Here is a 57,671-nt window from a genome sequence, read left to right on the forward strand (position 1 = left end):
CGTTGATAGGCTATAGATGTAAAGGCAGCGATGTCATAGTCGAGTAGTACTAATTACCCATAGACTTTTTCTTAAAAAGTACAACGAATCAAAGATAGTTGGTAGCGATACCAACAACAATAAAAAGATTAAATACTAAGATTGATTTAATCGTCATAGAGAAGGTTAGTTAATCTTATTTGGATTAAACATGTAATACCAGATTGTAAAAGTTTGTAAAATGTATTATGTAAAAAGTATTAAGTAATCACTTAATACAATAAAACATAAGACTTAATACAACATCTAATAGTGTCAAGAAATATTAGGAACTAATACCTATTTAAAAATATTAGGGTGACTATAGCTGCAGGGCTCACCTCTTCCCATTCCGAACAGAGAAGTTAAGCCTGCCTGCGCCGATGGTACTGCTATTGCGGGAGAGTAGGTCGTCGCCAGTTTTTATCAAAAGCCTCAAGATTATTTCTTGAGGCTTTTTTGTGTTTAGACTTTTTTGAGATGTTAGTAATTAGATATTAGAGCTTCACGAAGCTGAAATGCGTTCTTTAGGTCTAAGTTCTCGATACAAAAATCATAGATTTTTACTCGAAATGACGAATAGTTGAGATTCCTCGATAAACTCACAGAATGAAAGTTTTATTAATGTCTTATGGTTATAACTTAAAACCCGCGTTAGGGATAGTAGTGGAAATCCTTTTGTTTGACGAAGGATTTTGTTTTTAGGTGCTATGTTACTCCAAACAAAAGATTGCAGCGGATAGCCCGACCGAGCGTAGGAATTTTTTACTATTTAATTATAATTTTGTTGGCGAGGGAACGCCATAAAAAAAGCCCAACCGAAGTTGAGCTATGAGTTATCCAAAATAAAATGAATCTCGATCGTTCAAGAAATTGAAATGTTGACGAGTTTTATCTTGTTGTTCTTTATCAATCTCGAATTGTAAAATTTCTGCATGCTTGTTTATCGTTTCTAAATCTTGGCCTAAGGTATCAAAAAGATGAGAATCTCCTTGATAAACGAGATTATAGCCATCTATACCAGTTCTATTTACGCCTGCGACAAAAGCCATGTTTTCTATTGCTCTTGCTTTTAATAACGAAATCCATGCTTCACGGCGTGCTTTTGGCCAACTGGCATTACAAAGAATCAAATCATATGGATCTTCTTTTGTGTTGCGAATCCAAACCGGAAAACGTAAATCATAACAAACAATTGGTCGAATTTGCCATCCTTTATAATCTATGGTGACAATTTTGTCACCTGCAGCGTAAACACCCGCTTCTTTTCCATAACTAAACAAATGTTTCTTGTCGTATATGTAAATAGAGCCGCTTGGACAGACGAAGTAAAAACGATTATAGTAGTTGTTATTCTCGTGTGTAGAAATGCTACCAGCTATCGCAGAATTCAGTTCTTTAGCTTTATGTTGCATCCATTCGAATGTTTCTCCAAAAGGTTTCTGAGCAATTTTTTCTACATTCATCGAAAATCCTGAAGCAAACATTTCGGGTAACAATATAATATCGGTTTGATGATTGCTTAACAATTTGTCTAAATAGGTTTGATTTGCTTTCGCATCTTCCCATATAACATCGTATTGAATCAATGATATTTTTAGTTTAGTTTGCTTTTCCATTGTTGATAAATTTATGATCTAGTTTTGGATTATTCGAATGATTGATGATGTAATACGTAAAGATAAACATAAAAAATCCGATAAGTGCTCCACCAACGGTATCAATCGCAAAATGGCGCGATAAATAAATTCGACTAATTGCAATACTTGGAAAATGTAAGGCGAAAAAAAGTTGTAACCATCGGTTTTTTGTGAGTAAACACAACATCATCGAGATTATAACGGCTGTTAATGAATGTCCTGATGGAAAAGTTGATGCCATTTGTATCGCGTAATCTTTGACCAAAACGATGTCTATTTTCTTTTGAGTGAAATAGTATCCTGGACGTAAAACTTGTTCAAAATATACATTCTTAAAAAAGACACTTATTGTTGAGGCAACAGCACCTGAAACGAATAGGTAATAAAAATATCGTTGTGTTTTTTTCCATAAAAGATAGCCGAGCAAGATGAAAAATAAATAGTAGGTTCCGAAATCTGTATAGAATACAAAGAATTTATCGAAGTAATGATTGCTATATTTATTGAAATGCAAATGCAATTCATCGCGACCAAAATATTGTGTCATGGCAATAGCAACAAAATTGTAGATAAAAAATACAATAAAAAAGGGCCAAATTCTTAGAAATAAGTCTTTTTGTTGATTCATCGAAAATTATTATTTGTTCAAATTTAGGCAAAAAAAAACTTGACTAAATAGCCAAGTTTTAAAACGTTTTAATATTGTTTAAAAAAAATTATTTTACTTTTTCTACGATAGCTTTGAAAGCTTCTGGGTGGTTCATCGCTAAATCCGCTAAAACTTTACGGTTTAATTCGATACCAGCTTTGTTTGCAGCACCCATAAATTTAGAGTAAGATAATCCATGTAATCTTGCTCCAGCGTTAATTCTTTGAATCCATAACGCACGGAAATTTCTTTTCTTTTGACGTCTATCACGGTAAGCGTAAACTAATCCTTTTTCTACTGCATTTTTAGCAACAGTCCAAACATTTTTTCTTCTTCCGAAATATCCTTTTGCAAGTTTTAAAACTCTTTTTCTTCTAGCTCTTGACGCAACTGCGTTTACTGATCTTGGCATAATTTTAATTTTTTTGTAGTGGGCGAGATTTCTCTGCTTTAAGGCCCAACGACAGGGTTAATAATGAATTAATAAACCAAATAAGAACAGGTTCTTATTTTAATCTTAATTGTTGTTTTACTGAATGAACATCAGCTTGATCCACTAAACCAGTTTGAGTTAAATTTCTCTTTTGTTTAGTTTCCTTTTTTGTTAGGATGTGGCTTTTAAAAGCGTGTTTTCTTTTAATTTTACCTGTTCCTGTTAATTTGAAACGTTTTTTCGCTCCAGATTTTGTTTTTAATTTTGGCATGATTACAAATTATTTAAAATTAAAACGTTTTTATTTTTTGTAAGATAATGAAACCTAATTATTTCTTAGGTCCCATCATCATAATCATTCTTTTACCTTCAAGTTTTGGCATTTGTTCTACTTTTCCAACATCCTCCAATTCTTGTGCTAAACGTAACAATAAGATTTCTCCTTGATCTTTAAAGATAATAGAACGTCCCTTAAAGAAAACGTATGCTTTTAATTTAGAACCTTCTTCTAAGAAAGATCTTGCATGACGTCTTTTGAATTCGTAATCGTGATCATCTGTTTGAGGACCGAAGCGAATTTCTTTAACGACAATTTTCTGTTGTTTAGCTTTAAGCTCTTTTTCTTTTTTCTTTTGTTCGTATAAGAACTTTTTGTACTCTACGACACGACAAACAGGTGGAATGGCTTTTTCACTGATCATAACCAAATCTAAACCTTGTTCTTCTGCAAGTTCTAAAGCTTTAGAAATTGGATATACACCAGGTTCTATACCTTCTCCAACAACGCGTACTTCTTTCGCGTCAATCTTATCATTGATCTTATGTTGATCTTCCTTAATTACTCTGGCTGGACCTCTGCCGCCTTTTCTTCTAATTGCGATAGTTATTCTGTTTTAAATTATTTTAATTTGATTTGTTCTTTCATGAAGTTGATAAACTCTTGAATAGTCATCTCTCCTAAATCACCTTCTCCGTGTCTTCTTACAGAAACTGTACCGTTTTCTGCTTCTTTTTCACCGATGATTAACATGAAAGGAATTTTGCTGATTTCGGCATCACGAATTTTTTTACCAGTTTTCTCATTTCTACTGTCAATCAATCCGTTAATTTCCTCTTCGGCCAGCAAATTTAATACTTTTTCTCCATATTCCACATATTTTTCACTAATTGGTAAAATTGTGAATAAATCTGGTGTTAACCAAAGTGGTAAATTACCTGCTGTATTTTCTAACAAGATAGCAATGAAACGCTCCATAGAGCCAAATGGCGCACGGTGAATCATTACAGGTCTGTGTTTTTCGTTGTCTGCTCCAGTGTAAGTTAAATCAAAACGTTCTGGTAGGTTATAATCCACTTGGATTGTTCCTAATTGCCATTGACGTCCTAATGCATCTTTCACCATAAAGTCTAACTTAGGTCCGTAGAAGGCTGCTTCACCATATTCTACAACTGTTGGTAAACCTTTTTCTTCTGCTGCTGTGATGATAGCTTGCTCAGCTTTTGCCCAGTTTTCGTCAGAACCGATGTATTTTTCTTTGTTTTCGAGATCTCTTAATGAGATTTGAGCCGAATAATTATCAAATCCAAGATTTGTAAATACATAAAGTACTAAATCAATTACTTTTTTGAATTCTTCTAATAATTGATCTGGTGTACAGAACAAGTGAGCATCATCTTGAGTAAATCCACGTACACGTGTTAAACCGTGTAACTCTCCTGATTGTTCGTAACGATAAACTGTACCAAATTCAGCATAACGTTTTGGTAAATCGCGGTACGACCATTGTGACGTTTTATAAATTTCACAGTGGTGAGGACAGTTCATTGGTTTTAACAAGAATTCTTCTCCTTCGTTTGGTGTTTTTATAGGTTGAAAACTATCTGCACCATATTTTGCATAGTGACCAGAAGTTACATACAACTCTTTTTGACCAATGTGTGGAGAGATAACCATTTCGTATCCCATTTTTTGTTGCTCTTTTAATAAGAAGTTTTCTAATTTTCTTCTTAAAGCAGCTCCTTTTGGTAACCAAAGTGGTAAACCTGCACCAACTTTTTCAGAGAAAGCAAATAAACCTAATTCTTTCCCTAATTTACGGTGATCACGTTTTTTAGCTTCTTCTAATAACTCAAGATATTCTGTTAAATCTTTTTGTTTTGGAAATGTGATACCATAAACACGCGTTAACATTTTATTTTTCTCGTCGCCACGCCAATATGCACCCGCAACATTCAATATTTTAGCAGCTTTTACAATTCCCGTATTTGGAATGTGTCCACCACGACATAAATCTGTAAAGTTATCATGTGTACAGAATGTGATTTCTCCGTCTGTTAAGTTAGAGATTAATTCTGTTTTGTACTCGTTGTCTTTATATGTTTCTAACGCTTCAGCTTTTGAAACTGAATATAATTTGAATTCAGCTTTTTTCTTTGCATTCTCTAACATTGCTTTTTCAACTTTCGCAAAATCAGCTTCTGTAAATTTATCTTCCCCAAAATCAACATCATAATAGAAACCTTTATCAATTGCAGGTCCGATTGTTAATTTAGCGTTTGGATAAAACTCAACAATAGCTTGTGCTAATAAGTGAGCAGACGAATGCCAAAAAGCTTTTTTACCCATTTCATCGTTCCAGGTTAACAATTTGATCGTTGCATCTGTGGTGATTGGGGTTGTTGTTTCAACTTGTTTATCGTTTACTATAGCCGAAATGACATTACGTGCTAAACCTTCACTAATGCTAAGCGCTACATCCATAGGTGTTACGCCACTCTCATACTGTCTTACACTTCCATCTGGAAGAGAAATGTTTATCATCTTACTTTTAGAATTTGTACTAAGATGCAAAAATACGAATTTTCTGTAAGTTGACGAAATTTTTAAAGGGTTGATTTTGATTAAAATATTATCGTTTGGGATTAATGAATTTATAACTGATAAACCAGATAGCTACACAAAATAAAAAATCAAAAAGGTAAATGAAAATATTTTCTCGAATACTATTTCTAAACAAGTTTTGATGAATAGAGTATGGAATTAAATTAAAAAATCCAGGACGTGTAATTAGAGCATAAAGAATTAAACTAATTAAGGTTGGAATAATAAATTTTTCATCAATAAGTAAATTAGAAATATTATTTCTTTATAAATTTTAAAACTTCGTTTGACTCTTTTGTTTTGATGTAATAAACTCCTGAAGCTAAGGCTTGACAATCAATTGTGATGCTCGATTGATTATTTAGTGGTACAGGTTGTACCAATTGACCAACTGAATTGTAAATAAAAAGCGTGTTGTTATGAGCGTTCAATCGAGATTTATCAATACCAATTGTAATTTTTTCATTTGTTATCGTAGATGATTGTAACCAAATAAAAGGTTTTGAGTCAATTGTTTTTGTGCTTAAACTTTCGTGTATTTTAAATTGCGCTACAACAGGCAAATGATCACTCATATTGTATAAATTATTTCGCAATGTTTGTGAGTAAATCCCCGTACAATCGGGATCTTTTACGTCTTTGTCCAAACAATTTCCATTATTTCCGTAGGCTTTATAACTGTCGTTTACATAAGATAAACGTGTGCTGTTCTTGAAATTATCGCTCATCATAATAAAATCAAAACGATCATCTAATCCACCGCCTGCTCCTGCGTTAGTGCCGCTACCAAAACCGACGTTTGAAACACGAGTGCTCTGAGTATGTAAATAACTAAAATCCGGATTGTTTTGCCATTTCCCTGGTGCATTTAAGGGATCTACCATCAAAATAGCATTTTCAGGGTTTAAAATTTCTTGATAAGCTGGTTCTGATGAATTATAAAAATTAAAATCACCCGCAAAAAGTACATAGGTATTGGGTTGTGTTAAATTTTTTAATGATTTTGTTACTTCTTGTACCATTTCCAAACGCATTTGACGATTAGCAGGTCCTGTACTCGATTTTAAATGAGCTACAAAAACTTCTAAATGAATAGGATCATTGGACGTTGTATTCAATTGAAAAGAATATTGATTGATATCGCGGTAGACTGTTGGGATTCGTTGCTGGTTGACCAATGTTAATTTACGTGTATTATAAAAAACCATTGTTTGCAAGGGATCATCTAATTTGGTTGTATCCGCAACAAAAAGCGCGCGCGCAAATTTGTCAGGTTGATTTTGTAACGAGGTATTTAGAATTAAATCAGCACCATTTTCTGTTACCAATTCACAAATCATAAATAAATCAGGTTTGTAGTCGTCTAAAATATCTCTTAAAATCAATTGACGATTTTGAGGGAGTGAAACCGGAAATTTAAACACATTATAAAACATGGTATTTAATGTTTCCTGAGAAAAAGTAGTAACCGAAAGTATTAAAAATAGAAAGCGTAATATTTTTTTCATATCAAAATTATTATCGTTTAACAAATCAACTATTATAACATCTGAAAACGGATATTGACTGATGTTAAGAATGTAGTAAATATATTGATTTTCAATTTAATAAGCAAGTCGATTGTAACAGAAAGTAATTTATGTGTATTACAAAAAAAATCCAGTTTCGTTTAGAAACTGGATTTTTGAAATATTTTTAAGTTCGTGCTCGTCTAAAATAGAGAAATAAGGTCAGTAATCCGAAAACGATATTCGGAATCCATGAGGCGACAAATGGGGAAACATATCCTTTTTCGGAAAATGTAGAAGTTGTTTGCGAAAAGAAAATGTACACAAACGCTAACGAAATACCAACGGCTAAGTTGATTCCGATTCCTCCACGTCGTTTTTTAGATGAAAGTGATAAAGCTAAAATCGTTAAAATAATTGTAGAAAAAGGAACACTCAGACGATTGTTTAATTCGTTTTGATAGGTGTTAACATTGGCAGAACCTTTTGCTTTTTGTTTCTGAATAAATTCATTTAGCTCAAAAGTATTCATTGTTTCTGCAACATATTCTTCTGGTAAAATTTCGTCAGGCGAAGCGGGCAATTTTATATTTGTATTGGGTTCGTACGTTAATTTTTCAGTATGATCTTTGTTTATTTCTCTTGTATAAACACTTATCAATGCATATGTAGAATCTTTGTCGTTCCAATTAAAACTTGAGGCAATGATTTGTTTTTTTAATTCAGTTGAATCAAATTTTTGGTAGACAAAAGAACTTCCTAATTTTTCTGTTCTATCATAACTATCCACAAAAACATATTCTTTTGGCGAAATTTGTGAACCTATGCGTTGCCTTTTGTAATATTCTTCCTTTTTTGAGTTGCTGAGCATATGAACATACTCATATTTATTTTTCTTGATATTAGCCCATGGCAAAACAATGTTTCCAACAACCAAGGCTGAGATTGCCAAAAATATAGCTACCCAAACATACGGAAGGGTAAATCGATAAAAACTAATTCCACCCGAAAGCACACCTACAATTTCAGTTTGCATTGTTAACCGTGAAGTAAAATAGATCACGGAGATGAAAACAGCAATGGGTAAAAAGGTGTTAATAATCCAAATTGACCAATAGGGGTAAAATTGGGTTAATGCCGAATAAGCAGTGGATCCACTATCATTAATACGTCCTAATTTTTGACTAAGATCGACAATTACAGCGATGGTAGACAAAATCAAGACCATGAAGATAAAGGTTCCGATAAAGTTTCGGATGATGTATTTATCAATTATTTTCAAACTACAGACGTTGTTTTAGTTGTGGCACAATTTGTTCTTTCCATTGAGCGAAATCTCCTGCTAATATATGCTCTCTTGCAACTCTTACCAAATCTAAATAAAAGGCAAGGTTATGAACTGATGCAATTTGTTTTCCTAAAGATTCTTGTGCATTAAATAAATGACGAACATAGGCTTTTGTGTAATAACTATCCACATAGCTCGTTCCACTTTCGTCTAATGGTTCAAAACAATCTTTCCATTTTGCGTTTTTCATATTCATAACACCATTCCATGTAAATAACATACCGTTACGTGCATTACGCGTAGGCATTACACAGTCGAACATATCAACTCCAAGTGCAATACATTCGATAATATTCCAAGGCGTCCCAACTCCCATTAAATAACGAGGTTTGTCTTGAGGAAGAATTTCTGTTACGATATCTGTCATTTCGTACATAACAGGTTCTGGTTCACCAACAGATAAACCACCAATTGCATTTCCTTCTGCACCGAAATCGGCAATGTATTTTGCAGACTCTTGTCGCAACTCTTTGAAATCGTTTCCTTGTACTATTGGGAAAAGCGTTTGTTTGTGATCGTAATATTCAGGATTATTATTCAACCAAGTTCTACAACGCTCCAACCAACGATGTGTCACATGCATGGCACGTTTTGCATCGTGATATTTGGCAGGAATTCCTGTTAATTCATCAAAAGCCATAAAGATATCTGCACCGATGTAACGCTGGATTTCCATAGATTTTTCAGGTGTAAACATATGATAAGAACCATCAATATGCGATTTGAAACGTACACCTTCTTCGGATTTCTTACGACTTGTCGACAAAGAGTAGACTTGGAATCCTCCTGAATCTGTCAAAATTGGTTTTTGCCAATTCATAAATTGATGCAATCCGCCTGCTTTGTGTAAAATATCAGTTCCTGGTCGTAAATACAAATGATACGTATTTCCAAGAATGATTTGGGCTTTAATATCTTCTTCTAACTCACGTTGGTGAACAGATTTTACTGTACCAACTGTACCAACAGGCATGAAAATAGGTGTTTGAATTTTACCGTGATCGGTTTCTACAACTCCAGCTCTTGCCTTTGAAAATTCGTCTTTTTTATCGATTGAAAATTTCATAGTGTGCAAAGATATTAATTGTTTAGCTTGTTGCGAGTTGGTTTCGAAAAAAATAACAAAAAAATAAGGATAAAGTTTGCTTTACCCTTATGTAGAAATTTTATGAAATGATTATTTTGTAAAACGTAACGACATTTTGCGGTCAGAAGCTCTTTCTTCATCAGAAGCTGTTTCTGCCACTGTTGCAAACTCTTCTCCGTAACCTTCAGCAGAAACAACTTGCGCACCAACACCACGTTTAGCTAATTCAGCTTTTAAGTAATCAGCTCTTTTTTGAGAGATCTCTTTGTTTTTGGTATCATCACCAACTTTATCCGTGTAAGCACCAAGTTTTATTTTTGCGTTAGGATATTTTTTCAAAATAGCTGTAACATTATCTAATTGTACTTCCGAACCCGCTTCTAATTGATCAGTTTTGCCAAAAACAAAATTCACATTATCAAAGTTAAACCATTTATCTTTTAATTGATCTTCTGTTAAATTAGCAAATTCTGGCATTTTGATAAATTTGATAATTTGATCTTCTAAACCATTTGCATATCCTGATAAGGCAATTCCGTCTAAGTCGATTGTTGATAATTCTTTTGTAGTTTCAATACTGTCTGTACTAAAAATCGCACTATCCGTGATTACTTCTGTATCTGTTGTTACATTTTTATCTTCGTCTTTGCAATACTTCAACAAGAAAAATGCAGCTAAACCTAAAATAATTAGAGGGATTATCCATTTCCAAAATCCGCCACCGCTATTATTTTCGTTATGATTATGAGAAGAATGTATAGGTTCAACAAAAGGTTTTTCTTCTGGTTTAACCGTATCTTTAACTTCAGCAAAAGCATCTTTGATTTTTTCTTTGGCAGACTCTACTGTTTCTGTAGCGGTTTCAGAAATATTGGGTTTATCGGTAAAGAAAGATCCTAAACCTAATGCACCAAGTCCTAATCCTGCAGGGATTAAACCTACTATTTTATCTTTCATTCCAGCTAATTGTGAGAAGAAATCACGTTCTGTCAAATTATTAAACTCAGCTTCTTTTCCTATTGAGCCGAATGTTGTTAAAGCGGTTAAGTCCAATAATTTTGATGAAGAAGCTGTTGAAATACCTGCAAACTCTGCCACTTTCGCAATAATAGGTTGTGTATTATTTCCTAAAAGAGTAGCGATTATACTAATTAAGTTATCTGGTGTTTCTTGTGTTGTTGAGATATTGGATAATCCTCGCGAAGCACCAAAAGATTTGATTGCATGAAATAATCCGTTGGTAGAACTACCTTTATCCACTAAGCTTCCTAACAAAATAGGCAAATAAGCACTCATTGCTTTTGAAATTCCAGTATCGCTTTCGCCTAATTCTGATGAAACTTTCGAGATTAAATTTGGGTTAATGTACCCTTTTACTAAATCAATAATGTTCATAGTTTTCGATTTTTTTAATTATAGTTTTTTTGTTGTTGTAATTAGTTATTTACCAATATTGTACCAATGTTCATGATGGTTAAAAATAGTTAAAAAAAGTGATAATTTTTATATTTTTTTGAAAAGATGTAAGATTGGAATTAATTTTATCAACTAATTTGACAATAAATAAGACAATGCAAGAAGAAGACAAAGTGGATAGTTTAAAAGATGTGATTGAAACGCCATTTAAAGATTTAGAATATATCACCAATATCTTAATCACAAAAGGTTCTGAAATAGGTTGGAGCTTGGTTTCTGCTATTTTAACTTTAACCATCGGTTTTTGGATATCAACAAAACTGAAAAACCTTATTGAAAAAAGAATGATAGCGCGTAATGTTGATTTATCTATTCGTTCGTTCTTAGTACCAATCATTAATATCTTTTTTAAAGTTATCATCTTAATGTTCGTTGTAGATCGATTGGGACTAAATGCTTCGGGATTGATTGCTGCACTTGGTGGAGTTGGTTTGGCATTTGGTTTAGCTTTACAAGGTTCTTTATCCAATTTTGCGGCAGGAATACTCATCATTATTTTCAAACCATTCAAAGTTGGAGATTATGTTGTTTCGCAAGGACATGAGGGAACAGTAGAATCGATTAATATATTGAATACCGTTTTAGCGACTGCAAAAGGTCAAATTATTACATTGCCAAATGGTAATTTATTTAATAATCCAATCATCAATTATTCGGTCAAAGAATACCGTCGGTTAGATGTAAATGTAGGTATTTCGTATGATGACGATTTTGACAAAGCTCGTCAAGTATTATTAGATGTTTTAGATAAAAATGAGTTGGTTGATGATGCACAATCAAAAACCGTAGAAATTTTAGAATTTGCTGATAGTAGCGTTAATTTAGCCATACGTTGTTATGTTAAAAATAGCGATTATTGGACCGCTTATTGGCAGTTGTATCGAGCAGTGAAATATGCTTTAGATGATCATCATATTTCAATTCCTTATCCTCATACGGAAATGGTTTTTAAAAATGAAGCCAATTCACCTACAAATCCATTAGAAAACAAAGAATAATGAAGTATTTTTTGATTATATTTTTAATTCTTTCTTCTGTGCAAATAAGTGCACAGAAGAAAGAATTAATTGATCAGCATCTTAACTCAGGTTTCTACTCGACTCAATTTACAGGATTCTATTTGTATGATCCAATAACAAAAGAAGAATTGTATAATTACAATGGGAACAAGTTTTTTATTCCTGCTTCTAACACCAAAATCTTCACCCTTTATACAGCGATGAAGATGTTGAATGATTCGATTCCTGCGTTCAAATATCAATTAATTAACGATGAATTACATGTACAAGGGACTGGAGATCCAACATTTTTGCACCCAAAATATAAAAATACACGAGCAGTAGACTTTTTGAAAAATAATGGATCTAAACTTATCTTTCATTGGAATAATTTTGATGAAGAATCTTTTTTACCAGGATGGACTTGGGATGATTTTAGAAAAAATTATTCACCAGAAAGAAGTCAGTTCCCGATTCATGAAAACTTAGTGTCTATTTCTAAAAACGGGAATTCCATCAAAACATTTCCTACTTATTTCGAAGAATTAACAGAAATTAGAGAGATGCCAGAACCAAGGAGTTTTTATGATAATAAATTTTATATCAGCAACAAAAAACGTTCAGCAAAAGTACCCTTTATTGTAAATGAAACGGTAATCGAAAAATCATTGTCGCAAATTTTGGGTAAACCAGTTGATATGGTCAAATCGCCAATGGCAAGAGAAGCAAAAGTTTTTTACAGTCAGAAGTCAGATGATGTTTACCGCGAAATGATGGAGAATAGTGATAATTTTTTGGCAGAACATTTATTGATTTTAGCTTCGAGTACATTACCAGGGAAATTAAGTGCTGCAGAAATTATAGCGTATGCAAAGCATAACTTATTAAAAGAGTTGAAACAGCAACCCGAATGGTTTGATGGTTCTGGTTTGTCGCGTTACAATTTGTTTACACCGCAAAGTTTTTCACAAGTTTTAGAAAAAATGTATAACGAATTTCCAGAAGAACGTTTGTTTTCTATTTTCCCAATTGGAGGTAAAACTGGAACTATAAAAAATAGATACAGAGATACGATGCAACCCTATATTTACGCTAAAACAGGAACATTAAGTAATAATGTAACGTTGAGTGGTTATTTGAAAACTAAATCTGGTCGAACACTTATTTTTAGTTTAATGAATAATAATTCAGTTAAAAATTTATCGTGGATCAGAAATGAGAATGAAAAACTCTTAAGAATTGTGAGAGATCATTATTAAAAGTTTTCACAATAAAAAAGCCTTTCGTACTCGGAAGGCTTTTGATTTATTAGAAAGACATTTTTACGGTGTCGTTATTTCTTGTTAACATTTTTGTGTCTTTTTTGTTTTTAATATCAAACGTCACAATATTTTGTTGGTCACTAAAAACATCAGTTAACAAAGCTACTTTTAACTCTATTGTGTTAATGTCAGATATTTTTTCAAACTTAAAGAAAACTCGTGTCGATTTATCATTTACTTGATAACCGTAATACGAAGTCCCCAACGCTTTTCCATTTACTTTGACATCAACTTTACTGTTTACATAAGCTTTTAACTTATTTTCAAAGTTCGATTTATTCGAAACATCTGCACCAACAGCTTTTTCCAATTGATTGGTAAAAGTACGTGCGGTTATATTGAGCGTTCCTGTTTCTTGTTCGTAATCAACCTTGATATTCGCTGTGTGGAAATCCTGTGCGCTTAGGTTAAATGTGACAAAAACCAAAAGCAAAGAGAATAGATATTTTATATAGTTCATTTTATTACTTAGTTTGTACAAATCTCTTTCAAATCGAATGCCAAATATTCTTAAAATTGAAAAGTATATTTGCTCGACTTGTTTTATAACGGATTTAGAATAAAATCATAAAAAGAGTACTAATTACTTAATACTCTTTTTATGATTTTATTCTAAACGATTAAGCAAACCAAACGTGGTAAGGAATTCTGCTTAAAATACAAACCAATCCGATGATAGCAAAAATTGCTACACTCATAGGTACGGTTGTCGAACGTTTTAATTTTGCATTTGCAATTGTTATAAAAACAACCCCAGCAATCATCATCATTGGGTGCTCTACGAATGTTAATCTTAAAGCAGAATCAGACATAATATTTGATGGTTCTAAGGCAGAAAACATCATAATATAATAGACTAGTCCAATTAACAATTGTACGTGAAATATAATCGTCGTAAATAATCCGATTTTCTTGATTGTAGCGTTGGTGTCTTTTTTCGAAATTGCGTAAATTAATGTTGAAATCACAAAGATAACGCCCATCAAAATCACAAGATAAGCCCATCCACTGTGAAATTGTTTAATAAAATTGATAGAATCCATTTTTCTAATTTTAGTTTTTCATTACAAAAATAACAAACCTTTTAACATAAATACTATTTGTTGAGATTTATGTGTTGTTAGAACAGTTTTTTAGATTAAGCAAAATCTCGTAATTTCGCGCAAAATATATCCGAAATGGGAAAAGATAAAATCAGAAGATTTAACGAAAATAAAACTTTTCAGAATGTTGTTCAACCAACACGAGAGGAAGCGATCAATAATTTTGCATTAAAAGGAAATTGGAACAAGGATTTTTTTAAAAATGATCATCCAATTGTTTTAGAACTTGGTTGTGGAAAAGGAGAATATACTGTTGCAATGGCGCGTCGTGACAAAGATCGTAATTTTATCGGAGTAGATATTAAAGGTTCAAGATTTTGGCGTGGAGCAAAAACATGTTTAGATGAAGGAATTGAAAACGCTGGATTTCTTAGAACACAAATCGAAATTATCGACCATCTTTTTGCTGAAAATGAAGTGAGCGAAATTTGGATTACTTTCCCAGATCCACAAATTAAATTCAGAAGAACAAAACATCGTTTAACTGATCCCGAGTTTTTGAGACGTTACAACAAGATTTTGAAACCAGATGGAACAGTTAATTTGAAAACAGATTCTGAGTTTTTACATGGTTACACACATGGTGTTATTCATATCGAAGGACACGAAGTGATTCGTTCTACACACGATGTATATCACCCAGACCATTCGGATATACCAGAAATAGTGACAGCTGTACAGACCTATTATGAATCGAAATTTTTGGAAGAAGGTAAAAAGATTACCTATATAAAGTTCCAATTAAAATATTAATAAAGAATCCATCGAAAGATGGATTTTTTTTATTTATAAAAAAGGATAAATAATTATTCAACTATATTTGTCTACACACTAATATGATATTATGAAAAATAAACTTTTATTCCTTTCTCCTCTTTTGTTAAATGGATTTTTTTCCTTCGCACAAATCAAACCAGATTTTATTTATGCGACAATGGAAACAGAAAATGCGTCAATCTTACAAAGAAATCAACCAGATTCTATTCAGATTTTATCTTCAAAAGATAATCTTTCAGCAATTTATTTTCATCCAGCGATTACAGAAGATTTGAAAGAGAAATTTGCACATGGAAATGGTTATATTTTTCAATCTTCAAAAAAAGAAGCGTTGCAAGCAATTCAACCAATCGTTTTTCAAAAAAATGAACCATTTACTTATACCATAACTGAACAAGATTTTATAACTAAAGCATTAAATGATGTTGATGTAAAAGAAATTGAAAAGACGATTTTATTATTAGAAGGTTTCAAAACACGTTATCACACGCGTCAAGAAGCTAACGATGCCATTCTGAAAATAAAAGAAGTTTGGGAGCAAATGATTGTAGAAGCAGGTAGAACTGATGTTGTGGTGAAAATTGTGGATCATGTCAATACACCAATGAAATCATTGATATTAACCATTAATGGGAACGAAAAAAAAGACGAATATGTGATAATTGGTGGACATGCTGATTCGACTATAGGATGGAGTGGCGATCAATCTTTTGCGCCAGGAGCCGATGATAACGCATCGGGTATTGCTACGATTACAGAAGTTTTGCGTGTTTTGTTAAAAAACAACTTTAAGCCACAACGTACCACAGAAATCATGGCGTATGCAGCCGAAGAAATTGGTTTAGTAGGTTCGGGAGAAATCGCTAAGCAATATGCAACGGATCAAAAAAATGTGATTGGTTATGTACAATTTGATATGACGAATTACAAAGGATCTGCAAAAGATATTGTATTAATGACAGATGCGTATTGTGATGCTAATCTGAACTCATTTTTGATGCAATTGATGAACGAGTACAATCAATCAGGTATGCATCAATTTACGTATGATACGTCAAAATGTGGTTATGGATGTTCGGATCACGCAAGTTGGGCGAATAATGGCTTTTCTGCTGTTTTACCTTTCGAATCAAAAATGAGTGATAGTAATCCGTATATTCATTCTGTAAACGATACATATGCTACAATGGGAAATACGTCTACACACGCTGCTAAGTTCACGAAATTAGGAATCGAATATATTGTAGAAGCGGCGAAACAAACAGAGAAATTAGGAACTGAATCGATAGAAAAAGAAACATCTAAAATTTATATCACAGATAAAACGTTAAATTATCAAGTGAATTTTAAATCAGCAATTTCGGTAAAAATTATTGATGCAAATGGACGAACTATAAAAAAATTGAATGCTAAGCATTCGAAGGGAAATATAAATTTGTCTAATCTCTCAACAGGATTTTATATAGCTACAATTTCCGATAATCAAGGAAATTCTATTTCACATAAATTTGTATTGAAGTAAATTCAACAAAATAAAAAACAAAAAGCAAGCTGAATTCAGCTTGCTTTCTATTTTTGAAATTTATTTAAATTTTAATCATTCAAACTTTGTAAGTAAGAAACCCAACCTAACGTTTGGTATTCTTTAGCAGCCGTTTTTACATCAGCCGCTTTGTAAATTCCACGACCAACAATCATAAAATCGGTATGGTAATTTTTGAAAACCAATTCTGGTGTATTGTATTGTTGTCCTTTGCTATCTCCAGTCGAAGAAATATTAACACCAGGTGTAAACAATAACAAATTATCTGGGATTTGACGTTGAGCAACTGCACCCAAAACATTACCCGATTGTTCTGAAACATTGATTGCTTTCGTGAAGTAATAATCATCTGTTAATGTTCCTTTCGAAGACATTTCTACGATTGTAATTACGCCAGTGTTTTCGAAAACTTTCAACGATTCTAAACCTCCAATAGGGTGAACAGTTACCAAATCTGCCCAATCAGAAATTTTATAAATCGATTTCTTGAATTGTAATTCTTGTGTATTTCCGATATCTCCAAATTTGCGGTCTTCAAATAATAAGAATTCTTTTTCGCGTGCGATTTTTTTCAATTCAACGATTAAGTTATCCGAAAAATCTTGAATAATATCTGAATGTAATTTTAAAGCAACAACATGATCACCAACTTTTCCTGCGAAATCAATAATTTCATCAGAAGTAATCAAATCAGCAGAAGCAATCAAGTTTGATTGTTTTTTAAGCGCTAATTCTACCAAACGTTTTCCAACAGGATGAACAATTTTTTTATTCTCCAATGCAATACGTTGTTTTGCAGGTACCGCTTCAGCAGGTAAAGCTAAAAAGTCTTTGATTTTTTTCGCCTCATCATCTGTCAAGCGATGGTATTTATGTAAAATATCAATTACTTCGTGAATAGTGAATAATGTCTTCACATTGTAACCTTGTTCTTTTAATTTTTCAGAACCACCTTGTGCTCGATCCAAAACAACAACCAAATCTTTTACACGTAAACCTTCACGTTCAACTTGATCAATTGTTTCTAATAAAGATTGTCCAGATGTAATTACATCTTCTACTAAAAGACAAGATTGTCCTTCGGAAAAAACACCTTCTACCATACGTTTAGTTCCATATCCTTTATTCTCTTTACGTTTGATAATCAAAGGAATATTCGATGTTAAACTCATTGTAGTCGCCATTGGTAATGCTGCGTAAGGCACACCACAAATCAAATCGTAGTCAACATCTTCTACTAAATCTAATAAGTTGTTTGCTAAAGTTTTTAATAATTGTGGACTTGAAGCCAAAGGTCTTAAATCGACATAGAAAGGAGATTCTATACCACTTTTTAAAGTGAAATTTCCAAATTTTATAATTCCCAGCTCGTAAGCTTTCAATAAAAAATCTTCTCTTGGTTGCATTTGTGTAATGTTTGAGCAAAGTTAATAGCTTTTTGAGTGATTTATTGCATTTTAAGCCAAATTAATTTTTAGATGTATAAAAATTGAATATTTATACTGATTTGATTTATAATTTGTTCTAAAAGTGAAAAATTATAAATTTTAAAGAAAATTAGTAATTAACCTTTTGAAATTTTTCTAACGTATTTCTATATCGATTTTATCATCTCATCAATTTTAGTTCGTCAGTTTGAGTGTTTAAAATGATGAATCATCTTTTTAAACGTTTCGATAACTTGACGAATTGCTTTAATACCTCTTTCTCCATACAATTTTCTTTTCTATCGAAACTAAAATCACTCGAGGTGATGTATTGTCATTTTTAACTTTCTTCATCTTTCAACCAAATCTTCATAAAATAACTTTATTTTTGAGTTTTATAAACAAACACAAAGTGAAAAAATATATCCTTGCAAGTTTTGCATTAGTCAGTGCATTAGCATTAGCACAAGAAAGTCCATTCAAATTCAAAGAGTTGGTTAATAATTCGGCACTTCCAGTTATTTCGCAAGGAAAAACAGGAACATGTTGGTCATTTTCTACGGTCTCTTTTTTAGAGTCGGAAGTGAAACGTATAACGGGTAAAAAAGTCGATTTATCAGAGATGTACAATGTTCGTTTTACGTATCCAGTAAAAGCGTATAATTATGTTTATCGCCAAGGGAAAGCTCAATTTAGTGAAGGTGGATTATCACATGATGTATTGAACTCTGTTCGCAAAAATGGTTTAGTTCCAAACGAAGTGTACGCAGGTTTTACAGTTGGCACAGAAACTAAACATAACCATGAATTACTGGTAAAAGAATTAAAAACAGATTTAGATTCGATTGTAAAGAATCCAAAAAAATACTTAACAACTGATTGGAAAAATAATTTCGATCAAAAATTAAATCAAAAATTAGGTGTTCCTCCAACAGTATTTAAATTCGAAGGAAAAGAATATACACCACAGGAATTTGCGAAATTCTTAAAAATTAATCCAGACGATTATGTTACACTTACATCGTTTCAACAAGCACCGTATTATTCTCAATTTATTTTACAAGTGCCAGATAATTTCTCGAATGGTTCGTACTACAATTTGCCATTAGATGAATACATGAAAGTGTTAGATGAAGCGTTATACAATGGATTTACTGCTGCATTTGATACAGATGTTTCAGAAAAAACGTTTTCTAAAAAGCATGGTTTAGCCGTTTGGCCTTCAGAAGGTTTAGAATCTGATTATTTTGTGGAAATTTTGCCAGAAAAATGGGTTTCTGCAGAAGAACGTCAAGCAGCTTTCGAGGATTTGTCAACACAAGATGACCATTTGATGCATATCACAGGAATTTTAAGAGATCAATTAGGAAATCAATATTATGATGTGAAAAATTCTTGGGGAACAGAAAATTTAGGAAATAATGGACATATTTACATGTCTAAACCTTTTTTTAGAATGAAATCAATTGCTTTTACAGTACACAAAGATGCTTTGTCAGAAAAGGTAAAGAAGCAATTAGGAATAAAATAATAATACACAAAACGATAAAATGAAGACATTAGAACAAGCGATAGAAAAGTTAGAGCATAAGGGTTATTTGGATATAGAAATTCCGAAAGGAACCGATTTAGTTGCAGAGATTAATAAATTACGCAAAGAAAAAAATGCAGTAATTTTAGCGCATTATTATCAATCGGGTGAAATTCAGGATTTAGCAGATTATTTAGGCGATTCGTTGCAATTAGCTCGAGCAGCAGCTAAAACAGAAGCTGATATGATTGTTTTTTGTGGTGTTCATTTTATGGCAGAAGCTGCGAAGATTCTTAATCCTTCAAAAAAAGTTGTTCTTCCAGATACAAAAGCAGGTTGTTCGTTGGCAGATTCTTGTTCGGCAGAAGGTTTGCGTGGCTTGCGAGAGCAACATCCAAATGCGATGGTGGTAAGTTATATCAATTGTGATGCAGGTGTTAAAGCGGAATCAGATATTATTGTGACTTCTTCTAATGCAGAAGCGATTATCAATTCGTTGCCAGAAGATCAAGAGATTATTTTTGCGCCAGACCGTAATTTAGGGCGTTATTTAAATCAGGTTTGTAAGCGTAACATGATTTTATGGGATGGCGCTTGTATCGTTCATGAGGCTTTTTCGTTGGAAAGAATTGCGCAACAAATGGCAGAAAATCCAAAAGCAAAATTAATTGCTCATCCAGAAGCGCAAGAAGATTTATTGAAATTTGCTCATTTTATTGGTTCAACTTCTCGTTTGTTGGATTATGTAGTAGAAAATGAAGCGACAGAATTTATCGTAGCGACAGAAGAAGGAATTTTACATGAGATGCAAAAATTAGCACCTAATAAGAAGTTGATTCCAGCTTTGGTTCAAGATGAATCGTGTAATTGTTCTGAGTGTTTTTATATGAAATTATCAACGTTAGAAAAGTTGTATTTGTGTATGAAATATGAACTACCAGAAATACAAATTGAAGAAAGTTTGCGTATAAAAGCATTGGCTTCGATTAATCGTATGTTAGAGTTATCAGAAAAAATCAAATAATGGCTCTACAAGATGTTTTAGTTATTGGTTCTGGAATTGCAGGATTATCGTATGCACTAAAAATTGCAATCAAATATCCTGATGCCAAAATTACCATTGTAACCAAAGCAAATAAAGACGAAACCAATACAAAATATGCGCAGGGAGGCGTTGCTGTTGTCAGCGATTTCGAGAATGATAGTTTCGAGAAACATATTCAGGATACGCTTCGTGCAGGTGATGGACTTTGCAAATTAGAAGCGGTTGAGGTAGTTGTAAAAGAGGCGCCAGACCGCATTAACGAAATTATTGATTGGGGTGTTCGATTTGATAAAAACAAGGAAGGTATTTATGATTTAGGTCGCGAAGGAGGACACACCGAAAACCGAATTGTACACCACAAAGATGTAACAGGTTGGGAAATTGAACGTGCGATGTTAGAAGCAATCAAAGAATATCCAAATATTCAAATTCTTACCCACCATTTTGTAGTAGATTTGATAACAGAACATCACTTGAATCGAGATTTAGCAGACCAAACAACATGTTTTGGAGCTTATATTTTAGATTTAAATACAGATAAAGTCGAACGTCATTTAGCCAAAGTAACCTTATTAGCAACAGGTGGAGTAGGGCATGTTTATAAAAACACCACGAATCCTATTATCGCAACTGGGGATGGAATTGGTTTGGCTCGTCGCGCGAAAGCAACCGTCTCAGGGATGCAATTTATTCAGTTTCATCCAACAGCTTTTTACAGCGAATTTGACGGACAATTGTTTTTAATTTCGGAAGCGGTACGTGGATTTGGAGCTAAGTTACGCACAAAAGATGGCGAATTATTTATGCATAAATACGATGAACGAGAAGAATTAGCTTCGCGTGATATCGTTGCTCGCGCAATCGATAACGAAATGAAATTACGCGGAGACGACTATGTTTACATTGATTGTCGACATTTAGATAGAGAAAAATTCTTGGAACATTTCCCTAATATTTACGAAAAATGTAAATCCGAAGGTTATGATATGTTTACAGAATTAGTTCCTGTGGTTCCGGCTTCGCATTATTTATGCGGAGGAATTGATGTCGATTTAGATGGTAAAACATCAATAGAGAATTTGTTTGCGGTTGGCGAATGTTCAAATACAGGATTGCATGGAGCAAATCGTTTGGCTTCAAATTCGTTGTTAGAAGCAATGGTTTTTGGACATCGTGCAGCGTTGAATACTATCGAAAAACTAAACCAAAATAATTTCTCTATTCAGAATTTTAACTTTCCGGAATGGAACGAAGAAGGAATGAAAGTACAAGAGGAGTTGGTGTTGATTTCGTATCTGCGCAAACAACTACAAGCGATGATGAGCGAGTTGGTTGGAATTGTTCGTAGCGATGCACGTCTTAAAATTGCTCAAAGTCGTATTTTAGAAATTGAAAAAATGGTCAAAGAAATTTATTATTTCACGATTATTTCGTCTAAATTATTAGAACTTCGAAATTTGGTTGATGTGGCATATTTAATTATCGAACAAAGTATCAATCAAAAAGAAAATCGAGGAACTTTTTATAACAAAGATTTTAATTAAATGAAGAACTTTTGGTTGATAATTCCGCTTCTATTTTCAAGTTTAGTATTCTCTCAAACAAAAAAGAAGGATAACGAAAAGCCAAATTTAACAGTTGTTGATGCGAAAACGATGCCTGTTTATTTTGGTTGCGAAAATCTCAAAGAAAAAAGTGAGTTACAAGCTTGTTTGAGTAAAAATTTGAGTGAAGATATACAAGCTCAAATCGCTTACTTTTCGAATATCGCAGATTATTTACATATCGAATCTGTGCAATCTAAAATTGGATTTATCATCAATGAAGAAGGTCGGTTCTCTGAGGTAAATATAGATGGAGCTAATCCGATTTTTAACAGTGTTGCACATGCAAGTTTGGTTTTACTAAACAATAAAATGGATCGAAATAATCTAAAAATAGAACCTGCTCGTGATCATAAAAATAAAGCTGTTCGGATGAGGTATAATTTGCCTTTACGCTTTATGTTGGAAGAACAGAATAACGAGTTTGAGAAATTCCCTTCAGCGAATCGCGTGTTGTTTACTTTAAAAACCTCAGAAGAAGAAATTGAAGTTCGTATTGATAATGATTTTAATTTGAAGACGTATGGAAAAGCGGGAAATCGTGAATATTATTTGGGACGATTCTCTAATTTATTCGAAATGGCTGCGGTAGATCCTTATGCAACAGCTTTTGATGCGGCTTTTAAATCTGGCGTAATTGATATTACAAAAGGTATAATTGAAGACAAGGAATACAAACTTCAAATCAAAAACTTTTTTGATAACGATCCTTCCGCACAAGTGTTGATTACGGTTGTACGTGAAGAAAACGGAACTTGGGCCGAATATTATGAATATAAAACCAAGAAAGAATTTAATCAATCAAAATTTGCATCCTTAACTTATAGATAATGAATTTACCTACATATATTACAAACGAAAAATTACAAACATTTATTCGTCAGGCTTTTTTAGAAGACGTTGGCGATGGTGATCATTCAACTTTAGCATGTGTTCCCTACGATTCTATGCAAGAAGCAGAATTGAAAGTGAAAGACAACGGGATAATTGCTGGAATAGAATTAGCGAAAATTATTTTTGCCACATTTGATCCTTCATTGAAAATCGAATTTTACACAAATGACGGAGATAGCGTAAGCTTTGGAGATGTAGCGTTTAAGGTGAAAGGTTCTTCGCAATCAATTTTAACGTGTGAAAGATTGGTGTTAAATTGCATGCAGCGTATGTCAGGAATAGCAACTTATGCACACGAAATGATGGAGTTGGTGAAAGGAACAAATGCGAAAATTTTGGACACAAGAAAAACAACACCTAATTTCCGAATGATTGAAAAATGGGCCGTTAAAATTGGAGGTGCAGAAAATCATCGTTTTGGATTGTATGATATGGTGATGTTAAAAGATAATCATGTTGATTTTTGTGGAACTATTACAAAAGCGGTTGCCCAAACAAAAGATTATTTAGCTAAACATCATTTGCATCTAAAAATAGAAGTAGAAACGCGCAACATGGATGAGGTGAAAGAAGCTTTAGAAGCGAATGTTGATTTTATCATGTTAGACAATTTTGACCTCGAAACTTTGAAAGAAGCTGTTATCTATATAAATGGAAAAACAAAAACAGAAGCTTCTGGAGGAATTACAAAAGACTCTGTGCGTGCTATTGCAGAAACTGGAGTAGATTTTATATCGTCTGGTGCAATTATACATTCGGCTCCAAATTTTGATTTGAGTTTGAAAGCAATTAAGTAATGAAGAAAATTATATTATTCTTTTTATTCAGTTCAGTTTTTACTTTCGCTCAAAGAAGATTACCTATTTTGCCCGAATGTAATCAAGCATTGGAAACCGAAGCGATAAAAAGTTGTTTTTTAGAGCACTTCAATACATCGCTCAATAAAACTATAAATTATATGGTATCATCTTCCGAGTATTTATTAATCCCTAGCCAGGATATCCAACTTAGAATCAAGATTAATAAAAAAGGAGAGATACAATTAGGCGAACAAAAAGACGAAATTCATCCGATGTTTCTACAATTAATGGAATTGTATATCAACCAACTTAATATTAATAATTTGGCGAATGGAGGGATTAAACCAGGCTTGGATGAAAAAAAACAACTAATAGATTTTCATTTTAATATACCAATCAAATATATAGTTGATTATACGATTGATGAAAAGTTTAGAAGCTATGATCGAATTTTGACAATGAATGTAGATAAGAAGGCTAACCTATATCACTTGATTTTGCATCCTGATTTTAAATTTAGTTTACTTAAAAATGAAGAAAACTACATAACGTTTAATAGCATAAAAGAATACCTCGACTTCTCGAAGAAATTAATTTTAGAAGCAAATTACCTTGAAAAAGATTTTAACATAATAAATGTACAAGAAAATAAATCAATCATCGGAAATCACTGGTTGACACCTTCAGAAAATTCAAAAAGAATTATTTTTCGTGACAAAGAAAATAATATAGACAGTTATTATACTAACATTGAAGAATTTTTACAATCAAGTCACACCAATCTTATGTTTATTGTAAAGTGATAACAGAAAAATTTAACAATTTCAAGATTTGTTTTAATATAATTTTAAAAGAAGTGTTTTTTCAGATAAAACTGAATAGGGTTAAGTGAATAAAGTTTATTTATAATATAAAAGCGACGACATCTATTTAAATGATAAAGTTTTAAAATTAACAAACGTTATCAATACTGGTTCTAAATAAGGAATTTTGTATTGTTTTTGAAGCTGATTTATGAAAAATAATCTAAAAATTGGCGATTTAAATGTTAAAAATTAACATTTTACTTATGTTAATTTTTTATAAATTGTTAAAATATTTTTAAAAATACATAGAATTGCTTCGTTTGAATTAATAAATCATCACATTTCACTTATTTATATTGACGTTTTGATAATTTTTGAATATTTTAGTCAATAAATATTTAAAAATTTACCATAATTTAACAATAATCTCATTAAAAGTGCAGAACTTTGCAAAAGTAAACTTTTAAACTATTTCAAAAGATGAGGTTAAACTCAACTAAGCTTTTACTTGTAGGAGCTTTTGCCTTAATGGCATCATTATCTTTCGCCCAAGTTGTTGAACCAACAGATTCTACAAAGGTTGAACAGGACGAAAACGTATCTTTAGGAGAAACATTAATTATTGGTAAAGGAGTAATCGATATCGTTGAAGATCGTAAAACTCCGGTAGCTGTTTCTACAATTAGTAAAGCTTCAATTGAAGATAAAGCGGTAGGAAATGTAGATTTTCCAGAAATCTTTGCTACAACACCATCAGTTTATGTTTCTGGACAAGCAGGAGGGTTTGGTGATTCTCAAATGTTTTTACGAGGATTTAGTAGTCAAAATACGGCTTATTTATTAAACGGACAGCCTATTAACGGGATGGAAGATGGTAACTTGTATTGGTCTAATTGGTCTGCAATGACTGAGGTGGCAAATGCAGTTCAAATTCAACGTGGTTTAGGATCTTCTAAATTAGCTATTTCTTCTGTTGGTGGTACTGTAAATATGGTTACCAGAGCGACAGATAAGAAACAAGGTGGTTTTGTAAGATTTAATACGGGTAACGATAGTTACATGAGTGCGACAATTTCTTATAACACAGGAATGAAAGGTAAATGGGGAGCATCGTTCTTATTTAACCAAACATCTATGCATAGATCTTGGGCACAAGGGACAAGTGCTAATTCGCAAGCCTATTTTGTTTCTGTAGGTTATAAACCAAATGATCGTCATAACATTAACTTTATGATTTTTGGTGCGCCACAAGAACATGGTCAAAACTATTCAACAAAAAGTGAAAAGCAGTGGGCTGAAGCTGAAAAGTACGGCTATGGCAAAAAGTATAATACAACTTATGGCTATTTAAACGGTAAAGGAGAAAATCTAAGAACTAACTTTTACCACAAGCCAGTAGCTAACTTAAACTGGGACTGGACAATTAATGAGAATATGAACTTGTCTACAGTACTTTATGCTTCAACAGGGACAGGAGGAGGAACTTCTGGTGTTGGTAGAGCTTCAAGTACGTTAAAAAATGGATTAGTTGATTTTGATTTAATTCAAGGTAACAATATGTTAGATCCAGATGGAATTGGAAATAACGGAGGTAAAGATATTAACGGAGTTAACAATGTATCAAATGGTGCAATTCGTACTTCGGTAAATAACCATTTTTGGTATGGAGGAGTAACAAATTTAAACTTTGATACTAAAACCGGGTGGAACTTCAACTTAGGTGCTGACGTTCGTTTTTACCATGGAAATCACTTCCAACAAATGAGTAACTTATTTGGACTAAAAGGATGGTCAGAAGTTAACAAATCAAATGGTCAAACAGTTGTTGTAACAGAAACTTTTGGAACTAATCCTTGGTCAGCATTATTCAAATCAGCTAAAAAAGGACAAAGAATATCAAGAGATTATTCTGAGGATATTAACTACCAAGGAGCTTTTGGACAAGTTGAATATTCTAATGAGATCTTTACAGTATTCGGTCAAGGAGCAATCTCTAACCAATTCTACCAAAAATTTGATACTTGGAATTATGGAGGTGTAGAAGAAGCTTCTAAAAAAGTAAACAAAACAGGGTGGAATGTTAAAGGAGGTTTGTCTGTTAACATTAACGATGAAAATACTGTTTTTGCAAACGCAGGACGTTACTCTCGTCAACCATTCTTAGATAACGTATTCGAATATAATAAAGTTGATTTACGTGAGCCAAATATAGAGAACGAGGAAATTACAGGTTTCGAAGTTGGTTACAAGTATGAAACAAGAAACTTAAGAGTAAACATTAACGCTTACCATACAAAATGGGGGAACCGTTTCTTAGGTATGTCTGGATCAATAATGCAACCAGATAATACAACTAGACCAATTTATACAGCTTATACTGATATTGCTCAAATACATAAAGGTATTGAAATTGATTTTGATGCTAAAGTTTCTCAAGCATTCAGCTTATATGGATTCGCATCTTACGGTGATTGGAAATATGACGGAGAAACTCCATTCGAATCTATGTACACAGATGATGATACAATTTTCGAGAAAGGGAATGTTGATTTAACAGGAACATATATCGGAGAGGCAGCTCAATTTACATTTGGTATGGGAACAAAAGTTAACTTCACAAGAAACTTATATTGGGATGTAGATTTTATGTACAATGCTCGTACATATGGACAAGTGAATCCAGAAAATGTTGTTAAAAGCGCATTAAAAGGAGAAGTTTATCAAGCAGAAAAAATCTCACCTTTTGCTCGTGTTAACACTGGAGTAGCTTATGAGTTTAAATTTGGTAAGCAAAAAATCAAATTTAGAGGAAATGTACGTAACTTATTCAATGATCAATATGTAAGTAGAATTGATAGAAATGGATACGGATATGCAGTAGGTAGAACTTGGAATGCAGGTGTTACTTATAGCTTCTAATAAGAATTAATATTTCTTAACATATTCAAGCGGACTTAGTTTTAAGTCCGCTTTTTTATTGATATTTGATAATTAGACGGTTGACTTAAAAAGATAAAATAAATAAATATTTATTTAAAACAATTCTAAATAAATATTTTTTAAGAATAATTATTCATTTAATAATGAATTAATATGCGTTTGAAACTTTTTAACTATTATTGATAAAATATGTAACGTTACACTATTTTAATTAATATATAATTTTTAATAAAATTAATGGTGTATAATTATTATATTGATAAAATAGTTAAGTTTTAAATGAGTTATAAGAAAAAAAGGATTTTATCTTATAATTATTCTTAATTAACATAAGGTTTATAAGCATTTTAACATATATACACCTCAACTTTGCAAAAGTAAACTTTTAAACTATTTCAAAAGATGAGGTTAAACTCAATGAAGCTTTTATTCGTAGGAGCTTTTGCCTTTACGGCATCGTTATCTTTCGCTCAAGTTGTAGAACCAACAGATTCTACTGTGGTTGAACAAGAGGAAAACGTATCTTTAAATGAAACATTAATCATTGGTAAAGGTGTAATCGACTTACAAGAAGACCGAAAAACACCTATCGCAGCAACTACAATTACAAAAGAAGTAATTGAACAGAAAGTAGGTGCTAATGATATTACACAAGCATTCGTTAATACGCCGTCTGTATATGTTGCAGGACAAGGTGGTGGTTTCGGAGATTCACGTATTATAACACGCGGTTTTGATCAGTCAAATACAGCTTTCTTATTGAATGGGCAACCAATCAATGGAATGGAAGATGGTAAAGTATATTGGTCTAACTGGGCTGGAATGTCTGATATTGCTAATGCAGTTCAAATTCAACGTGGTTTAGGATCTTCAAAATTAGCTATTTCATCTGTAGGAGGTACTTATAACTTTGTTACAAGAGCAACAGACAAAAAACAAGGAGGTTTTTTTAGTGCAGGTTTAGGTAACGACAACTATTTCAAATCTACTTTAGGTTATAATACAGGTTTAATCAATGATAAATTTGGTGTATCTGTAATGTTGACTCACTGGCAAGGTAATGGATACAACGAAATGTCTGAAGGTCAAGGTCAAAACTACTTTGTTTCTTTCGGGTACAAACCAGCAGAAAATCATACATTAAATTTGTTACTAACTGGTGCTCCACAATGGCATGACCAAAATTCAAGAAACAAAATTTCTGAGTTTATGAAATACGGTCGAAAATATAACCGTAACTGGGGTATGTTAAATGGTGACGAATATAATGTAAGACGTAACTATTACCATAAACCAGTCGCTAACTTAAACTGGGATTGGGATATTAATGATAAAACATCTTTATCTACAGTTGTTTACGCATCTTGGGGTAGAGGTGGAGGTTCATCTTCTGCAACAACAGGTAAGGATAAAAACAATCCAAATACTCCTTATGGAATCTTAGGTAATACTCTTGATGATGGTCAATTAAATTTACAGGATGTATATGATAGACAAACTGCTAATGGAGGAGAGGCTTTAGATAGAATTATTTCTTCTGTAAACAATCACCAATGGTACGGAATGGTTTCTAACTTAAACCGTAAATTGACAGAAAACTTAAGCTTAAATGTAGGTTTTGATTTAAGAACATATAAAGGAGAGCACTTCCGTCAATTAAACAATACTTTAGGAGCTGATTATTATACAGAAAAATACAATAAACAACACCCAGGATCTTACCAAGTAAATAAAACTTATTCAAGAAATCCATGGAAAGCGTTAAATGATTTTGCTGATAATTACTCTCAAAAATTAGGTTGGGATTACAGCGAAAGAATTAACTACGGCGGATTATTTGCTCAAATAGAATATGCCAAAGATAATTTAACTGCATTCTTTCAAGGGTCTGTTTCTAACCAAGGAAATCAACGTTGGGACTACTTCAATTACGAAGAAGGAAAAGAAAAATCAGAAAAAGTTACAAACTGGGGGTACAACTTAAAAGGAGGTTTAGGTTATACAATTGCTAATAATCACCAAGTATTTGCTAATGCAGGATACTATTCTCGTCAGCCTTATAATGATAACTTATTCATGAATTACAAAAATGATATTAACCCATTTGCTGAAAACGAAAAAATCTTAGGTTTAGAATTAGGATATAAATTTAAAGCAAGAAATTTCTGGGCTAATTTCAATGCATATTATACAACTTGGGAAAACAGAATCACTTCATCTAGTAAATTTATCGATGAAAACGGTGATGCTAATTATCCAGGAATTGCAAATGCATATGTTTATACTGTAAACCAAGGAGTGAAACAAGAGCACAAAGGTGTTGAGTTAGAATTGAATTATAAACCAGTTCGCGAATTAACTTTAACAGGTTTCGCATCTTTAGGAGATTGGAAATATAAAGGTCAAGCAACTACAACTGATTATGATGAAAATCAAAATGTTCTTGGAGCTGCAAGAAAAGAAAACTGGGACGGTTTAAAAGTTGGAGATGCAGCGCATACTCAATTTGGATTAGGTGCAAAATATGAATTCTTAAAAGGATTCTCTGTAGACGCAGATTATCGTTACAACGGAGATTTATATTCTTCTAAAGTAACTGAAAAAGATGGTAACTTAGAATTACCTTCTTATAATATAATGGATGCTGGTATTACATGGACTCAAAAATTGACTCCAAAAAATAGATTATCATTACGTTTTAACGTTAATAATGTATTTAATCACATTTATATTTCAGAATCGAGCACTAATATTCAACAAGCAGATGGTGTTGATAACTACAAAGGAATTAATGTAAACAACCAAGTTTACTTCGGTTACGGAAGAACATGGAATGCTTCGGTTAAATTCACTTTCTAAGAAATATAACATTTCATTATCATAACAAAAAGACGAACGCATGCAGTTCGTCTTTTTTTTGTGTTTACCTTTGATAAAATTTTAAATTAAAAATGATTCAACCCGATTTTCTAAAAGAAGGTGATAAGATAGCAATTGTTGCGCCAGCAAAACGAATGTTACAAGGCGAATTAGACGAAGCAATAGCGTTAATAAAATCGTGGAAATTAGTTCCAGTGCTTGGGAAAAATATTTATGCTGAATATGATTTCGGATACAAATATGCAGGAACAGATGAAGTAAGAACCGAAGATTTTCAATGGGCATTAGACGATGTCGAAATCAAAGCCATTTGGTGTGCACGTGGAGGATATGGATCAGTTAAAATTATTGATGAATTAGATTTGACTCATTTCAAAAAACATCCAAAATGGATCATTGGTTATTCAGATATTACGGTTTTTCATAATCATTTTAATCGTTTAGGTTATCAAACTTTGCATGCTGTTACAGCAAAAAAATTAGCCAATACAGACTATCTTCCGATTTCTTATCAAAGTGTTTATGACGTCTTGTTTGGGAAAGAAATTCAGTACGATAATTCCATTCATGCCTATAATAATCTGGGTGAAGTAAAAGGCGAATTGGTCGGAGGTAATCTTTCGATTGTTTGTTCTCTTTTAGGAAGTGAATCTGCAATTATCAATCCTTCAGATAAAATTTTGTTTTTAGAAGATTGGTTCGAGAATTGGTATGCTGTTGACCGAATGTTGATGAATTTGAAACGCAACGGAATTCTAAATCAAGTAAAAGGAATTATTCTGGGAAGTTTTACACATATGGATACGGAAGAAGAAAATGCCGAAAATTATAATTCCGCATACGATCCCAAAACGTATGAAGTCATTCATTATTTTACCAAAAATCTTAAAATTCCTGTTGCTTATGGTTTTCCTGCAGGACATACAGGACATAATGTGGCTTTGAAAATGGGTGCAAAAGTTCACCTAAATGTTACTTCAAAAAATGTAAATTTGTACTTTATAGATTAAATATATGAAACAAGATAGTTTAACAGTGATTAGTCACCCTTTGGTAAAAGCTAAAATTACGCAAATGCGTGACAAAAACACGACAACAAAAGAGTTTGGTGAATTAGTAGACGAAATCTCAGGACTAATGTGTTACGAAATTACACGTAACATTGAGCTTGAAGAAGTTGAAGTAGAAACGCCTATCACCAAAACAATTGGCTACAAAATGAAAGGAAACGATATGGCTATTGTTCCTATTTTGCGTGCTGGTTTGGGAATGGTGAAAGGTATTCATCAATTAATTCCAACTGCTAAAGTAGGGCACATTGGGCTTTACCGTGATCACGATACATTACAACCAGTTGAGTATTTATGTAAACTTCCATCAGATTTAAATTCTCGTGATGTTATTTTGGTAGATCCAATGTTAGCAACTGGAGGTTCTGCAATCAAAGCCATCGAAATCTTAAAAGACAAAGGAGCAAAATCTGTTCGTTTGGCTTGTTTAGTTGGTTGTCCAGAAGGTGTAGAAGCTGTTCAGAATGTTTATCCAGAAGTTCCTATTTTCTTGGCTGCCTTAGATGAGAAACTAAATGAAAACGGTTACATCGTACCTGGTTTGGGTGACGCTGGTGATCGTTTATATGGAACAATGTAAATATCTTCGATGAGTAATAGTTACGATTTCGGAAAAGAAGCAGAAGCTTTTGCTGAGAAATATTTAATCGAAAAAGGTTATATAATCTTAGTAAAAAATTACTTTGTTAAAAAAGCTGAAATTGATATTATTGCGCAATTTGAAAACGAAATTATTATTGTAGAAGTAAAGGCAAGAAAATCAAATTACATTTCTGAACCAGAAACTGCTGTTAATGCAAAGAAAAAGAAATTGTTAATTCTTGCTGCAGATGATTTTATTCAGAAAAATAATTTTATTTGTGATGTAAGATTTGATATTTTAGCACTTTTAAAAATACAACAATCTTGGAGCGTTAATCACATTGAGAATGCATTTAACGCCTCAGAAATATAATCAACTTTATGGAAGTATTTATGAGTCTTTTTGACTTTATTATGCATATCGACCAACATTTAGCAGAGTTTGCGAATGAATATGGTTTATGGCTTTATGCAATTTTATTTTTAATCATTTTTGTGGAAACAGGTGTAGTTGTAATGCCATTCTTACCAGGAGATTCGTTATTGTTTGCAGCAGGAATGTTGGCGGCGCAAGAAACTAATGATTTGAATGTTTGGATTATGATTGCAATTCTTCTTGTAGCTGCTATACTCGGTGATACTTTAAATTATACGATTGGTAAAGAAGTAGGGTACAAAGCAACGAAAGTAAAAATATTTGGTAAAAACTTTATTCAAGAAGAACATATCAACAAAACGCACGAATTCTACGAAAAATATGGTTCAAAAACTATTGTAATCGCACGTTTTGTACCAATTGTACGAACTTTGGCACCTTTTGTAGCAGGAATTGGACGTATGGGATATTCTATTTTCTTAACTTATAATGTGATTGGAGCTATTTTATGGGTAGTAGGTTTAACGCTTATTGGTTATTTTTTAGGAAATATAGAATGGATTCAAAATAATTTCTCAAAAGTAATTTTGGGAATTACAATCGTTTCTGTTCTTCCAATCTTTATAGAAATTATAAAAGAAAAGTTCGGTAAAAAAACACTATCAGAACAAAAATAAAAATGAACATATAACTCGACTTCGGTCGAGTTTTTTTATACATTTAATCCATGGAAATTTTAGATTATTTACTGCATATCGATCAATACTTAGAAGTCATTCTAAACGATTATCAAAATTGGTTTTACTTAATCCTGTTCTTATTAATCTTCATCGAAACGGGTTTAGTTGTAATGCCATTTTTACCAGGCGATTCGTTGTTATTTGCGGCAGGAATGTTAGCGGCAGCTTTCCCAGAACAATTGAATATTTATATTTTATTAGGCTTACTTTGGGTTGCGGCAATAGCGGGTGATACGATTAACTATACAATCGGAAAAACTTTGGGGACGAAGTTAGTAACAGCAAAAGTATTTGGTAAACGAATTGTAAAAGATTCAGCCATTCAAAAGACCGAATATTTTTTCACCAAGTACGGTTCAAAAACTATCGTAATTGCACGTTTTGTTCCGATTGTACGAACGTTAGCTCCTTTTGTTGCGGGGGTTTCTAAAATGCATTACGGCACATTTATCAAGTATAATGTTGTAGGAGGAAGTGTTTGGGTTTTTGGAATTACTTTGGCGGGTTATTTTTTAGGAACAATTCCTTTTATCAAAAACAATTTCGAGATTGTTGTAATGTTGATTATTGTGTTCTCATTACTTCCTATTATAATTGAATTTTTAAAAGAAAAAAGTAAAAAACCTTAATAATAGATGAATCACCTTTTAAATATTTTATTACTCGTAATAATCATTTTTCTTCCAATTGTTTCCTACATAATCTATTCTCAAAAAGAAAATAAACTTCAAAAAGAAGGAATAATCAATCTTAGAATAAGTTTTTCAAGTTACATTTCAATTGTTATGATGTTCTTGATGACTTATCTTTCTTTGGTTTTTTTATATCTAGCCTACTTTTGTTTCTTTGTTATTTTTTCAATTGAAAATATGTTTTTAGGATTCGTTTATTTAATTTTTTCACTATTTTTTTTGATTCCAGTTTTGAATATAGGCGGACATTATTTAAAAGAATCGAGAAAAGAAATTTATTTTTTTAAAGCCCAAAAATCATTGTTAATTGTTGAAAAAGAGATTGAAACTGTAATTGATTTAGAAAATGAGGATTTAAATATAATTCATTTAAGTCCGAAAAAAGTGTTTAGAAATCCATCAGGTTATGGAAAATATTTATTTATCCTTGATGACAACGTTATTGAGATTTCAGATATGATTAATTTTCCGGATAATATTTTTGAAGGTTCTAATTTTACTGCTACAAGGGGGAAAAGTCTTTTTATTTGGATATAAATTTTGTAACTTATCTCTTCAAATTATCATTTATGAAAAACGTTTTCACTCTTTTTTATTTCTTTTTTTCAGTTGTTCTATTTGCGCAAGAGGGCTATCCTACGCCTCCAAAATCGGTAAACAGATTGTTTTATATTCAGCACAACGATAATAAGAATACCTTTGTATACGATGCATCTTTTTCTGCTAAAGGGTTATTAAATGAGAATGAACCTGTCGATATTTATCGAATTTTATACGCAGAAAATGGAGAAAAAAAACCTTTAACTTCTATTCAAAAAAAATTAGCTTACGGATTAGAGATCATAAAAAAGGAAAAGAATGTTTATCAGTTAAGTTTAGTATCATATCCAATTCAAAAATTAATCTTAAAGTTTGATAATGAAAATAAACCAATTGTTCAAACAACTGTTAATAACAAGTTGATAACCTTAAATAGAGTTTTCTTGAAACAGAAAAAAGGAACAGCTGGACTTTCAGTTAAATTAGAATATATCTTGTTTTATGGAAAAGATAAAAACGGAAAATCTATACAAGAGAAAATTGTTCTCTAAAAAAATCTTCATAAATTAGGTTTTCAAAGACAATTTAACATCAGTATGATTGAAATAAAAGAGGTGAAATCACGAAAAGAAATGAAAAAATTTGTCGATTTACCTTTTGAAGTGTATAAAGGAAATCCGTATTGGGTTCCAACTTTAAAGAAAGATGAATTAGCCAGTTTTGATCCAGCTAATACTATCTTCAAAACTGTAGAAGCGAAGTTTTTCTTGGCTTATAAAGGTGAAGAAGTTGTAGGTCGAATTGTTTCGATTATTAATTGGACAGAAGTGAAAGAGTTACAAAAGGCAAAGATTCGTTTCGGCTGGTTAGTTTTTAAAGATGATATTAACATTTTGATAGCGTTGTTAACAACTGTTGAAAACATAGCGAAGGAAAAGGAATTGACTTATATAGAGGGTCCTATGGGATTTTCGAATATGGATAAAGCAGGTTTATTAACAGAAGGTTTTGATAAAATCGCAACATTAATAGGTCTTTATAATTACGAATATTATCCCAACTATTTACAACAATTAGGTTATCAACCAAAAGCAGAATGGTTAGAATATTCGATTAATATTGCAAATTTGGCCTCAGTAAAAAAGATGGATAAGCTATGCGAAATGCTCAAAAAGAGATATGAAATAGATACATACCAATTCAACTCTATTGATGAAATGTTGCCTTATGTAGACGAAATGTTCGATTTGTTGAATGTAACCTATGCAGAATTACAAAGTTTTGTTCCAATCGAAAAATACCAAGTTGAACATTATAAAAAGAAATATTTGAAGTTTATTCATCCCGATTTTATTTCTTGTGTCAAAGATAAAAATAACAAAATGATTGCGTTTGCGATTACAATGCCATCTTTTTCAAAAGCTTTTCAGAAAACGAAAGGAAAATTATTTCCGTTTGGTTGGTGGCATTTGATACAAGCTCAAAAAAAGAATGATCATGTCGAATTTTATTTAATTGGAATTGATCCTCATTATCAAAATAAAGGTGTAAATGCATTGATTTTTAAAGAACTATATGACCGCTTTATAGCAAGAGGAATTAAGACTTTAGAAACAAACCCTCTGCTTGAAGAAAACATAAAAGTGCAGCAATTATGGAAGAATTTTGATCCAATTGTTCACAAACGTAGAAAAACGTTTTACAAAAATATAGAAGCATAACTTAATGGTTGGAATTTAAATTCTAACCATTTTTAATTACAACACATTGCCCTGTTATTATCAGTATATTTTTTAAAATACAGCAAAGTAAATCAATACGATAATAATGATGACGACTATAATAAATTCAAAAATAGGGATTGTTCTAACCTCCAGATTTTAAATTTCTTTTTCTTTTCGAATACATACGAAACCAACTTATAACCAAATAATGAGCTAAATTTAAGAAATTTATCACAAATGATGATAAAACAATAAACCATAAAAAAAGACTTTAAACAATTTGTTTAAAGTCTTTTAAGTTGTACGGGCGGAGAGACTCGAACTCTCACACCTTGCGGCACTAGATCCTAAGTCTAGCGTGTCTACCAATTCCACCACGCCCGCATAAATCTCACTGATTTGGATTGCAAATATACACAAGTTTTCTTTCTAACAAAATTTAGAAATAAAATTTTTTTAATCTTTTTTTACATTCTAAATTTGTACAAAGCTTTTACAAAAATGGAAATTACAGGAAGAATTAAAAAAGTATTTGAAACTCAAAATATTACTGCAAGTTTCAAGAAAAGAGAATTCGTTGTTACAACGCAAGAACAATATCCACAAGATATTATAATTGAGTTTACACAAGATAAGACAGATGTGTTGAATGCTTACAAACCTGGTGATGAAGTGAAAGTTTCTATCAACATTCGTGGCCGTGAGTGGATTAATCCAGAAGGTGTAGCAAAATATTTCAATACAATCCAAGCATGGAGAATTGAAAATATGGCAAATGTTGCTCCTCAAACTCCTCAGGGATACGATAATTTTCCACCAGCTCCTCCAGTAGAAACTTTTTCTAACGGAGATGATGATGATTTACCATTCTAAGGAAATTAAAACATCAATTCATACTAAACGTGTTCTTTATTGGGCACGTTTTTTTAATTTTAAATAAATTTTAGACAAAACAATATGTATTGGTTAAGCACTGATTTAATCTTTCCTGATTACGACGAAGTAAATGCCGAAGGAATTATAGCTATTGGAGGAGATCTTTCACCAGAACGTCTAATTTTGGCTTATCAGAAAGGAATATTCCCTTGGTTCAATGAAGATGATCCAATTATTTGGTGGTTTCCGCATGATCGGTTTGTGTTGTTTCCCGAAAATTTACATGTTTCGAAATCAATGAAAAAAGTTTTTCGAGATCAAACCTTTACCTATACCGAAAATAACGCATTCAGAGAAGTGATTACAAATTGTTCTGAAGCTTATAGAAAAGGGCAAGATGGTACGTGGATTACAACTGAAATGATTGAAGCGTATTGTAAATTACACGAAATGGGAATCGCAAAAAGTATAGAAGTTTGGCAAAATGATGAATTAGTGGGAGGTTTCTATGGAATAGAGATGGGTAACGTTTTTTGTGGAGAAAGTATGTTTGCAAAAGTTAGTAATGCATCTAAAGCTGGATTTATACAATTTGTTGCTAAATATCACAAGAAATATGAGTTGATCGATTGTCAAGTGTACACCCAACATTTGGCGAGTTTGGGAGCGATGGAAATTCCGAGCGATGTTTTTTTAGAATATTTAGAACCATAAAAAAATCCGACAAATGAGTTAATTGTCGGATTTTTTTTAGGTGATGAATCTATTTATTTCGTGAAATAGATGGGATATTTTAAGTTTTTGAAATCATTTAGATCTGCATTCAAAGATCCAACTAATAGTCCTGCTCTAATTTTTAGTGGAACTAAGTTGTTATCATCAGAAATCCACATCGTAACCGATTCAGATTCTTTAAAGATTCGTCCCGATTGTACATAAGGTCGAATTTTGATGGCAGATATTTTACCGAATTTTGTTTTTAAGGTTTCGCGTCCCAAAACTTTCAATCTAAATTTTAATGTTTCGTCACCAAGAAAGATACTTTCATTCAAATAATCGCCTGTTTTTAATTTAGAATGATCTGCATTACGCAAGCTATAAAAAGCCGATAATAAATCTTGTGCGTCGTACGGAATTGTTTCGGTTGTTATTTTCCCGTCGCGTTTATTTTCTACTTTCGCTTTTCTATTGGCATGGTCAAAATAATAGATTTGATGACGTTTGTAACTTCCTTCTACAATGTTGCGAACAAATTTAGTTGGTTTCAGGTTGCTTTTATCAATATAGGATTCGTAATTGTCATCAACTTTAAAGAAAGCACGTACTGCACCAGTAGAATTTCCTTTTCCTACTATGTGATAATGACTTCTTCCGTTTAGTGTAGCTTCTTTGACATCAATTGTTGCAAAACCTGCATTTAATCCAGAGTAATGAACTCTAAATTTTAGGCTTTCGCCAACTTTATAATTGTCTTGTGCAAGTAGTGGCAATGAGAATGAAAGGAGAATAAAAGTAAAAAATAAAATATATTTTTTCATTTTTGATTTTTTCGTTTTGTGGTTAAGTTTCAAATTGTTTGCCAAAAATAAAAAAACGCCTTTATAAATTGATATAAAGGCGTTTTAAATTTATTTTGAAGAATCTTGTAGTCTAATTCTTTTCTTTAAGAGTTGAGATATGATCAGCTTCAGCAGGAGTTTCAAAATCTGAAACATTGATAACCGAAACGATTTCTGGAACATATTTTTTAATAGTCATTTCAACACCAGACTTTAATGTCATTTGGTTGACAGAACATGCAATACATGCACCTGTAAGGCGAACTTTTACAATATTATCTTCAACAGATACTAATTCGATATCGCCTCCATCTGAATTTAAGAATGGTCTAATTTCAGTTAAGGCCTTTTCAACTTCTGAATATTTTTCTTCTGGAGTCATGATCTTTCTTTTTTAATTTTTTGCTGAACAACCTGCCATTGTTGTAATACGTACAGCTTCCGTAGGAGGCAATGTATTGTTACGTTCTACTAAACTTTGTACAGTGTTACGTGCAATTGATTTATAAACTTCGGCTACAACTGTATCTTCTTGCATTGCAGCAGGACGTCCTACATCAGCAGCTTCACGAATTGATTGTACAATCGGAATTTCACCTAAGAAAGGAACACCAATTTGCTCTGCTAAATCTTTTGCACCATTTTGTCCAAAGATATAGTATTTATTATTTGGCAATTCTTCAGGAGTAAAATACGCCATATTTTCTACAATTCCTAATACTGGAACATTGATGGCTTCCATTTGGAACATTCCAACTCCTTTTTTAGCATCAGCTAACGCAATGTTTTGAGGTGTAGAAACCACAACTGCTCCTGTAATTGGAACTTGCTGAACAATAGATAAATGAATGTCACCTGTTCCTGGAGGTAAATCGATTAATAAGAAATCTAAATCTCCCCAATGTGCATCACGAATCATTTGGTTCAATGCTTTTGCAGCCATTGGTCCTCTCCAAACAATTGCTTGATCGGTATCTGCAAAGAAACCAATTGATAAAATTTTGATTCCGTAAGATTCTACAGGTTTTATTTTTGTTTTTCCGTTTACTTCAACAGAATATGGGCGTGCATCTTGACAATCGAACATAATCGGCATAGAAGGTCCATAGATATCTGCATCTAATAACCCAACTTTGAATCCCATGTTGGCCAAACTAATTGCTAAGTTTGATGAAACAGTAGATTTTCCAACACCTCCTTTTCCAGATGCAACTGCGATAATATTTTTAACTCCTGGTAATTCTGAACCTTTGATTTCGTTCGGATTTTTTTCTTCTACTTCAACAGAAATGTTAAGTTTAAGATTTGCTTCAGGTAAATTTTCTTTAAATGCATTTTTCAAAGCAATTTCCAAACGCTTGCGTTCGTGCATTGCAGGCGAAGGAGAAACAATATCCAAAATAATATCATTTCCCATCACTTGAGCATTACGCATCCAATTGCGAATACCCAATTCTTCTAATACTTGATATATTTGATCTCTTGTGTAAGCCATCTTTTAAATTTATTTAGACAAAATTACAAAGAATCAAAGACTTTTAAGAATCTAAAAACGTGATTTTAATTGTTTTGCTTTATAATTTGATAAATAGTCTTAATTTAATGTATATTTAACTTTTAAATCTGACTATGGAAGAGCATATTATTTATCTGACGAATATACGTAAACAGATTATTGATGAGCTTGAACAACACTCTCTAAAACAATTACTTTATATACCGGTTGGTTACAAGAATAATTTGTTTTGGAATGCGGCTCATGTTTTGGCTACACAACAATTAATTCATTATTATTTAACCGATAATAGAATGTTGGTCGATATTCAGTTTATACAAAAATACAAAAAAGGAACAATAGGAAATACCGAAGTTACAGCAGATGATGTACAAGAGTTGAAAGAAATGCTTGAAAGTACACCGATGCAATTGTTTAAAGACTACCGTTCAGAAAAATTATCCTATTATCGTTCGTATAAAACAAGTTTCGGAATGACGTTAGAGTCTATTGAAGATGCGATTTTATACAATAATATTCACGAAGCAATGCATTTAGGCTATATGATGGCCATGAAAAAGAATATTCCTTTTTAGAGTATAAAAATTAATTTTAACACTATATGAAAATTCTGAAAAAATTTCTTTTATTTATTGTTGGACTATTGTTTATTCTAACAATTCTAATGTTTGCTTTGGGGAAACACTATCATTTCGAAACATCAACAGTGATTAATGCACCAATAGAAAAGGTGTATGAACAAGCGAGCGCGTCAAAGAAATTTAATAATGGAATCCTTGGATGAAATTAGATCCAAATCTAAAATTAACATATTGAGGAAATCAAGGTGAAGTTGGTGACGAATATTGTTGGGAAGGAAACGATGATGTAGGAAAAGGATGTCATATTATAACAGCTTTAGAACCGAATAAAAAAGTGGCCACAAAAATGATGTTCAAAGAACCATTCGAAAGTGATGCAACTTCAGATATTGTTTTGACAAAAGAAGGGAATACAACAAAAGTCACTTGGAGCATGGATTGCGAGTTAGATTATCCGATGAATTTGATGAAACTAATAATGGATGCGCAAATGGAAAAATCATACGGTGATGGTTTAACAAAATTAAAAGAATTAAGCGAAAAATAAATTACATAAAAAAAGGTTACTTGATAAGTAACCTTTTTTTATGTAATAGTGAATTAATACTCTAAAAATCGTACTTTATTTTCGATTGGTTGACGAACTCCTTCTGGAGTTTCTCCATTATATTTTCCCATATAGAAAACTCCCACACATTTTTCTCCTTCTTCCATCGTAGTAAACTCATCTACATTCGCAATTACATTCGCAGGTGAAGACCAATAAGCACCAATATTTAATGCGCTTGCCATTAACCACATGTTTTGAACAGCCATAGAAGTTGCAGCTAATTCTTCCCATTCAGGATTTTTATCTGTATCAATAAAATTGATCAAAACAATTTTATTCGATTTGTCACATTTTTCAATTAACGCATTAATTTTTCTGTCACTTAACTGATCTGGAGGAGTACCTTGTACATAAACACGTTTCACATATTCGCGAAAACGATCTTTTACCGCACCTTCTAAAACGATAAAACGCCAAGGTTCTGTTTTTTTATGAGATGGTGCCCAGTTGGCAGCCTCAAAAATTTGATTTAATTCTTCGCGCGTAATTTCTTCTTGCGTGTATTGTGGAGGAAATATAGAGCGTCTATTTTTTATGATTGATAATAAATCGTTTGCATTCATTTTGTAACAATTCTTAATTTTATTCTACTAATCAAGCAAATTTACATTAATTTCAGTTAAACCAACGTTAAGATGAAAACATTAGATTATAATAAAATTGAATACTATAAAAACAATAAATTTCAATTTGATATTGGAAAATATTTTAATCAATCTTTAGAACTTTTTCAAAACAATTGGCAACCATTTGTTATTTATGCGTTGGTTGCAGCTATTATTTATCTTTTTACTTCGTTTACTATAATTGGTTTACTTTTCGTGATGTATCCACTTTTGATGGGATTTTTGATTGGAGCAGAACGTGCCGAAAATAAAATGTCGTTAGAATTAGGTGATTTTTTTGGAGGTTTTAAAAATATCGGAAGTTATTTCCTTTTAACACTTATCGTTATCGGTGGCTCTATACTTATCATGTTGCCTTATTTTATTTTCATGTTTATGCCTCTTTTGTTTAACGATCCTGATAATGTTAATCCAGCATTGATGATTGGTTCATCAATTTTCGGATTGTTATATATGTTAGTTGCAACCATATTTTTATTCTTTATACAGGCTTGTATTTTCTTGGCACCTTATCTTATTCATTACGGAAATATGAGTGCTATGCAAGCAATCAAAACATCATATGCTATTGTGAAAAAGAATTTTTGGTGGATGGTTTTAATGGCTATTGTCGTTAGCCTTGTGGCTTCAATTGGAGCTATTGCTTGTTACATTGGAGCTATTGCGACGTATCCAATCGGTTATATGATGGTATATTTTATGCTAAAAGATATGATTTTGACAGATGATCAAAAAACAGAAATTGATCTACTTGGTACAAATCAAGAATAATATTAATTTTATCGAATGTTAGCAAAGCATTCGATTTTTACGAAAATGAATGAATTGGGAGCTGCAAAAGTTCCCTTTTTTTTTATGATTGATTTTTTAAAAGAAAATGGAGAAATTGTTCCGTTGAATAAATTATCAGAAGAGATTAAATTTGAAATCAACTGTACTCAAAAAAAATCTTTTGAAAAGGCTTTCAAATTTAAAAAATTTCCAATTACCTTCGATGAATATCTGCCAAAATTTAAACATGTGCACGATAATCTTTTGTTTGGAAATTCATATTTGACGAATTTAACGCTTCCTACAAAAATCGAAACAGACTTATCATTAGACGAAATTTATACTTTTTCGGAAGCGAAATATAAATTGAAATATAAAAATGATTTTGTTTGCTTTTCACCCGAACGGTTCGTAAAAATAGAACATCAAAAAATTTTTTCAAATCCAATGAAAGGAACAATTGATGCATCAATTCCGAATGCTAAACAATTGATTTTAGATGATGAAAAAGAAGCTGCCGAACATGCTACAATTGTGGATTTAATTCGCAATGATTTGAGTTTGGTTTCCGAAAATGTAGAGGTGACAGATTATCGCTACATTGATGAATTGAAAACAAATGATAAAACATTGTTACAAGTAAGCTCTGAAATAAAAGGCGATTTGAAGGAAGATTATTACCAGAATTTGGGAACAATTTTCGATCAACTTTTGCCTGCAGGCTCTATTTGCGGGGCGCCTAAAAAGAAAACCGTTGAAATTATTTTAGAAGCCGAAAAGTACGATCGTAATTTTTATACAGGAGTTTTTGGTGTTTTCGATGGCGAAAATTTAGATAGTGCAGTGATGATTCGTTTTATCGAAAAAAATCAAAATAATTTCATTTTCAAGAGTGGAGGAGGAGTCACAGCAAAAAGTAAAGCGAAAGCAGAATATGAAGAATTAATCCAAAAAGTATATGTTCCAATTTATTGAATCCATTTGTTGTGAAAACAAACAATTACGCCATTTAGAATATCATCAAGCGAGATTTGATCGTACTCGAACTGATAATTTTACTGAAATTAATCCGATAGTATTAGAAGAAATTATTCAACTCCCTGAAGATTTAACAGATGAAAAATATAAAGTTAGAATAGTGTATGACCGCGAAATTCAATCAGTAGAATTTCTACCGTATCAAATCAAACCAATTGAAACCATTCAACTTTTTGAAATTGAAAATAAAATAAATTATACCTACAAATACTTGGACCGCTGGTTTTTCGATGAGTATGTAAAGGAATCAAAAACAGATGATTTGGTATTAGTTAAATCAAATTATATTACCGATTGTATTTATTCGAATATCGTTTTTTATGATGGATCGCAATGGGTAACGCCTCGTTCTTGTTTATTGAAAGGTACAATGCGAGAGGCTTTGTTGCAAACAGGAGAAATTATGGAGAAAAATATAAAAGTAAGAGATTTAGAAAATTTCACCTCATTCAAACGAATCAACGCGATGATGAATCTCGAAGAAAGTCAAGAATTGGATATTTCTCATTTGATTAAATAACTCTATAAAGTTAATAGAGTTTTGTTTGCAAATTTGTTTTTTAACATTACCTTTGCATAACTTATCAAGAAAGGCGGAGGGATTGGCCCGATGAAACCTTAGCAACCAGATGACTTATAATCTAAGGTGCTAAATCCAACCTATCAAAGGGAAAGATGAGTAAAAGTATTTCACTTTTATCTGTTGGTTTCTTGAAAGTTTTATGAAAAATTGAAAATGAAAAGAAACAAATTTTTACTTGCTTCATTCGCATTTATTTGCGCATCAACTCTTTTTGCACAAGAAGTAGAAAAAGAAGAAACAAATCTTAACGAGGTTATTTTAATCGGAGGTCGTGCTTCTGAAAGAACAGTTGTTAATTCATCGGTTCCAGTCGACATCATTGATGTTGAAAAATTAAAAACGTCTTCGCCTCAGTTGAGTGTAAATGATATCTTAAACGTCGTTATACCATCTTTCAATTCGGTTCGACAGTCTTCTGCAGACGGAACAGAGCACGTTGATCCTGTGACTTTACGTGGAATGGGACCAGATCAAGTATTGGTGTTGGTGAATGGAAAAAGACGTCATACCACATCGTTGGTTAATTATCAAAACACGGTTGGGAATGGTTCTGTTGGAACAGATTTAGGTGCAATTCCAATTTCTGCTATCGACAAGATTGAAGTTTTACGAGATGGTGCAGCTGCGCAATATGGTTCTGATGCAATTGCTGGTGTTGTGAATATAGTGTTGAAATCTAAACCTGGAGGTGATGCGTCGTTGACTTACGGACAAACTTCGCGTAACGATGGTGAAACGTATAATTTTAATGGTAGTTTCGGCACAAAATTAGGTCAGTCTGGTTCGATTGTGCTTTCTGCGGTTGTAAGTGAACGTAAAAAAACGAATCGTTCGAAAGATCATAATTTAGATATTTTTGGAGATAATTTCGCATATGATTTCGCTGATGATCCAGATGCGGCACGAGCTGCGGATGATGCGAAGATAGCCGCTTTAGGATTATCAAGAAAAGATTTTAGATTTCAAATTGGTGATGCGGCAATCAAGAATCAACAATTTTTTGTGAATGCTGAAACAGCAATTAATGATCGATTGGATTTTTATTCTTTCGGAGGTGTTTCGTTGCGACAAGGAGAAGGTTTTGGATTTAGAAGATTACCAAGCGAATTGTCTGATGATGCGTTGAAAATTTATCCTACAGGATTTCAATCGACATTAAAATCAAATGTGAATGATTATTCAAATTCGACAGGATTACGTTATTCGTACGATGGATGGAAAATCGACTTGAGCAATTCATTTGGGTTAAATTCATTTAAATATGATTTAGAAAATTCAATCAACCAATCATTAGGACTTGATTCACCAACCGATTTTTATGCTGGTAAACATCAATTTTTACAAAATACGGTAAACTTAGATTTCTCAAAACGAATCAATCAAAACATTAGTTTAGCTTTTGGAGGAGAGTACCGTTTTGAACAATATAAAATCGAAGCTGGAGATGAAGCATCTTATTCTGGTTCTGGATCAGAATCTTTTGTAGGATTTTCACCTTTGAATGCAGTAAAAGGAGATCGACATTCGGTTGCCGCTTATGTGGATGGAGAATTAAAATTCGGAAATTTCACTGCTGATTTAGCAGGTCGTTTTGAGAATTATTCAGATTTCGGTAGTACAATTAATGGAAAATTAGCCTTAAGATATGAATATGCAAAAGGATATTCGGTTCGTGGAGCTGTTTCTACAGGATTTAGAGCGCCATCGTTACAACAAAAATATTTCAGTAATTCGTACACAGATTTGTTCTTAAATGATAACGGAGATCAAGTTTTAGTTACAAAAGGAATTATTCGAAATGAATCTGATCTTTCGAGAGAAATTGGATTAGACCAATTAAAAGAAGAGAAATCAATCAATGCAAGTTTAGGGTTAACTTTTCGTCCGACTTCAAAATTGTTCATTACTTTAGATGGATATTTTATCCGAGTTGATGATCGTATTGTCTTGACTTCTGATATCACAGATCCTATTTTAGAAAAGTACAATGTTGCAACAGCACGTATTTTTACGAATGCGATTGACACAGAAACAAAGGGATTGGATTTAGTGATTTCTTATGATACGCGTTTGGGTAGAGGAAAATTAAATACAAGTTTATCTGCAAATATTAACGAGACAAAAATTGTGGGATACCATTTCCCTGAAGCTTTAACAATTCCGACTGAAGAGTTTTTTGGACCAGATCAAGTGAATATTATTGAATCGTTGAGTCCAAAAGCTAAAGCAACTTTAGGATTGAATTATTCGATTTCAGGTTTCAATTTTATGGTGCGTAACACTTATTTCGGTAAAGTGACAAAGGATGGATATCCATGGGGAAGTGTGCAAGAACATACAGGAAAAGTGGTGACAGATGCATCGATTGGATTTGATATCACGAAGAATTTTAACTTTACAATTGGAGCAAATAATCTTTTTGATGTTTTCCCAGACAAGCAAGTATACGAGAATTCTTATTATGGTGTTTTTCCACACGCACCAGTACAAATGGGAATGACAGGAGCGTATTATTTTGCACGTGCAAGTTTTAAATTTTAATCAATAATAATATATTTAAAGTGTCAATTTTAATGTAAATTCAACATTTCAATTGACGCTTTTTTTGTGTATGGCACATTCTAAAATTGGTTGGAAAACCGCAGCAGCATTAGTGATTTCGAATATGATTGGAACTGGTGTGTTTACGAGTTTAGGTTATCAAATTTCGGATCTTAAAAATACGACTTCCATATTATTGCTTTGGTTAATTGGAGGGATTTTAGCTTTGATGGGCGCATTTATTTATTCGGAATTAGCTTCAAAATTCAAACAATCTGGAGGAGATTATATTTATTTATCTCGGACATTTCATCCACTTTTTGGTTATTTATCAAGTTGGATTTCTTTGTTCGTTGGTTTCTCGGCTCCAATTTCTTTAGCTGCTTTGGCAATGGGAAAATACCTTAATATTTTTGGATTTGACCTCGGAAAAGAATTTGCCATTGCAATGATTTTAATTGTAGCAATATTTCAGTCATTTAGCTTAAATCTAAGTAGTAAGTTTCAAAATATATTTACAATTCTGAAAGTTGTATTCATCATCTTTTTAATTGCGATTGGTTTTTATTATACTCCTGAAGTACAACCAAATGCAATACTTTTTGACTCGAGTTGGAAAGGAGAGTTGTTACTTCCTGCGTTTGCCACATCTTTGGTGTATGTTACTTTTGCTTATACAGGTTGGAATTCGGCTTCTTACATTGTGGAAGAAATTAATCAACCAAAGAAAAATTTACCAAAAGCATTATTTATAGGCGTTATTTTTGTGACGATTTCTTACGTTTTATTAAATTATGTTTTTTTAAAACATGCTTCAGCAACGGCATTGTCGGGGCAAGAAAATGTAGCAAATATCTCGTTTGCTAACCTTCTTGGAAATAATGTAAAATGGGTAAGTTGTTTTATTGCGTTACAATTGATCGCAACTATTAGTGGTTATTTGTGGATTGGATCTCGATTGACACAAGCAACAGCACGCGAAAATAAATTGTGGAGTTTTATGGCAAAAGAGAACAAAAATAGAATCCCCGTGCGTGCGATTTGGGTGCATACTGCAATTAGTATTTTACTGATTTTTTCAGGAGATTTTGAAGTAATATTTACCTACACATCTTTCGTTTTACAAATCTTAGCAACGTTGGCTGTTTGTACAGCTTTTTTCATTAAACAGGATGAATTAACGATTATAAAAAGTAAATTCTTTTACGTTTTACCCGCTCTTTTTTTAGCATTTAGTTTGTACATCTGTTATTTTGTATTGATGCAAAAACCAAAAGAAAGCTTATTCGGTTTAGGAATTATTGCACTCGGAATAATCTTATTCTATTTTGATAAACGAATCGAAAATAAAGATATTAAATAACAAAAAGCGAGATTAATTCTCGCTTTTTAGTTTCAGTAATTTTATCCATTGTTTTAAATTATATCGTCTAAAAAGTCCAAAATTACGTTGATTATACGAACTGATCCAAATCGAATTCTCTTCACAATAAATCACAACTGTTTCGATATAATCTCTTTTTCGGTAATTGTATTTGTAAAAAATATTTCGTTCCGAATATTTAAAAAGAAACAAACCTTCTTCGTCCAATGATTGCGTAAAATTAGTTTGACGTTGTGCAAGATTTTTGATGAGGTGAATATTCTCATTGAAAGATTTTGAAGTCTTAATTTCGATAAAAAATCGATCTTTAATCGTGAGAATCATTTGTATTATAAAAAATCCCATGATAAAAATAAAGACCCAATTGATATGAATTGAGGTATAAATAAAGAAAAAAGTAAGAATCAACATTAAAGCAAAATCCAAATAATTCCAAATCTCGAAAGGCAGAAAATATTTATCACCAACCTTTTTGAGTTTTGTTTTATGCTGAAATGTCGATAGGTTATTTGAGCTCATGGTTTTATATTTTCTTAAAAATAAGAATTTTTATTTTGATCATCTTTCTTAAATAGATAATTAATGTTGATATTTATTAATTTGAGAATTTTTATTGATAAGATATAAACATTCGAATCATTTTTGTAATTTTGCACATCAAAAATTAAGTAATAAATACAATTCAATAAAATGGCAAACATTACATTCACAATGATTAAGCCTGATGCAGTAGCAAAAGGACACATCGGAGATATTTTAAAAGACATCACTGACGCTGGTTTCAAAATCAAAGCGGCTAAAATGACTCAATTAGCGAAACAAGATGCTGAAGCATTTTACGCTATCCACGCAGAGCGCCCTTTCTTTAAGGATTTAGTTGAGTTCATGACTTCTGGGCCAATCGTTGCTGCAGTTTTAGAAAAAGATAACGCTGTTGCTGATTTCCGTACGTTAATCGGTGCTACTAACCCAGCTGAGGCTGCAGAAGGTACTATCCGTGCTAAATACGCTGAATCTATCGATGCTAACGCTGTTCATGGTTCTGATTCTGACGAAAATGCTGCTATCGAAGCTGCTTTCCACTTCGCAGCGAAAGAAATTTTCTAATCGAATAAGATTATAAAACATCATATAAATCCTTCTGAAAATATTCGGAAGGATTTTTTTTGGTTAAAATTTACTTACCTTTAACTTAAATTCTAAAAGATGAAAAAAATATTTTTAGCCACATTTACAATCGCAGCTTTCGTTGTGTCAAGTTGTAAAAACGAAACAGAGTCGGTGAATAAAGAAGTAGAAAATGCAAATGATTCCTTGAAAATGGATACTTTATCAATGGAAAAATCGATTCAATTTGATGGAATTTATAAAGGGACTTTACCTTGTTTTGAAATAGATTGCAAAGAGGTAGAAATGGAGATTAAATTATTGCCAAATAATGGTTATGTGTATGCGACTAAACGTTTAGGAATTGATAATTATGCAGTGATGACAACTGGGGTTTTTCAATTAAAAGAAGATGGAAAAACAATTGTTTTACCAGAAATCGCAAATGTTCCGAATGCTTTTTTGGTTGAAGAAGGAAAGATAAGACAATTGGATAAAAATCAAAAGAAGATTGAAACGGCAGATTCTATTCAGTTTGTTTTGATAAAAGAATAAATTAAAAAAGGTTTCGATTGAAACCTTTTTATTGTAATAATTCTGTTTAATAAAAATATGTTATTTCAACTCTAATTGACAAACAAAGTTTATTTTCTCTTGATTGACAATTTTAAACTGAATCAACTTCTCTGTTTCTAATTTCTGAATTTCGATTTCGTCATCTAAACTTAATTCTTTCAAGAAATTCATATCAACCGCTTTAATGCGATGTTCTAACATTATATTCGCATCGATTGTATTGAGACACCATTCCAAATATTTGGTATTATTGGCATGTTTTACAATATCTAAATCCGAGAATTGAACTTTATAATGTATAATTTCTGTAGCTTCAAAATTGCTGGTCAAAACATTGTTTTCCAATTTTGTAGGTTTCAAATCAGGAAATCGTTCAATATGAGATGAATCAATTTGAAGAAGATCAGGGCGGCGTTTTACAGTATTAAAAACTGCCCATAAACTTGATGCTCCAATCAACTTTTTACCATTTTTCTCGATTGTAAAATCACGAATAGATTTAGCTCCTTTCAACACTTCAATCCATGTTTTTACTTCAACAAAATCTGTCCAAGAAGGCAATTCATCAATTTCAATTCGAAGTCGATTCATTACCCAAGATTGATTGTACTGTTGCAAATCGAAAAAGCCTAAACCACCTTTAATGGCATGTTCAGAAGCTGTTAACTGAAAAAGATTTGCCATTTCTGTCAATTTCATTTTTCCAGTCGGATCACATTGAGAGAAATAAATTTCCCAATTCTTTATAAAAATAGATTGAAAATCTTCTGCAATTGGCATTGAAAAAGTTTTAGATATAAAAGAGATTATTTACCTAATTTTTTTTTCATATCGGCCATCATAACAGCTGCAACACCTGCTTCTACACCTTTATTTCCATGTTTTCCTCCAGAACGATCAATTGATTGTTGTTCATTTTCGTCGGTTAACACACAAAAAATAATTGGCATATCGTGTTTAATATTTAAGTCTTTCACACCTTGTGTTACACCTTGACAAACATAATCAAAATGCGCTGTTGCACCACGAATAACACATCCTACAACAATGATTCCGTCTAAATCTGGATGCGTTTGTGCGACTTTATCTGCACCATAAATCAACTCGAAACTACCTGGAACTTGGTACAACGTAACATCATTAGGGTTAGCACCTAAATCGATCAACGTATCTTTTGCACCATCACGTAGGTTAAATGTAATATGATTATTCCATTCCGATGTAATGATTGCAAATTTAGATCCCGCTACATTTGGTAATTCTGCTTTATTATATTGAGATAAATTTTTATTTTCTGTTGCCATTTTGTTTCTAATTTGAAAGGTAAAAATACAAAAATGATTTAGGATAAACTTTGATTTGTATCAATAAAAAAAGCCGAACAAATTGTTCGGCTTGTACTTATTTTGAAAGTGAATTATTTCGCAGATTCAGAGGCGTATTTTAAACGCTCAATAAACTTCGCTGTTTCACCATTGTTTGCATTTGGATATTTACCCTCTAAAGCTTGGAAATATTTTAATGCATCAGCATTTTTACCTAACTCCATTGCAATTTTACCTGCTTTTGTGTAATATGTCGATTGTAAAGTTTCAACTTCTGTTGCTTCAGCAGCTTTTACATAGTAAGGTAAACCTTCCTCTAATTTGTTAGAAGCGACTAATGCATTACCCAACATACCATATTTTTGTGCTAACATTACGTTGTCATCTGTATCAAATTCTTCTAATAATTTAACAGCAGATGCATAATCTCCTAATTTATAATATGAACTTGCCGCTTTAAAACGAGCCAAATTACCCGCATCTGTATTTCCGTATTCATCAACTATTTGTTGTAAACCTTGAAAACTTCCAGCGCTACCATTTAATGCTACATTAATAGAATCTTGATCAAAAAGACGTTCTGCTTGAACCATTTCTTTGAAAGCATCTTCTGATTTAGGTTCTACGACTAATTTTAAGTAAGCAAAATAACCTAAAACAGCTACAATAATTACTCCTAAACCAATACCAATTGCTTTAGCATATTTTTCAACAAAGAACTCTACGTTGAAAGCTGTTCTGTCTAATTTTTCTACGAATTGCTCTGTCGCGAATTCTTCTTTTTTATTATTTTTTGCCATTTTAATAATTTACGAGGTTGCAAAAATACAATTTGGGACAAATATATCCAATAAATTTATTTACAAACAACCTTTTAGAATAAATATGCCACTGTTAAGTTTAACATTTGTGGACGATTTTCTGTTTGAAAATCATTTCCTCCAGAATTTGCAATTTCAGAACCTACTTTTCCAAGTCCAAATTCGTAACGTAAATCGAATAATAATTTAGAAACTTCTACGCCAGCACCAATTTGCATTCCGACATTAAATTCGTCTTGTTTTGCAGTTGTAAAGTCATTAACATTGATTTTATCATCAAAATAATAAGAGAAAACTGGACCAGCTTGAATATGTCCGATTCCTAAAAATCTTTTTCCAACATTTACAGGAATATCTAAACGTTTCTTTGTAATACCAATATCTTGAGGTTTATCATTTTTATCTAATACATTATATTCATTTTTGAATTGCGTGTACAATAATTCTGGTTGAATGTAAATTCCTGCTAAAGAAACACGAGCTAAAGCACCAGCTTGAAATCCAGTGGCAGCTTTACCATCTTTTTTAAAAATATTACTTGTTGCATCATTCCAAACTTCTCCTTTATCTGTATTGAAAACTACACCACCTTTAAGTCCAAAATTGATGTTCTGTGCTGTTGCAAAATTGGCTGCTAAACCGACAATTGCTGTTAAAATTAATTTTTTCATAGAATTTTTATTGATTTTATTGTTCTTTTAATAGAGCTTCTCTCAGTTTCTTAAAGAGATTTGACGAATATACAAAATCAATCACATTTGGATTATCTGCGACTAAAATTTCGTCTTTTGTTCCTTCCCATTCTAAGAAACCATTTTTTAAGAAAACAATATGATCGCCGATTTCCATTACCGAGTTCATATCATGTGTATTGACAACTGTTGTTGTGTTGTATTCCTTCGTAATATCATAAATTAATTGATCGATAACCAAAGCTGTTTTGGGATCTAAACCCGAATTAGGTTCATCGGCAAATAAATATTTTGGATTATTTACAATTGCGCGTGCAATGGCAACGCGTTTTTGCATACCTCCAGAAATTTCTGAAGGATACTTTTTCAATGCTGTTCGTGCTATTTCAACACGATCTAATACTTCTCTTGCACGTTTTTCTGCATCTGCATTCGACATATCCGAAAACATCTGTAAAGGAAACTTTACATTTTCGACGATATTCATCGTATCATATAAAGCTGAACCTTGGAAAACGACACCAATTTCTGAGCGTAAACGTTGTTTTTCTTTGTAATCGAACTCGATCATATTTTCGCCTTCATACAAAATTTGACCAGAAGTTGGTGAAAATAAACCAATTAAATTTTTAAGAAAAACGGTCTTTCCAGAACCACTTTGACCAATGATTAAACTTACTTTTCCTTTTTCGAATGTAACCGAAAAACCTTTTAAAACTTCGATCACATCAAAAGATTTTCTGATTTCTTTTATCTCAATCATTAGCTCAAAATTGTTTGTGTTAATACTAAGTTGATCACAATAATTGTGATAGATGTCCAAACAACTGCTGTTGTTGCAGAACGTCCAACTTCTAAAGATCCTCCTTTTACATTATACCCATAATATGCAGGAATTGTTGCGATAACAAACGCGAATACCATTGTTTTGACAAATGTATATACAAACAATTTTGTTGCCATATTCATTTGTAAACCTGTGATAAAGTCGGCTGCAGACCATAGTTTAGTAAAAACACCAATGTAATAACCTCCTAATAACCCGAATCCAATTGAAATCATGACCAATAAAGGATTAAAAAATACACAAGCGATAATTTTAGGTAGAATCAAGAAGTTTGCCGAATTGATTCCCATTACATCTAATGCATCAATTTGTTCGGTAACACGCATTGTTCCAATACTCGAAGCGATATACGAACCAACTTTACCAACTAAAATTAACGACATAATTGTTGGAGCAAATTCTAAGACCAACACTACTTTGGTTGCATAACCAATGTAAGCGTCTGGTACAGGAATAGCAGCTCCTTGAAAGTTTTGAGCCATTTGTATTGCTACAACAGCTCCCATAAATGTAGAGATGAAGGTTACAATTCCGACAGAATTTACACCTAAATCATATATTTCTCTAACGGTCAATTTCCAGAAAACACTCAATTTTTGAGGTTTGCTAAATACTTTACCCATAAGCATAAAGTATGACCCTAAATTTTCGATTAGTTTCATTACGACAAAATTAATATTTTTATTGGAAAGGCATTTTATTTATCTTGCACAATGTGAATTTAGAACATTTAACTTCTTATCTCCCTCATAATGCAGACTTGTACGTGAAAAAATGGTTAGAAAATCACTTTATCACACTTAAAATTACAAGACGAAGAGAAACAAAGTTGGGAGATTATCGCAGATTGCTCGAAAATAACCGTCATCAAATTACGGTAAATGGTGATCTCAATCCTTATGCTTTCTTTTTTGTGTTTACACATGAAGTCGCACATCTCAAAACATTTGTTCAGTTTGATTCTCGAAAAATAAATCCGCATGGAAAAGAATGGAAAACCATTTTTGGACATTTATTATTAGAATCACTTCATGTTTATCCCGAAGAATTGCGACCTTACATTATACATCATGCGAAGCATCCAAAAGCAAGTTTAGGTGCAGATATTAATGTATCAAAATATATTATAGATGATAAAAATCCTACTCAAGTCTATTTAGAAGATTTAGAGGATGGCACAATTTTTTCAATAGGAAAAAGGATCTTTAAAAAAGAATCCAAAAGAAAATTAAGGTATCTTTGTTTAGAGCTGAAAACCAATAGAAGGTATTTGATTAATGCAACTGCTACCGTAAACAAATTTAAAAACAATCATGAATAACAAAGATAATTATGCTGTTATCCTTGCCAGTGGTACAGGAGTTAGATTATGGCCGTTGAGCACAATAAAAAAACCAAAACAATTTCATGATTTATTAGGAATTGGAAAAACATTTATTCAACTCACCTATGATCGTTTGAAAAAAGTTGTTCCTCAAGAAAATATTTTCATTGTTACCATTCAAGATTACAAAGAAATTGTAGAAGAACAATTACCTGAATTTAATGAAGCTAACTTTATTATTGAACCAAGAGTAATGAATACTGCTGCGTGTAATTTATTAGCAGCAATGACGATTCAACAAATTAATCCCAATGGTAAATTGATTATTTCCCCTTCGGATCATTTTATATTTAATGAAGAAGAATTTTCTGAAAAAGTGAAAATTGCTTTCGAGGATGCTGATAATAATCGATTAATCACTTTAGGGGTAGCACCTACACGCCCAGATGTTAATTATAGTTATATTCAATTTATAGAAAATCTCACGCCTATAAAAAAAGTGAAATCTTATATTGATAAACCTGATTTAGAATTTGCTGAATCATTTATTACAAGTGGCGAATTTATTTGGAACACAGGTATTCTTATTTGGTCAGTAGAAAGTATTGTGTATGCTTTTCAACAACATTTACCTTCTATGTACGAAACATTGAACAAGTATTTTGAACTTGATCAATCGTTACAAAATACAGAAACGCTAAAACCTATTTACACAACATTGGATGTCACATCAATCAACAAAGGTATTTTAGAGCAAGCAGATAATGTTTATGTTATTCCTACTACATTTGGTTGGAGTGATATTGGGACTTGGTCTGCAATTAATGAAAAATATAAATACACAGGAGAAGATCAAGACGATAATCAAAATACATTATTGTGCAAACATTTTTCTGGATATGATGCCAAGAATAATTTTATTTATTCAACAGAAGACAAGGCGATTATTGTCGACGGATTAGATAGCTATGTCGTGATTAATTCGGATAAAGGTTTATTAATTTGTCCACGCAGTAATGTTCAAAATATCAAATCCTATGTTAGTGATTTGAAACTTCAAAAAAATGGCGAAAAATATTGTTAAATAAAAAGCTTCTCATTTTTGAGAAGCTTTTTATTCTTTTATTTTAACGTAATCACATTTTGACCAACTTTATATCCATTTTGGTAAATGTCTATTTTATATTCTCCTTTCGGGAAATCGTAATCAACCCAATCAAACGTTACTCTAGAACCTGACATATTGTTGTAATTTACTTTTACACGATCAGAGTAATCAATAGATGCACCAGAACGTAAAGTCGTTTCACCAGAATCAGCTCCTTTAAATTTTCCAACTTCACCATTTGGTTTATAGATGGTAACAAAAAGCTCTTTCGTTTCCGATGTTGCGTTCAAGTTTTTGTCCAAATCAAAAGAAACTCTTACTTTATCAATTCTACTTGCTCTTGTTGTTTCAACTTCTTTTCCACTCGATTTTACGCGCACACCTTTGATAGTATAATTAGAAACCGATAAGGTTGAATTTGTTTCTTTGATTAAGTTTTGGTGATTTTCTTTCTCTTCATCCAAGTTCGACTCAACTACTTTTTTCTGTTCGTTTAAGTTCGAATTCTCAGAAGCTAATTCTGTATTTTTATTTGTTAAGACTTTATTTTCATCTTTCAATCGGGCGATCTCTTCTTTATAAACTTTGATATCAGTTTGCAAAGATAAAATTAGACGTTTCGCTCGAGATAATTCATTATTTGTAATTTCTTCTTTATTAAGAATTGCTTGAATTTCTTTTTGCTTTTCTAAGATCAATCGATCCTGATAGTTTAATGATGAATCTTTTTTGACAACGCGAGTTTTTGCTTCGTCAAAATCTGCTCTAACAATACGTAATTCTTGTTTTAAAATTTCTCTTGAACGTTCTAAATCATTGATGTCTGTTTGCATCTCTATAGAAGACTTTGCATTAGCTTCTTTGGAATATACAATATATCCAATTGCTAACAACAAGGCGACAAGTAAAGCTGCTATAATTATATTTTTAATGAATTCTTTCTTATGCTTAGTATTAGTAGAAGGTTCGAGATCTTTATATTCAGTCATTTTTATTAAATTCAGAGGGAAATTATGAATACAAAAACTAAACCATTTTCATTTATTTTAGAGAATGGTCGAAAATTTAACATTTAATCACTAAAATTATACACCAAAAATACTTGATGCAATTAGTTAGATTCTTTTTTTATATCACTTGAAATTTGATCCAATTTATTTTCAGCTTCCGTTTTCAATTCTTCTGCTTTTTCTTCTAATTCTGTTTTTTCTTCTTTAAAAGTGCTTTTCAAATCCGAAACTTTTTCTTTCACAAAATCACTTGTTTGCTTCATTTGCTTTTCGGCAATATCTTTCACTTCTTCGTAATCTTGTTTTGATCTTTCTTTGAAATCTTTCGCCGCTTCTTTCGAT

At 32.1% G+C, this 57,671-nt stretch carries 59 protein-coding genes, 1 tRNA gene, 1 rRNA gene and 1 riboswitch (1 of these 62 running past the window's edge); of the genes, 34 read left to right on the forward strand and 27 right to left on the reverse strand.

Translation table 11 applies throughout. The features are described from left to right. Positions 1-332 precede the first annotated feature (332 nt). Positions 333-440: ribosomal RNA gene (rrf, locus tag IF125_RS04880) — 5S ribosomal RNA — on the forward strand. 414 nt (positions 441-854) lie between these two features. Here rrf and IF125_RS04885 read toward each other — a convergent pair. The 10 genes from IF125_RS04885 to IF125_RS04930 form a co-directional block, all read right to left on the reverse strand. Further along, positions 855-1,637 carry a nitrilase-related carbon-nitrogen hydrolase gene (locus IF125_RS04885; RefSeq protein ID WP_225541717.1) on the reverse strand — a complete coding sequence of 261 codons (783 nt, stop codon included), beginning with the start codon at positions 1,635-1,637 and terminating at the stop codon, positions 855-857. Further along, entirely contained in the window at positions 1,621-2,286 is a 666-nt protein-coding gene (locus tag IF125_RS04890) for a phosphatase PAP2 family protein (protein ID WP_225541718.1), read from the reverse strand. The genes IF125_RS04885 and IF125_RS04890 overlap by 17 nt, the downstream gene beginning before the upstream one ends. An 88-nt stretch (positions 2,287-2,374) precedes the next feature. Then, positions 2,375-2,719 carry a 50S ribosomal protein L20 gene (gene rplT, locus IF125_RS04895; protein ID WP_171622611.1) on the reverse strand — a complete coding sequence of 115 codons (345 nt, stop codon included), beginning with the start codon at positions 2,717-2,719 and terminating at the stop codon, positions 2,375-2,377. Positions 2,720-2,813: 94 nt separating this feature from the next. Next, positions 2,814-3,011, reverse strand: a complete 198-nt coding sequence (rpmI, locus tag IF125_RS04900; RefSeq protein ID WP_038337133.1) for a 50S ribosomal protein L35 — start codon at positions 3,009-3,011, stop codon at positions 2,814-2,816. Between the two features lie 58 nt (positions 3,012-3,069). Further along, complete coding sequence (infC, locus tag IF125_RS04905) at positions 3,070-3,579, reverse strand: translation initiation factor IF-3 (protein ID WP_225532389.1); 510 nt, start codon at positions 3,577-3,579, stop codon at positions 3,070-3,072. A gap of 59 nt (positions 3,580-3,638) precedes the next feature. Continuing rightward, positions 3,639-5,561 carry a threonine--tRNA ligase gene (thrS, locus tag IF125_RS04910; RefSeq protein ID WP_188319551.1) on the reverse strand — a complete coding sequence of 641 codons (1,923 nt, stop codon included), beginning with the start codon at positions 5,559-5,561 and terminating at the stop codon, positions 3,639-3,641. Between the two features lie 317 nt (positions 5,562-5,878). Next, entirely contained in the window at positions 5,879-7,129 is a 1,251-nt protein-coding gene (locus IF125_RS04915; RefSeq protein WP_225541719.1) for a T9SS type A sorting domain-containing protein, read from the reverse strand. A gap of 187 nt (positions 7,130-7,316) precedes the next feature. Next, positions 7,317-8,411, reverse strand: coding sequence for an LptF/LptG family permease (locus IF125_RS04920; protein ID WP_188319552.1), 1,095 nt, complete (start codon positions 8,409-8,411; stop codon positions 7,317-7,319). Between the two features lies 1 nt (position 8,412). Next, the gene (gene tgt / locus IF125_RS04925; RefSeq protein WP_171622607.1) at positions 8,413-9,543 is read right to left on the reverse strand and encodes a tRNA guanosine(34) transglycosylase Tgt; all 1,131 of its coding nucleotides are present in this window, start codon (positions 9,541-9,543) and stop codon (positions 8,413-8,415) included. Between the two features lie 111 nt (positions 9,544-9,654). Beyond that, positions 9,655-10,959 (reverse strand): OmpA family protein, encoded by a 1,305-nt coding sequence (locus IF125_RS04930; RefSeq protein ID WP_171622606.1) that lies wholly within the window; start codon positions 10,957-10,959, stop codon positions 9,655-9,657. Between the two features lie 176 nt (positions 10,960-11,135). On the opposite strand from IF125_RS04930, the gene IF125_RS04935 reads away from it, so the two are divergent. Both IF125_RS04935 and IF125_RS04940 read left to right on the forward strand, forming a co-directional pair. Further along, on the forward strand, positions 11,136-12,038 hold the full coding sequence (locus IF125_RS04935; protein WP_225541720.1) for a mechanosensitive ion channel family protein: 903 nt from the start codon (positions 11,136-11,138) through the stop codon (positions 12,036-12,038). Then, a complete protein-coding gene (locus IF125_RS04940) occupies positions 12,038-13,297 on the forward strand; it encodes a D-alanyl-D-alanine carboxypeptidase/D-alanyl-D-alanine-endopeptidase (protein WP_225541721.1) in 1,260 nt (419 codons plus the stop codon). The genes IF125_RS04935 and IF125_RS04940 overlap by 1 nt, the downstream gene beginning before the upstream one ends. Positions 13,298-13,346: 49 nt before the next feature. Here the strand turns inward: IF125_RS04940 and IF125_RS04945 are convergent, their stop codons facing one another. Together IF125_RS04945 and IF125_RS04950 are read right to left on the reverse strand one after the other, a co-directional pair. Continuing rightward, on the reverse strand, positions 13,347-13,820 hold the full coding sequence (locus IF125_RS04945) for a DUF6702 family protein (RefSeq protein ID WP_171622604.1): 474 nt from the start codon (positions 13,818-13,820) through the stop codon (positions 13,347-13,349). 160 nt (positions 13,821-13,980) lie between these two features. After that, a complete protein-coding gene (locus IF125_RS04950) occupies positions 13,981-14,403 on the reverse strand; it encodes a hypothetical protein (protein ID WP_225541722.1) in 423 nt (140 codons plus the stop codon). Between the two features lie 135 nt (positions 14,404-14,538). Here IF125_RS04950 and trmB point away from each other — a divergent pair, with 135 nt between their 5' ends. After that, complete coding sequence (gene trmB / locus IF125_RS04955) at positions 14,539-15,216, forward strand: tRNA (guanosine(46)-N7)-methyltransferase TrmB (protein ID WP_171622602.1); 678 nt, start codon at positions 14,539-14,541, stop codon at positions 15,214-15,216. A gap of 91 nt (positions 15,217-15,307) precedes the next feature. Next, positions 15,308-16,762, forward strand: a complete 1,455-nt coding sequence (locus IF125_RS04960; protein WP_225541723.1) for a M20/M25/M40 family metallo-hydrolase — start codon at positions 15,308-15,310, stop codon at positions 16,760-16,762. A gap of 71 nt (positions 16,763-16,833) precedes the next feature. Here the strand turns inward: IF125_RS04960 and IF125_RS04965 are convergent, their stop codons facing one another. Next, positions 16,834-18,189 carry an orotate phosphoribosyltransferase gene (locus tag IF125_RS04965; protein ID WP_171622600.1) on the reverse strand — a complete coding sequence of 452 codons (1,356 nt, stop codon included), beginning with the start codon at positions 18,187-18,189 and terminating at the stop codon, positions 16,834-16,836. A gap of 433 nt (positions 18,190-18,622) precedes the next feature. On the opposite strand from IF125_RS04965, the gene IF125_RS04970 reads away from it, so the two are divergent. The 16 genes from IF125_RS04970 (at position 18,623) to IF125_RS05045 (ending at position 36,431) form a co-directional block, all read left to right on the forward strand. Next, entirely contained in the window at positions 18,623-19,741 is a 1,119-nt protein-coding gene (locus IF125_RS04970) for a C1 family peptidase (protein ID WP_225541724.1), read from the forward strand. Positions 19,742-19,760: 19 nt separating this feature from the next. Then, the gene (nadA, locus tag IF125_RS04975) at positions 19,761-20,765 is read left to right on the forward strand and encodes a quinolinate synthase NadA (protein ID WP_225541725.1); all 1,005 of its coding nucleotides are present in this window, start codon (positions 19,761-19,763) and stop codon (positions 20,763-20,765) included. Continuing rightward, entirely contained in the window at positions 20,765-22,330 is a 1,566-nt protein-coding gene (nadB, locus tag IF125_RS04980) for an L-aspartate oxidase (protein WP_225541726.1), read from the forward strand. The genes nadA and nadB overlap by 1 nt, the downstream gene beginning before the upstream one ends. Then, positions 22,331-23,221: a hypothetical protein gene (locus IF125_RS04985; RefSeq protein WP_225541727.1), complete on the forward strand. Its 891-nt coding sequence runs from the start codon at positions 22,331-22,333 to the stop codon at positions 23,219-23,221. Continuing rightward, positions 23,221-24,081 (forward strand): carboxylating nicotinate-nucleotide diphosphorylase, encoded by an 861-nt coding sequence (gene nadC, locus IF125_RS04990; RefSeq protein ID WP_225541728.1) that lies wholly within the window; start codon positions 23,221-23,223, stop codon positions 24,079-24,081. The genes IF125_RS04985 and nadC overlap by 1 nt, the downstream gene beginning before the upstream one ends. Next, entirely contained in the window at positions 24,081-24,887 is an 807-nt protein-coding gene (locus tag IF125_RS04995; RefSeq protein WP_225541729.1) for a hypothetical protein, read from the forward strand. Before nadC ends, IF125_RS04995 begins: the two co-directional genes overlap by 1 nt. A gap of 483 nt (positions 24,888-25,370) precedes the next feature. Beyond that, entirely contained in the window at positions 25,371-27,809 is a 2,439-nt protein-coding gene (locus IF125_RS05000; RefSeq protein WP_171622594.1) for a TonB-dependent receptor, read from the forward strand. Positions 27,810-28,247: 438 nt separating this feature from the next. Further along, entirely contained in the window at positions 28,248-30,689 is a 2,442-nt protein-coding gene (locus IF125_RS05005) for a TonB-dependent receptor (RefSeq protein ID WP_225541730.1), read from the forward strand. Positions 30,690-30,781: 92 nt separating this feature from the next. Then, entirely contained in the window at positions 30,782-31,720 is a 939-nt protein-coding gene (locus IF125_RS05010) for a S66 peptidase family protein (RefSeq protein ID WP_225541731.1), read from the forward strand. Positions 31,721-31,724: 4 nt separating this feature from the next. After that, positions 31,725-32,360, forward strand: coding sequence for a uracil phosphoribosyltransferase (gene upp / locus IF125_RS05015; RefSeq protein WP_171622591.1), 636 nt, complete (start codon positions 31,725-31,727; stop codon positions 32,358-32,360). 9 nt (positions 32,361-32,369) lie between these two features. Beyond that, on the forward strand, positions 32,370-32,735 hold the full coding sequence (locus tag IF125_RS05020; RefSeq protein WP_225541732.1) for a YraN family protein: 366 nt from the start codon (positions 32,370-32,372) through the stop codon (positions 32,733-32,735). 8 nt (positions 32,736-32,743) lie between these two features. Then, complete coding sequence (locus IF125_RS05025; RefSeq protein WP_225541733.1) at positions 32,744-33,415, forward strand: DedA family protein; 672 nt, start codon at positions 32,744-32,746, stop codon at positions 33,413-33,415. Between the two features lie 50 nt (positions 33,416-33,465). Further along, a complete protein-coding gene (locus tag IF125_RS05030; RefSeq protein WP_225541734.1) occupies positions 33,466-34,107 on the forward strand; it encodes a VTT domain-containing protein in 642 nt (213 codons plus the stop codon). Between the two features lie 240 nt (positions 34,108-34,347). Next, positions 34,348-34,707 carry a hypothetical protein gene (locus IF125_RS05035; RefSeq protein ID WP_225541735.1) on the forward strand — a complete coding sequence of 120 codons (360 nt, stop codon included), beginning with the start codon at positions 34,348-34,350 and terminating at the stop codon, positions 34,705-34,707. Between the two features lie 32 nt (positions 34,708-34,739). Next, positions 34,740-35,261: a DUF4833 domain-containing protein gene (locus IF125_RS05040; protein WP_225541736.1), complete on the forward strand. Its 522-nt coding sequence runs from the start codon at positions 34,740-34,742 to the stop codon at positions 35,259-35,261. 45 nt (positions 35,262-35,306) lie between these two features. Then, entirely contained in the window at positions 35,307-36,431 is a 1,125-nt protein-coding gene (locus IF125_RS05045; RefSeq protein ID WP_225541737.1) for an N-acetyltransferase, read from the forward strand. 305 nt (positions 36,432-36,736) lie between these two features. Here the strand turns inward: IF125_RS05045 and IF125_RS05050 are convergent. Further along, a tRNA-Leu gene (locus IF125_RS05050) sits at positions 36,737-36,818 on the reverse strand. A gap of 117 nt (positions 36,819-36,935) precedes the next feature. Between IF125_RS05050 and IF125_RS05055 the strand changes: the two genes are divergently transcribed. Together IF125_RS05055 and aat are read left to right on the forward strand one after the other, a co-directional pair. After that, positions 36,936-37,307, forward strand: a complete 372-nt coding sequence (locus tag IF125_RS05055; protein ID WP_171622584.1) for a DUF3127 domain-containing protein — start codon at positions 36,936-36,938, stop codon at positions 37,305-37,307. Positions 37,308-37,391: 84 nt separating this feature from the next. Beyond that, complete coding sequence (aat, locus tag IF125_RS05060) at positions 37,392-38,024, forward strand: leucyl/phenylalanyl-tRNA--protein transferase (RefSeq protein WP_225541738.1); 633 nt, start codon at positions 37,392-37,394, stop codon at positions 38,022-38,024. A 53-nt stretch (positions 38,025-38,077) separates the two neighbouring features. On the opposite strand, the gene IF125_RS05065 is transcribed toward aat, so the two are convergent. The 3 genes from IF125_RS05065 to IF125_RS05075 form a co-directional block, all read right to left on the reverse strand. Then, the gene (locus IF125_RS05065; RefSeq protein ID WP_225541739.1) at positions 38,078-38,848 is read right to left on the reverse strand and encodes a DUF3108 domain-containing protein; all 771 of its coding nucleotides are present in this window, start codon (positions 38,846-38,848) and stop codon (positions 38,078-38,080) included. 112 nt (positions 38,849-38,960) lie between these two features. After that, complete coding sequence (locus tag IF125_RS05070; RefSeq protein WP_171622581.1) at positions 38,961-39,251, reverse strand: NifU family protein; 291 nt, start codon at positions 39,249-39,251, stop codon at positions 38,961-38,963. Between the two features lie 12 nt (positions 39,252-39,263). After that, positions 39,264-40,364, reverse strand: a complete 1,101-nt coding sequence (locus IF125_RS05075) for an Mrp/NBP35 family ATP-binding protein (protein WP_225541740.1) — start codon at positions 40,362-40,364, stop codon at positions 39,264-39,266. Positions 40,365-40,498: 134 nt separating this feature from the next. Here IF125_RS05075 and IF125_RS05080 point away from each other — a divergent pair, with 134 nt between their 5' ends. Continuing rightward, the gene (locus IF125_RS05080; RefSeq protein WP_171622579.1) at positions 40,499-40,960 is read left to right on the forward strand and encodes a DinB family protein; all 462 of its coding nucleotides are present in this window, start codon (positions 40,499-40,501) and stop codon (positions 40,958-40,960) included. Positions 40,961-41,312: 352 nt separating this feature from the next. Continuing rightward, complete coding sequence (locus IF125_RS05085; RefSeq protein WP_225541741.1) at positions 41,313-41,513, forward strand: SRPBCC family protein; 201 nt, start codon at positions 41,313-41,315, stop codon at positions 41,511-41,513. A gap of 53 nt (positions 41,514-41,566) precedes the next feature. Here IF125_RS05085 and IF125_RS05090 read toward each other — a convergent pair whose 3' ends face one another. Further along, positions 41,567-42,139, reverse strand: coding sequence for a nitroreductase family protein (locus IF125_RS05090; protein WP_171622576.1), 573 nt, complete (start codon positions 42,137-42,139; stop codon positions 41,567-41,569). A 72-nt stretch (positions 42,140-42,211) separates the two neighbouring features. On the opposite strand from IF125_RS05090, the gene IF125_RS05095 reads away from it, so the two are divergent. The 5 genes from IF125_RS05095 (at position 42,212) to IF125_RS05115 (ending at position 48,498) form a co-directional block, all read left to right on the forward strand. Next, positions 42,212-42,973 (forward strand): hypothetical protein, encoded by a 762-nt coding sequence (locus IF125_RS05095; protein WP_225541742.1) that lies wholly within the window; start codon positions 42,212-42,214, stop codon positions 42,971-42,973. Positions 42,974-42,988: 15 nt separating this feature from the next. After that, positions 42,989-43,948, forward strand: coding sequence for an aminodeoxychorismate synthase component I (locus IF125_RS05100; RefSeq protein WP_225541743.1), 960 nt, complete (start codon positions 42,989-42,991; stop codon positions 43,946-43,948). Then, a complete protein-coding gene (locus tag IF125_RS05105; RefSeq protein ID WP_171622573.1) occupies positions 43,932-44,531 on the forward strand; it encodes an aminotransferase class IV in 600 nt (199 codons plus the stop codon). Before IF125_RS05100 ends, IF125_RS05105 begins: the two co-directional genes overlap by 17 nt. Positions 44,532-44,589: 58 nt before the next feature. Beyond that, a riboswitch (SAM riboswitch) is annotated at positions 44,590-44,693 on the forward strand. Positions 44,694-44,747: 54 nt separating this feature from the next. Beyond that, complete coding sequence (locus IF125_RS05110) at positions 44,748-47,135, forward strand: TonB-dependent receptor plug domain-containing protein (RefSeq protein ID WP_225541744.1); 2,388 nt, start codon at positions 44,748-44,750, stop codon at positions 47,133-47,135. A gap of 70 nt (positions 47,136-47,205) precedes the next feature. After that, positions 47,206-48,498, forward strand: a complete 1,293-nt coding sequence (locus IF125_RS05115; RefSeq protein ID WP_225541745.1) for an APC family permease — start codon at positions 47,206-47,208, stop codon at positions 48,496-48,498. A 12-nt stretch (positions 48,499-48,510) separates the two neighbouring features. Here the strand turns inward: IF125_RS05115 and IF125_RS05120 are convergent, their stop codons facing one another. Then, positions 48,511-49,038: a hypothetical protein gene (locus IF125_RS05120; RefSeq protein ID WP_225541746.1), complete on the reverse strand. Its 528-nt coding sequence runs from the start codon at positions 49,036-49,038 to the stop codon at positions 48,511-48,513. Between the two features lie 171 nt (positions 49,039-49,209). Here IF125_RS05120 and IF125_RS05125 point away from each other — a divergent pair, with 171 nt between their 5' ends. Next, positions 49,210-49,626 (forward strand): nucleoside-diphosphate kinase, encoded by a 417-nt coding sequence (locus IF125_RS05125; protein WP_038330990.1) that lies wholly within the window; start codon positions 49,210-49,212, stop codon positions 49,624-49,626. A gap of 99 nt (positions 49,627-49,725) precedes the next feature. Beyond that, complete coding sequence (locus tag IF125_RS05130) at positions 49,726-50,181, forward strand: copper resistance protein NlpE N-terminal domain-containing protein (RefSeq protein WP_225541747.1); 456 nt, start codon at positions 49,726-49,728, stop codon at positions 50,179-50,181. 60 nt (positions 50,182-50,241) lie between these two features. Here the strand turns inward: IF125_RS05130 and IF125_RS05135 are convergent, their stop codons facing one another. The 6 genes from IF125_RS05135 to IF125_RS05160 all read right to left on the reverse strand — a co-directional run bounded on the left by IF125_RS05135 (position 50,242) and on the right by IF125_RS05160 (position 54,549). Continuing rightward, the gene (locus IF125_RS05135) at positions 50,242-50,982 is read right to left on the reverse strand and encodes an acyl-[acyl-carrier-protein] thioesterase (protein WP_225541748.1); all 741 of its coding nucleotides are present in this window, start codon (positions 50,980-50,982) and stop codon (positions 50,242-50,244) included. Positions 50,983-51,008: 26 nt separating this feature from the next. Next, positions 51,009-51,506 (reverse strand): 6,7-dimethyl-8-ribityllumazine synthase, encoded by a 498-nt coding sequence (gene ribH, locus IF125_RS05140; protein ID WP_225541749.1) that lies wholly within the window; start codon positions 51,504-51,506, stop codon positions 51,009-51,011. Between the two features lie 113 nt (positions 51,507-51,619). Further along, positions 51,620-52,327 (reverse strand): tetratricopeptide repeat protein, encoded by a 708-nt coding sequence (locus IF125_RS05145; protein ID WP_171622566.1) that lies wholly within the window; start codon positions 52,325-52,327, stop codon positions 51,620-51,622. A 74-nt stretch (positions 52,328-52,401) separates the two neighbouring features. Then, positions 52,402-53,019, reverse strand: coding sequence for a porin family protein (locus IF125_RS05150; protein ID WP_225541750.1), 618 nt, complete (start codon positions 53,017-53,019; stop codon positions 52,402-52,404). A 16-nt stretch (positions 53,020-53,035) separates the two neighbouring features. Next, the gene (locus IF125_RS05155; protein WP_225541751.1) at positions 53,036-53,803 is read right to left on the reverse strand and encodes an ABC transporter ATP-binding protein; all 768 of its coding nucleotides are present in this window, start codon (positions 53,801-53,803) and stop codon (positions 53,036-53,038) included. Then, positions 53,803-54,549: an MlaE family ABC transporter permease gene (locus IF125_RS05160; protein ID WP_225541752.1), complete on the reverse strand. Its 747-nt coding sequence runs from the start codon at positions 54,547-54,549 to the stop codon at positions 53,803-53,805. The genes IF125_RS05155 and IF125_RS05160 overlap by 1 nt, the downstream gene beginning before the upstream one ends. A gap of 53 nt (positions 54,550-54,602) precedes the next feature. On the opposite strand from IF125_RS05160, the gene IF125_RS05165 reads away from it, so the two are divergent. Next, complete coding sequence (locus IF125_RS05165; RefSeq protein ID WP_171622563.1) at positions 54,603-55,208, forward strand: SprT-like domain-containing protein; 606 nt, start codon at positions 54,603-54,605, stop codon at positions 55,206-55,208. Continuing rightward, positions 55,201-56,295 (forward strand): mannose-1-phosphate guanylyltransferase, encoded by a 1,095-nt coding sequence (locus IF125_RS05170; RefSeq protein WP_225541753.1) that lies wholly within the window; start codon positions 55,201-55,203, stop codon positions 56,293-56,295. The genes IF125_RS05165 and IF125_RS05170 overlap by 8 nt, the downstream gene beginning before the upstream one ends. A 38-nt stretch (positions 56,296-56,333) precedes the next feature. Here the strand turns inward: IF125_RS05170 and IF125_RS05175 are convergent, their stop codons facing one another. Together IF125_RS05175 and IF125_RS05180 are read right to left on the reverse strand one after the other, a co-directional pair. Then, complete coding sequence (locus IF125_RS05175) at positions 56,334-57,308, reverse strand: hypothetical protein (protein ID WP_225541754.1); 975 nt, start codon at positions 57,306-57,308, stop codon at positions 56,334-56,336. A 122-nt stretch (positions 57,309-57,430) separates the two neighbouring features. Further along, a protein-coding gene (locus IF125_RS05180; protein ID WP_188319560.1) for a hypothetical protein crosses the window boundary here: on the reverse strand, positions 57,431-57,671 show its 3' portion. The gene runs 191 nt beyond the window's last position; 241 of the gene's 432 nt are visible here — the last part of the coding sequence; the start codon falls outside the window, past its right edge — the gene reads right to left on this strand; the stop codon is at positions 57,431-57,433.

Source organism: Empedobacter stercoris, from assembly GCF_020281205.1.
Classification (GTDB): Bacteria; Bacteroidota; Bacteroidia; order Flavobacteriales; family Weeksellaceae; genus Empedobacter; species Empedobacter stercoris.

Excerpts from the sequence above, each read along its gene's own strand:
- IF125_RS04885 (WP_225541717.1), bottom strand. The coding sequence starts at position 1,637 with ATGGAAAAGCAAACTAAACTAAAAATATCATTGATTCAATACGATGTT.
- IF125_RS04890 (WP_225541718.1), bottom strand. The coding sequence starts at position 2,286 with ATGAATCAACAAAAAGACTTATTTCTAAGAATTTGGCCCTTTTTTATT.
- rplT (WP_171622611.1), bottom strand. The coding sequence starts at position 2,719 with ATGCCAAGATCAGTAAACGCAGTTGCGTCAAGAGCTAGAAGAAAAAGA.
- rpmI (WP_038337133.1), bottom strand. The coding sequence starts at position 3,011 with ATGCCAAAATTAAAAACAAAATCTGGAGCGAAAAAACGTTTCAAATTA.
- thrS (WP_188319551.1), bottom strand. The coding sequence starts at position 5,561 with ATGATAAACATTTCTCTTCCAGATGGAAGTGTAAGACAGTATGAGAGT.
- IF125_RS04915 (WP_225541719.1), bottom strand. The coding sequence starts at position 7,129 with ATGAAAAAAATATTACGCTTTCTATTTTTAATACTTTCGGTTACTACT.
- tgt (WP_171622607.1), bottom strand. The coding sequence starts at position 9,543 with ATGAAATTTTCAATCGATAAAAAAGACGAATTTTCAAAGGCAAGAGCT.
- IF125_RS04930 (WP_171622606.1), bottom strand. The coding sequence starts at position 10,959 with ATGAACATTATTGATTTAGTAAAAGGGTACATTAACCCAAATTTAATC.
- IF125_RS04935 (WP_225541720.1), top strand. The coding sequence starts at position 11,136 with ATGCAAGAAGAAGACAAAGTGGATAGTTTAAAAGATGTGATTGAAACG.
- IF125_RS04940 (WP_225541721.1), top strand. The coding sequence starts at position 12,038 with ATGAAGTATTTTTTGATTATATTTTTAATTCTTTCTTCTGTGCAAATA.
- IF125_RS04945 (WP_171622604.1), bottom strand. The coding sequence starts at position 13,820 with ATGAACTATATAAAATATCTATTCTCTTTGCTTTTGGTTTTTGTCACA.
- IF125_RS04950 (WP_225541722.1), bottom strand. The coding sequence starts at position 14,403 with ATGGATTCTATCAATTTTATTAAACAATTTCACAGTGGATGGGCTTAT.
- trmB (WP_171622602.1), top strand. The coding sequence starts at position 14,539 with ATGGGAAAAGATAAAATCAGAAGATTTAACGAAAATAAAACTTTTCAG.
- IF125_RS04960 (WP_225541723.1), top strand. The coding sequence starts at position 15,308 with ATGAAAAATAAACTTTTATTCCTTTCTCCTCTTTTGTTAAATGGATTT.
- IF125_RS04965 (WP_171622600.1), bottom strand. The coding sequence starts at position 18,189 with ATGCAACCAAGAGAAGATTTTTTATTGAAAGCTTACGAGCTGGGAATT.
- nadA (WP_225541725.1), top strand. The coding sequence starts at position 19,761 with ATGAAGACATTAGAACAAGCGATAGAAAAGTTAGAGCATAAGGGTTAT.
- nadB (WP_225541726.1), top strand. The coding sequence starts at position 20,765 with ATGGCTCTACAAGATGTTTTAGTTATTGGTTCTGGAATTGCAGGATTA.
- IF125_RS04985 (WP_225541727.1), top strand. The coding sequence starts at position 22,331 with ATGAAGAACTTTTGGTTGATAATTCCGCTTCTATTTTCAAGTTTAGTA.
- nadC (WP_225541728.1), top strand. The coding sequence starts at position 23,221 with ATGAATTTACCTACATATATTACAAACGAAAAATTACAAACATTTATT.
- IF125_RS04995 (WP_225541729.1), top strand. The coding sequence starts at position 24,081 with ATGAAGAAAATTATATTATTCTTTTTATTCAGTTCAGTTTTTACTTTC.
- IF125_RS05000 (WP_171622594.1), top strand. The coding sequence starts at position 25,371 with ATGAGGTTAAACTCAACTAAGCTTTTACTTGTAGGAGCTTTTGCCTTA.
- IF125_RS05005 (WP_225541730.1), top strand. The coding sequence starts at position 28,248 with ATGAAGCTTTTATTCGTAGGAGCTTTTGCCTTTACGGCATCGTTATCT.
- IF125_RS05010 (WP_225541731.1), top strand. The coding sequence starts at position 30,782 with ATGATTCAACCCGATTTTCTAAAAGAAGGTGATAAGATAGCAATTGTT.
- upp (WP_171622591.1), top strand. The coding sequence starts at position 31,725 with ATGAAACAAGATAGTTTAACAGTGATTAGTCACCCTTTGGTAAAAGCT.
- IF125_RS05020 (WP_225541732.1), top strand. The coding sequence starts at position 32,370 with ATGAGTAATAGTTACGATTTCGGAAAAGAAGCAGAAGCTTTTGCTGAG.
- IF125_RS05025 (WP_225541733.1), top strand. The coding sequence starts at position 32,744 with ATGGAAGTATTTATGAGTCTTTTTGACTTTATTATGCATATCGACCAA.
- IF125_RS05030 (WP_225541734.1), top strand. The coding sequence starts at position 33,466 with ATGGAAATTTTAGATTATTTACTGCATATCGATCAATACTTAGAAGTC.
- IF125_RS05035 (WP_225541735.1), top strand. The coding sequence starts at position 34,348 with ATGTTTTTAGGATTCGTTTATTTAATTTTTTCACTATTTTTTTTGATT.
- IF125_RS05040 (WP_225541736.1), top strand. The coding sequence starts at position 34,740 with ATGAAAAACGTTTTCACTCTTTTTTATTTCTTTTTTTCAGTTGTTCTA.
- IF125_RS05045 (WP_225541737.1), top strand. The coding sequence starts at position 35,307 with ATGATTGAAATAAAAGAGGTGAAATCACGAAAAGAAATGAAAAAATTT.
- IF125_RS05055 (WP_171622584.1), top strand. The coding sequence starts at position 36,936 with ATGGAAATTACAGGAAGAATTAAAAAAGTATTTGAAACTCAAAATATT.
- aat (WP_225541738.1), top strand. The coding sequence starts at position 37,392 with ATGTATTGGTTAAGCACTGATTTAATCTTTCCTGATTACGACGAAGTA.
- IF125_RS05065 (WP_225541739.1), bottom strand. The coding sequence starts at position 38,848 with ATGAAAAAATATATTTTATTTTTTACTTTTATTCTCCTTTCATTCTCA.
- IF125_RS05070 (WP_171622581.1), bottom strand. The coding sequence starts at position 39,251 with ATGACTCCAGAAGAAAAATATTCAGAAGTTGAAAAGGCCTTAACTGAA.
- IF125_RS05075 (WP_225541740.1), bottom strand. The coding sequence starts at position 40,364 with ATGGCTTACACAAGAGATCAAATATATCAAGTATTAGAAGAATTGGGT.
- IF125_RS05080 (WP_171622579.1), top strand. The coding sequence starts at position 40,499 with ATGGAAGAGCATATTATTTATCTGACGAATATACGTAAACAGATTATT.
- IF125_RS05085 (WP_225541741.1), top strand. The coding sequence starts at position 41,313 with ATGATGTTCAAAGAACCATTCGAAAGTGATGCAACTTCAGATATTGTT.
- IF125_RS05090 (WP_171622576.1), bottom strand. The coding sequence starts at position 42,139 with ATGAATGCAAACGATTTATTATCAATCATAAAAAATAGACGCTCTATA.
- IF125_RS05095 (WP_225541742.1), top strand. The coding sequence starts at position 42,212 with ATGAAAACATTAGATTATAATAAAATTGAATACTATAAAAACAATAAA.
- IF125_RS05100 (WP_225541743.1), top strand. The coding sequence starts at position 42,989 with ATGTTAGCAAAGCATTCGATTTTTACGAAAATGAATGAATTGGGAGCT.
- IF125_RS05105 (WP_171622573.1), top strand. The coding sequence starts at position 43,932 with ATGTTCCAATTTATTGAATCCATTTGTTGTGAAAACAAACAATTACGC.
- IF125_RS05110 (WP_225541744.1), top strand. The coding sequence starts at position 44,748 with ATGAAAAGAAACAAATTTTTACTTGCTTCATTCGCATTTATTTGCGCA.
- IF125_RS05115 (WP_225541745.1), top strand. The coding sequence starts at position 47,206 with ATGGCACATTCTAAAATTGGTTGGAAAACCGCAGCAGCATTAGTGATT.
- IF125_RS05120 (WP_225541746.1), bottom strand. The coding sequence starts at position 49,038 with ATGAGCTCAAATAACCTATCGACATTTCAGCATAAAACAAAACTCAAA.
- IF125_RS05125 (WP_038330990.1), top strand. The coding sequence starts at position 49,210 with ATGGCAAACATTACATTCACAATGATTAAGCCTGATGCAGTAGCAAAA.
- IF125_RS05130 (WP_225541747.1), top strand. The coding sequence starts at position 49,726 with ATGAAAAAAATATTTTTAGCCACATTTACAATCGCAGCTTTCGTTGTG.
- IF125_RS05135 (WP_225541748.1), bottom strand. The coding sequence starts at position 50,982 with ATGCCAATTGCAGAAGATTTTCAATCTATTTTTATAAAGAATTGGGAA.
- ribH (WP_225541749.1), bottom strand. The coding sequence starts at position 51,506 with ATGGCAACAGAAAATAAAAATTTATCTCAATATAATAAAGCAGAATTA.
- IF125_RS05145 (WP_171622566.1), bottom strand. The coding sequence starts at position 52,327 with ATGGCAAAAAATAATAAAAAAGAAGAATTCGCGACAGAGCAATTCGTA.
- IF125_RS05150 (WP_225541750.1), bottom strand. The coding sequence starts at position 53,019 with ATGAAAAAATTAATTTTAACAGCAATTGTCGGTTTAGCAGCCAATTTT.
- IF125_RS05155 (WP_225541751.1), bottom strand. The coding sequence starts at position 53,803 with ATGATTGAGATAAAAGAAATCAGAAAATCTTTTGATGTGATCGAAGTT.
- IF125_RS05160 (WP_225541752.1), bottom strand. The coding sequence starts at position 54,549 with ATGAAACTAATCGAAAATTTAGGGTCATACTTTATGCTTATGGGTAAA.
- IF125_RS05170 (WP_225541753.1), top strand. The coding sequence starts at position 55,201 with ATGAATAACAAAGATAATTATGCTGTTATCCTTGCCAGTGGTACAGGA.
- IF125_RS05175 (WP_225541754.1), bottom strand. The coding sequence starts at position 57,308 with ATGACTGAATATAAAGATCTCGAACCTTCTACTAATACTAAGCATAAG.